The 55472-nt window shown below is 70.0% G+C and carries 60 protein-coding genes, 1 pseudogene and 2 riboswitches (1 of these 63 running past the window's edge); of the genes and pseudogenes, 36 read left to right on the plus strand and 25 right to left on the minus strand.

What is annotated here, in order from left to right:
* Window positions 1–248: pseudogene (locus RM1_RS20035) on the minus strand (TIGR03118 family protein); the annotation flags it as partial.
* A gap of 544 nt (window positions 249–792) precedes the next feature.
* On the opposite strand from RM1_RS20035, the gene RM1_RS20040 reads away from it, so the two are divergent.
* From RM1_RS20040 to RM1_RS20050, 3 genes are all read left to right on the plus strand, one after another.
* Window positions 793–1272: a MaoC family dehydratase gene (locus RM1_RS20040; protein ID WP_072753467.1), complete on the plus strand. Its 480-nt coding sequence runs from the start codon at window positions 793–795 to the stop codon at window positions 1270–1272.
* Entirely contained in the window at window positions 1265–2956 is a 1692-nt protein-coding gene (locus RM1_RS20045) for a PHA/PHB synthase family protein (protein ID WP_072753468.1), read from the plus strand. The genes RM1_RS20040 and RM1_RS20045 overlap by 8 nt, the downstream gene beginning before the upstream one ends.
* 96 nt (window positions 2957–3052) lie before the next feature.
* Entirely contained in the window at window positions 3053–3391 is a 339-nt protein-coding gene (locus tag RM1_RS20050) for a hypothetical protein (protein ID WP_072753469.1), read from the plus strand.
* A 112-nt stretch (window positions 3392–3503) separates the two neighbouring features.
* Here RM1_RS20050 and RM1_RS20055 read toward each other — a convergent pair whose 3' ends face one another.
* A complete protein-coding gene (locus RM1_RS20055; protein WP_072753470.1) occupies window positions 3504–3878 on the minus strand; it encodes a helix-turn-helix domain-containing protein in 375 nt (124 codons plus the stop codon).
* 177 nt (window positions 3879–4055) lie between these two features.
* On the opposite strand from RM1_RS20055, the gene RM1_RS20060 reads away from it, so the two are divergent.
* The gene (locus RM1_RS20060) at window positions 4056–5345 is read left to right on the plus strand and encodes an adenylosuccinate synthase (RefSeq protein ID WP_072753471.1); all 1290 of its coding nucleotides are present in this window, start codon (window positions 4056–4058) and stop codon (window positions 5343–5345) included.
* A 19-nt stretch (window positions 5346–5364) separates the two neighbouring features.
* Here the strand turns inward: RM1_RS20060 and RM1_RS20065 are convergent, their stop codons facing one another.
* The 3 genes from RM1_RS20065 to RM1_RS20075 form a co-directional block, all read right to left on the minus strand.
* Window positions 5365–7038: a tyrosinase family protein gene (locus RM1_RS20065; RefSeq protein WP_072753472.1), complete on the minus strand. Its 1674-nt coding sequence runs from the start codon at window positions 7036–7038 to the stop codon at window positions 5365–5367.
* 209 nt (window positions 7039–7247) lie between these two features.
* Entirely contained in the window at window positions 7248–7814 is a 567-nt protein-coding gene (locus RM1_RS20070; protein WP_072753473.1) for a methylated-DNA--[protein]-cysteine S-methyltransferase, read from the minus strand.
* Window positions 7815–7886: 72 nt separating this feature from the next.
* Window positions 7887–8120 (minus strand): hypothetical protein, encoded by a 234-nt coding sequence (locus tag RM1_RS20075; protein WP_072753474.1) that lies wholly within the window; start codon window positions 8118–8120, stop codon window positions 7887–7889.
* Window positions 8121–8219: 99 nt separating this feature from the next.
* Here RM1_RS20075 and yczR point away from each other — a divergent pair, with 99 nt between their 5' ends.
* Window positions 8220–9713 (plus strand): MocR-like transcription factor YczR, encoded by a 1494-nt coding sequence (yczR, locus tag RM1_RS20080; protein ID WP_072753475.1) that lies wholly within the window; start codon window positions 8220–8222, stop codon window positions 9711–9713.
* A 37-nt stretch (window positions 9714–9750) separates the two neighbouring features.
* Complete coding sequence (locus RM1_RS20085) at window positions 9751–10629, plus strand: alpha/beta hydrolase (protein WP_072753476.1); 879 nt, start codon at window positions 9751–9753, stop codon at window positions 10627–10629.
* A gap of 83 nt (window positions 10630–10712) precedes the next feature.
* Here RM1_RS20085 and RM1_RS20090 read toward each other — a convergent pair whose 3' ends face one another.
* Window positions 10713–11810: a CaiB/BaiF CoA transferase family protein gene (locus RM1_RS20090; protein ID WP_072753477.1), complete on the minus strand. Its 1098-nt coding sequence runs from the start codon at window positions 11808–11810 to the stop codon at window positions 10713–10715.
* 153 nt (window positions 11811–11963) lie between these two features.
* Between RM1_RS20090 and RM1_RS20095 the strand changes: the two genes are divergently transcribed.
* Window positions 11964–12344, plus strand: a complete 381-nt coding sequence (locus RM1_RS20095; protein WP_072753478.1) for a VOC family protein — start codon at window positions 11964–11966, stop codon at window positions 12342–12344.
* 3 nt (window positions 12345–12347) lie between these two features.
* On the opposite strand, the gene RM1_RS20100 is transcribed toward RM1_RS20095, so the two are convergent.
* Window positions 12348–12776 (minus strand): hypothetical protein, encoded by a 429-nt coding sequence (locus RM1_RS20100; RefSeq protein WP_072753479.1) that lies wholly within the window; start codon window positions 12774–12776, stop codon window positions 12348–12350.
* Window positions 12777–12835: 59 nt separating this feature from the next.
* On the opposite strand from RM1_RS20100, the gene RM1_RS20105 reads away from it, so the two are divergent.
* Window positions 12836–13318, plus strand: coding sequence for a DUF456 domain-containing protein (locus RM1_RS20105; protein WP_072753480.1), 483 nt, complete (start codon window positions 12836–12838; stop codon window positions 13316–13318).
* A gap of 18 nt (window positions 13319–13336) precedes the next feature.
* Here RM1_RS20105 and RM1_RS20110 read toward each other — a convergent pair whose 3' ends face one another.
* A complete protein-coding gene (locus tag RM1_RS20110) occupies window positions 13337–14074 on the minus strand; it encodes an amidohydrolase family protein (RefSeq protein ID WP_027502506.1) in 738 nt (245 codons plus the stop codon).
* 81 nt (window positions 14075–14155) lie between these two features.
* Window positions 14156–15520, minus strand: a complete 1365-nt coding sequence (locus RM1_RS20115) for an FAD-dependent oxidoreductase (protein ID WP_072753481.1) — start codon at window positions 15518–15520, stop codon at window positions 14156–14158.
* A gap of 392 nt (window positions 15521–15912) precedes the next feature.
* Between RM1_RS20115 and RM1_RS20120 the strand changes: the two genes are divergently transcribed.
* A complete protein-coding gene (locus RM1_RS20120; RefSeq protein WP_072753482.1) occupies window positions 15913–16323 on the plus strand; it encodes a rhodanese-like domain-containing protein in 411 nt (136 codons plus the stop codon).
* On the plus strand, window positions 16320–17543 hold the full coding sequence (locus tag RM1_RS20125; RefSeq protein ID WP_072753518.1) for an O-succinylhomoserine sulfhydrylase: 1224 nt from the start codon (window positions 16320–16322) through the stop codon (window positions 17541–17543). The genes RM1_RS20120 and RM1_RS20125 overlap by 4 nt, the downstream gene beginning before the upstream one ends.
* Before the next feature lie 68 nt (window positions 17544–17611).
* On the opposite strand, the gene RM1_RS20130 is transcribed toward RM1_RS20125, so the two are convergent.
* Both RM1_RS20130 and RM1_RS20135 read right to left on the minus strand, forming a co-directional pair.
* Window positions 17612–18373, minus strand: a complete 762-nt coding sequence (locus tag RM1_RS20130) for an HAD-IIA family hydrolase (protein ID WP_072753519.1) — start codon at window positions 18371–18373, stop codon at window positions 17612–17614.
* Between the two features lie 98 nt (window positions 18374–18471).
* Complete coding sequence (locus RM1_RS20135; RefSeq protein WP_072753520.1) at window positions 18472–18939, minus strand: C40 family peptidase; 468 nt, start codon at window positions 18937–18939, stop codon at window positions 18472–18474.
* Between the two features lie 238 nt (window positions 18940–19177).
* Here RM1_RS20135 and RM1_RS20140 point away from each other — a divergent pair, with 238 nt between their 5' ends.
* On the plus strand, window positions 19178–19519 hold the full coding sequence (locus RM1_RS20140; RefSeq protein ID WP_072753483.1) for a YidH family protein: 342 nt from the start codon (window positions 19178–19180) through the stop codon (window positions 19517–19519).
* A gap of 101 nt (window positions 19520–19620) precedes the next feature.
* Window positions 19621–20628, plus strand: a complete 1008-nt coding sequence (gene fgd / locus RM1_RS20145; protein ID WP_072753484.1) for a glucose-6-phosphate dehydrogenase (coenzyme-F420) — start codon at window positions 19621–19623, stop codon at window positions 20626–20628.
* 60 nt (window positions 20629–20688) lie between these two features.
* On the opposite strand, the gene RM1_RS20150 is transcribed toward fgd, so the two are convergent.
* Window positions 20689–21297, minus strand: a complete 609-nt coding sequence (locus RM1_RS20150; RefSeq protein WP_072753485.1) for a VOC family protein — start codon at window positions 21295–21297, stop codon at window positions 20689–20691.
* A 212-nt stretch (window positions 21298–21509) separates the two neighbouring features.
* Here RM1_RS20150 and RM1_RS20155 point away from each other — a divergent pair, with 212 nt between their 5' ends.
* Window positions 21510–22112 (plus strand): suppressor of fused domain protein, encoded by a 603-nt coding sequence (locus RM1_RS20155; RefSeq protein WP_072753486.1) that lies wholly within the window; start codon window positions 21510–21512, stop codon window positions 22110–22112.
* On the opposite strand, the gene RM1_RS20160 is transcribed toward RM1_RS20155, so the two are convergent.
* The gene (locus RM1_RS20160; protein WP_072753487.1) at window positions 22043–22996 is read right to left on the minus strand and encodes a LysR family transcriptional regulator; all 954 of its coding nucleotides are present in this window, start codon (window positions 22994–22996) and stop codon (window positions 22043–22045) included. The genes RM1_RS20155 and RM1_RS20160 overlap by 70 nt on opposite strands.
* Window positions 22997–23112: 116 nt before the next feature.
* Here RM1_RS20160 and RM1_RS20165 point away from each other — a divergent pair, with 116 nt between their 5' ends.
* Window positions 23113–23472 (plus strand): YybH family protein, encoded by a 360-nt coding sequence (locus RM1_RS20165; RefSeq protein ID WP_072753488.1) that lies wholly within the window; start codon window positions 23113–23115, stop codon window positions 23470–23472.
* Window positions 23473–23490: 18 nt separating this feature from the next.
* Here RM1_RS20165 and RM1_RS20170 read toward each other — a convergent pair whose 3' ends face one another.
* Window positions 23491–24096, minus strand: a complete 606-nt coding sequence (locus tag RM1_RS20170) for a hypothetical protein (RefSeq protein ID WP_143069497.1) — start codon at window positions 24094–24096, stop codon at window positions 23491–23493.
* Window positions 24083–24874, minus strand: coding sequence for a hypothetical protein (locus RM1_RS20175; RefSeq protein ID WP_143069496.1), 792 nt, complete (start codon window positions 24872–24874; stop codon window positions 24083–24085). The genes RM1_RS20170 and RM1_RS20175 overlap by 14 nt, the downstream gene beginning before the upstream one ends.
* A gap of 164 nt (window positions 24875–25038) precedes the next feature.
* Between RM1_RS20175 and pta the strand changes: the two genes are divergently transcribed.
* From pta to RM1_RS20190, 3 genes are all read left to right on the plus strand, one after another.
* The gene (gene pta / locus RM1_RS20180; protein WP_072753491.1) at window positions 25039–27135 is read left to right on the plus strand and encodes a phosphate acetyltransferase; all 2097 of its coding nucleotides are present in this window, start codon (window positions 25039–25041) and stop codon (window positions 27133–27135) included.
* Window positions 27132–28349: an acetate kinase gene (locus RM1_RS20185; protein ID WP_072753492.1), complete on the plus strand. Its 1218-nt coding sequence runs from the start codon at window positions 27132–27134 to the stop codon at window positions 28347–28349. Before pta ends, RM1_RS20185 begins: the two co-directional genes overlap by 4 nt.
* A gap of 74 nt (window positions 28350–28423) precedes the next feature.
* Window positions 28424–29020 carry a dihydrofolate reductase family protein gene (locus tag RM1_RS20190; protein WP_072753493.1) on the plus strand — a complete coding sequence of 199 codons (597 nt, stop codon included), beginning with the start codon at window positions 28424–28426 and terminating at the stop codon, window positions 29018–29020.
* Window positions 29021–29068: 48 nt separating this feature from the next.
* Here the strand turns inward: RM1_RS20190 and RM1_RS20195 are convergent, their stop codons facing one another.
* The 3 genes from RM1_RS20195 to RM1_RS20205 form a co-directional block, all read right to left on the minus strand.
* Window positions 29069–31441: a serine/threonine-protein kinase gene (locus RM1_RS20195; RefSeq protein WP_174562980.1), complete on the minus strand. Its 2373-nt coding sequence runs from the start codon at window positions 31439–31441 to the stop codon at window positions 29069–29071.
* Window positions 31442–31452: 11 nt separating this feature from the next.
* Window positions 31453–32406: a glutamate ABC transporter substrate-binding protein gene (locus RM1_RS20200; RefSeq protein WP_072753521.1), complete on the minus strand. Its 954-nt coding sequence runs from the start codon at window positions 32404–32406 to the stop codon at window positions 31453–31455.
* A gap of 68 nt (window positions 32407–32474) precedes the next feature.
* A complete protein-coding gene (locus tag RM1_RS20205; RefSeq protein WP_245816505.1) occupies window positions 32475–33830 on the minus strand; it encodes a GlnX family signal transduction membrane protein in 1356 nt (451 codons plus the stop codon).
* A 169-nt stretch (window positions 33831–33999) separates the two neighbouring features.
* On the opposite strand from RM1_RS20205, the gene RM1_RS20210 reads away from it, so the two are divergent.
* Window positions 34000–34899 carry an NUDIX hydrolase gene (locus RM1_RS20210; protein WP_072753495.1) on the plus strand — a complete coding sequence of 300 codons (900 nt, stop codon included), beginning with the start codon at window positions 34000–34002 and terminating at the stop codon, window positions 34897–34899.
* Between the two features lie 16 nt (window positions 34900–34915).
* On the opposite strand, the gene thiE is transcribed toward RM1_RS20210, so the two are convergent.
* On the minus strand, window positions 34916–35623 hold the full coding sequence (gene thiE, locus RM1_RS20215) for a thiamine phosphate synthase (RefSeq protein WP_072753496.1): 708 nt from the start codon (window positions 35621–35623) through the stop codon (window positions 34916–34918).
* Between the two features lie 26 nt (window positions 35624–35649).
* Window positions 35650–35760: riboswitch (TPP riboswitch) on the plus strand.
* Between thiE and thiO the strand changes: the two genes are divergently transcribed.
* The 9 genes from thiO (at window position 35757) to RM1_RS20260 (ending at window position 43121) form a co-directional block, all read left to right on the plus strand.
* Window positions 35757–36824 (plus strand): glycine oxidase ThiO, encoded by a 1068-nt coding sequence (thiO, locus tag RM1_RS20220; protein WP_072753497.1) that lies wholly within the window; start codon window positions 35757–35759, stop codon window positions 36822–36824. (Overlaps the previous riboswitch by 4 nt.)
* Window positions 36825–36831: 7 nt before the next feature.
* A complete protein-coding gene (thiS, locus tag RM1_RS20225; RefSeq protein ID WP_027501293.1) occupies window positions 36832–37050 on the plus strand; it encodes a sulfur carrier protein ThiS in 219 nt (72 codons plus the stop codon).
* Window positions 37043–37813, plus strand: a complete 771-nt coding sequence (locus tag RM1_RS20230; protein ID WP_072753498.1) for a thiazole synthase — start codon at window positions 37043–37045, stop codon at window positions 37811–37813. Before thiS ends, RM1_RS20230 begins: the two co-directional genes overlap by 8 nt.
* Before the next feature lie 12 nt (window positions 37814–37825).
* Complete coding sequence (locus RM1_RS20235; protein ID WP_143069495.1) at window positions 37826–38506, plus strand: hypothetical protein; 681 nt, start codon at window positions 37826–37828, stop codon at window positions 38504–38506.
* A 132-nt stretch (window positions 38507–38638) separates the two neighbouring features.
* A complete protein-coding gene (locus RM1_RS20240) occupies window positions 38639–39583 on the plus strand; it encodes an ABC transporter ATP-binding protein (RefSeq protein WP_072753500.1) in 945 nt (314 codons plus the stop codon).
* Window positions 39583–40377, plus strand: a complete 795-nt coding sequence (locus RM1_RS20245) for an ABC transporter permease (RefSeq protein ID WP_072753501.1) — start codon at window positions 39583–39585, stop codon at window positions 40375–40377. Before RM1_RS20240 ends, RM1_RS20245 begins: the two co-directional genes overlap by 1 nt.
* Window positions 40378–40482: 105 nt before the next feature.
* Complete coding sequence (locus tag RM1_RS20250) at window positions 40483–41964, plus strand: M28 family peptidase (RefSeq protein ID WP_072753502.1); 1482 nt, start codon at window positions 40483–40485, stop codon at window positions 41962–41964.
* Window positions 41965–42123: 159 nt separating this feature from the next.
* Window positions 42124–42894 carry an adenylate/guanylate cyclase domain-containing protein gene (locus RM1_RS20255; protein ID WP_072753523.1) on the plus strand — a complete coding sequence of 257 codons (771 nt, stop codon included), beginning with the start codon at window positions 42124–42126 and terminating at the stop codon, window positions 42892–42894.
* 47 nt (window positions 42895–42941) lie between these two features.
* On the plus strand, window positions 42942–43121 hold the full coding sequence (locus tag RM1_RS20260) for a hypothetical protein (protein WP_027501286.1): 180 nt from the start codon (window positions 42942–42944) through the stop codon (window positions 43119–43121).
* 54 nt (window positions 43122–43175) lie between these two features.
* On the opposite strand, the gene thiD is transcribed toward RM1_RS20260, so the two are convergent.
* Window positions 43176–44015 carry a bifunctional hydroxymethylpyrimidine kinase/phosphomethylpyrimidine kinase gene (gene thiD / locus RM1_RS20265; RefSeq protein ID WP_072753503.1) on the minus strand — a complete coding sequence of 280 codons (840 nt, stop codon included), beginning with the start codon at window positions 44013–44015 and terminating at the stop codon, window positions 43176–43178.
* Between the two features lie 10 nt (window positions 44016–44025).
* Window positions 44026–45717, minus strand: coding sequence for a phosphomethylpyrimidine synthase ThiC (gene thiC / locus RM1_RS20270; RefSeq protein WP_072753524.1), 1692 nt, complete (start codon window positions 45715–45717; stop codon window positions 44026–44028).
* A riboswitch (TPP riboswitch) is annotated at window positions 45708–45815 on the minus strand. It overlaps the preceding gene by 10 nt.
* 155 nt (window positions 45816–45970) lie before the next feature.
* Here thiC and RM1_RS20275 point away from each other — a divergent pair.
* The 3 genes from RM1_RS20275 to RM1_RS20285 all read left to right on the plus strand — a co-directional run bounded on the left by RM1_RS20275 (window position 45971) and on the right by RM1_RS20285 (window position 47655).
* A complete protein-coding gene (locus tag RM1_RS20275; RefSeq protein ID WP_027501283.1) occupies window positions 45971–46303 on the plus strand; it encodes a GNAT family N-acetyltransferase in 333 nt (110 codons plus the stop codon).
* A 151-nt stretch (window positions 46304–46454) separates the two neighbouring features.
* Window positions 46455–46799 carry a GNAT family N-acetyltransferase gene (locus tag RM1_RS20280; protein WP_072753504.1) on the plus strand — a complete coding sequence of 115 codons (345 nt, stop codon included), beginning with the start codon at window positions 46455–46457 and terminating at the stop codon, window positions 46797–46799.
* A gap of 196 nt (window positions 46800–46995) precedes the next feature.
* Complete coding sequence (locus RM1_RS20285; RefSeq protein WP_072753505.1) at window positions 46996–47655, plus strand: DUF8020 domain-containing protein; 660 nt, start codon at window positions 46996–46998, stop codon at window positions 47653–47655.
* Between the two features lie 19 nt (window positions 47656–47674).
* On the opposite strand, the gene RM1_RS20290 is transcribed toward RM1_RS20285, so the two are convergent.
* Window positions 47675–48844 carry a methyltransferase gene (locus RM1_RS20290; RefSeq protein WP_072753506.1) on the minus strand — a complete coding sequence of 390 codons (1170 nt, stop codon included), beginning with the start codon at window positions 48842–48844 and terminating at the stop codon, window positions 47675–47677.
* A 192-nt stretch (window positions 48845–49036) separates the two neighbouring features.
* On the opposite strand from RM1_RS20290, the gene RM1_RS20295 reads away from it, so the two are divergent.
* Window positions 49037–49711, plus strand: a complete 675-nt coding sequence (locus RM1_RS20295) for a hypothetical protein (protein WP_245816507.1) — start codon at window positions 49037–49039, stop codon at window positions 49709–49711.
* Here RM1_RS20295 and RM1_RS20300 read toward each other — a convergent pair.
* The 3 genes from RM1_RS20300 to RM1_RS20310 form a co-directional block, all read right to left on the minus strand.
* Window positions 49708–50523: an exodeoxyribonuclease III gene (locus RM1_RS20300; protein ID WP_072753508.1), complete on the minus strand. Its 816-nt coding sequence runs from the start codon at window positions 50521–50523 to the stop codon at window positions 49708–49710. The two genes, RM1_RS20295 and RM1_RS20300, sit on opposite strands and share 4 nt — an antisense overlap.
* A 78-nt stretch (window positions 50524–50601) precedes the next feature.
* Window positions 50602–51561 carry an N-acetylglutamate synthase, CG3035 family gene (locus tag RM1_RS20305; RefSeq protein ID WP_072753509.1) on the minus strand — a complete coding sequence of 320 codons (960 nt, stop codon included), beginning with the start codon at window positions 51559–51561 and terminating at the stop codon, window positions 50602–50604.
* A complete protein-coding gene (locus RM1_RS20310; RefSeq protein ID WP_072753510.1) occupies window positions 51554–52144 on the minus strand; it encodes a peptide deformylase in 591 nt (196 codons plus the stop codon). Before RM1_RS20310 ends, RM1_RS20305 begins: the two co-directional genes overlap by 8 nt.
* Window positions 52145–52359: 215 nt before the next feature.
* Between RM1_RS20310 and napA the strand changes: the two genes are divergently transcribed.
* From napA to RM1_RS20335, 5 genes are all read left to right on the plus strand, one after another.
* A complete protein-coding gene (napA, locus tag RM1_RS20315) occupies window positions 52360–52686 on the plus strand; it encodes a nucleoid-associated protein NapA (RefSeq protein WP_027501275.1) in 327 nt (108 codons plus the stop codon).
* 38 nt (window positions 52687–52724) lie between these two features.
* Window positions 52725–53312 (plus strand): LytR C-terminal domain-containing protein, encoded by a 588-nt coding sequence (locus tag RM1_RS20320; protein ID WP_072753511.1) that lies wholly within the window; start codon window positions 52725–52727, stop codon window positions 53310–53312.
* Window positions 53313–53392: 80 nt separating this feature from the next.
* Window positions 53393–54109, plus strand: a complete 717-nt coding sequence (gene sodC / locus RM1_RS20325; RefSeq protein WP_072753512.1) for a superoxide dismutase[Cu-Zn] — start codon at window positions 53393–53395, stop codon at window positions 54107–54109.
* A 110-nt stretch (window positions 54110–54219) separates the two neighbouring features.
* Entirely contained in the window at window positions 54220–55344 is a 1125-nt protein-coding gene (locus RM1_RS20330) for a glutamate--cysteine ligase (protein WP_072753513.1), read from the plus strand.
* A 92-nt stretch (window positions 55345–55436) separates the two neighbouring features.
* Window positions 55437–55472, plus strand: partial view of a phosphatase PAP2 family protein gene (locus RM1_RS20335; protein WP_072753525.1) — the 5' end (the start) only. It continues 1236 nt past the right edge of the window; only the first 36 of its 1272 coding nucleotides appear in the window; its start codon is at window positions 55437–55439; the stop codon falls past the right edge of the window.

Consider the following 55472-nt stretch of genomic DNA (forward strand, 5'->3'; position numbering starts at 1 on the left):
GCGCCCACCCAGAAGTGGCCGCCAGCGCCCTTGGGCCGGATGGCCACGCCCCACGCGTTGACCATCGACGAGATGGTGAAGGGCGCGGCGTACAGGTCGCCGGTCGCGGCCAGGTTCGACTGCGCATAGCGATTGCCCGGCAGCGCCTCGGGCGAGTCACCTGTCGTCGGCGAGGAACACGCGGAGGTGACCGCGAGCACCGTGCCGAGCGCCACCACCCAGGTCGATCCGGTCTGCTTTCCTCGCATCGCCATCACGCTGCCCTCTCGGATCGCCGGACGGCGGGGTGAAACCCGGCCGTGCCTCGGCACCGACAGGGCGATCCGTTTCGAGTCAGGGGCGGCGTCACGGGCGGGGGGAGCGGTAATGAGCCTTGCCTCACTTCGGGCCGGTGTCAATCGATGTCACGCTGCGCTCGCGAATTGGTCGAATGTCCAAAATAAGGGCATCGTCGATTTCGTCTCGATGTGGTCGCTTGTTCAATTATGGTTGGGCAGTTGTTCGCTTGGCTAATGTTATTTGGCGCATCCAGATTTCTCATTTAACTGTGACCTGAAGAATGCGGTACCGATCTTTACTGTTACCTCAAAAACCGGTATTCACCTGGTTGTATGTAATGCTCCCGCTCAGTGGAATGGGTTCCGGATCCTGGGTCGGGCGTCATTAATCTCGGCGGTGAGCACGCGCTGTTTCATTGGGGGCCGGTTAATAACGTGCTGTCGATGTACGGAATTATCGCGCGTGATTTCCTGCTTGCGATCGCGCATCATGAATTCATCTCCAGGAGGATCAATGGCGTCTGCCACCACCACCCGCACGGTCACGATGGGTGAGCTGCCCGGGCTGGCCGGCACCCGGCTCGGGTCGTCGGCCACCGTCGAGATCCCGCAGGATCGAATCGACAAGTTCGCCGAGGCGACGGGTGACAATCAGTGGATCCACATCGACCCCGAGCGGGCCAAGGACGGCCCCTTCGGGACGACGATCGCGCACGGGTACCTGACGTTGTCGCTGGCGGTCGAGCTGTTCTGGGGCATCCTCGAGGTCACCGATTGCGAGCAGGTCCTCAACTACGGACTCAACAAGGTCCGGTTCCCCGCGCCGGTGCCCGTCGGCTCGCGGATCGGCGCGACCGCCGAATTCCTGACCGTGGAGCCGTGTGACGGGGGCTACCAGCTCACGGTGCGACTGACGTTCGAGGCGGACGGGGTCCCGCGGCCGGTGTGCGTCGCCGAGATGCTGCTGCGGTACTACGGAGGCATCGATGCTTGAGCGACTTCCGAATTCCCTTGCGGCCAGGCTGGATCCGCTGGGCTGGTCGGGTGCGACGGCCGCAGTGGCCGGGCGTGCGGTGCGGAACCCGGCAGGCGTCGCCGCGGCCACCGGTCGGTGGGCGTCTCGGATGGCCCGGATCCCGGTGGCGTCGGCCCAGGTCATGGCGGAGCGCGAGGTGACCCCGCCGATGCCACTCGACCCGCGGGACAGGCGGTTCGACAGCGCCGCGTGGCACGACAACCCGGCCTTCTTCGCGCTGCGGCAGTCGTACCTCGCCACGTCGGCCTACCTCGACGATCTCGTCGACGCCGGGGCGGGTGACCCGCTCGAGGACGGCAAGGCGCGCAAGCTCGCCCATCTGCTCGTCGACCTCTGCGCACCCACGAACATCCCGGTCACCAACCCGGCCGTCCTCGTCCGGGCGTTCGAGACCGGGGGAGCGAGCGTGGTGCGCGGGTCCAGGCTCGCCGCCCAGGACCTGCTCCGCCGCGGCGGGCGTCCGTTGAAGGTGGACCGGGACGCGTTCGTGCTCGGAGCCGATCTCGCGGCGACGCCGGGCAAGGTGGTCTTCCGCAACGATCTGATCGAGCTCATCCAGTACGAGCCGCGCACCGCCGAGGTCCACGAAACGCCCGTCCTGATCAACCCCCCGTGGATCAACAAGTACTACGTCGCGGACCTCGCTCCCGGGCGCAGCTTCGTCGAATGGGCGCTGGGACAGGGACGATCGGTGTTCGCGATCTCGTACCGCAACCCGGACGAGTCGATGCGCGACGCGACGTTCGAGGACTATCTGCAGTGCGGCCCTCGGGCGGCCGTCGACGCCGTCGCCGAGATCTGCGGGTCCGACCGCGTCGACCTGGTCGCGATCTGCGCGGGTGGGGCGCTCGCCACGATGCTGGCGGCCTATCTCGCGGCGGGTGGGGAGGGCCGAATCGGCACGCTCACGCTGATCAACACCCTGCTCGACTACAGCGAACCGGGCGAGATGGGGTTCATGACCGATCCGGAGACGCTGGAGCGGGTCGAGATCCGCACAGGCGCGACCGGGTTCCTGGCCGGCCAGGACCTGGGCGACACCTTCGACCTCCTTCGGGCCAACGACCTGATCTTCAACTACTGGGTCAGCCGGTGGATGCAGGGTGAGCGACCTGATGCCTTCGACATCCTGGCGTGGAACGAGGACTCCATTCGGATCCCGGGTGCCATGCACTGTGACTACCTGCGGACGCTGTACCGCGACAACCAGCTGGCCAAGGGGGAGCTCGAGATGGGCGGCCGCACCCTTTCCCTGGGCGCCGTTGGCTGCGACACGTATGTGGTGGGCGCGATCAACGACCACATCGTGCCGTGGGAATCGTCCTACGCGACAGTCGGGTTGATGGGTGGCGAGGTGCGCTTCGCGCTGTCGAACGGTGGGCACATCGCGGGCATCGTGAACCCGCCGGGCGACCGCAGCTGGCACGAGGTGGTCGGCGGGCCCGGAGCCGACGAGCATCCGGTGCTGCCGGCCGACGCCGCCGCGTGGCGGGATGCGGCCGAGCGTCATCGAGGTTCCTGGTGGGAGGACTGGGCCTCGTGGTCCTCCGTCCGGGCCGGCGCCATGCGGAAGCCGCCGCGGATGGGGAGCGAACATCATCCTGTCCTCGGTGAGGCGCCGGGCACCTACGTCCGCGAATGAGGGTCCGGTGCCCCGAGACAGCACCCGGCCCACGATTGTTAGCAGTCATTCTGCTAATCTGCTAACAATCCACCGATTCGACACCAGGAGACGAAAATGACCGCCCAGAAGACCACGCCGAACACCGAGGCCACCGCCGCTGCCACTGCCACGGCCGCCGCGGCCGACGGCGTCGCCGCTTTCGCCAAGATCGCAGGAGGGAATGCCGACCGGATCGTCGCTCTCAACGAGGCGGTCGTCGAGGCGGCGAAGCGGACCGGCACGATCACGCTCGACGCCTACGAGTCCGGCCTCGCGGACCTGCTCGCCATCGAGGAGAGGATCGGCGCCGCCACCCGGCTGGACTGGGTGGGCACCCTGACCAAGGCCCACACGTCCTACGTCAAGGATTTCAGTTCGGCGGCAACCGCGCTCGCGCGCGAAGCCATGAAGTGATCCACGCGCAGATGTGAAGCCCGGCCCGAGCGCCCGGTACGGTCATCCGACTGTGCCGGGCGTTCTCTCTTCGCGGGGCGTTCGCGGGGCGTTCGCGGCAGAACGCGCCGCGTCATTCGGTGCGCGTCCCTCGCCGCCGCTTGGCCCTGGTGACGTCGCGGAACGTCTCGTACATCTCCTCGAGGGCCAGGCGCTGTGCCTTCGTCAGATCCGGATCTCGGCGGATGTGGCGCACCATCTCCGGCAGGTCCTCGGGCTCATCGCGACGCGCCTCCGCCGTCAGGACATCCGCGGACAGGTGGAGCTGCTCCGCGATCGCCTCGAGCACGCGGTCGCTCGGTTCGCGGAGATTGCGTTCGATCTGCGACAGGTACGGGTTCGAGATCCCCACCAGCGCGGCCAGTTGGCGCATCGGGAGCTCCGCCATTTCCCGCTGTCGCCTGATGATCTCGCCCAGGGTGAGGCGACGTGCTTCATCGCTGGTCATGGGGCAAGAGTAGTGGGTTGGGTCGGCGTCATCCGACCCGTCTCGGGGCGGTCCGGTGATGCGCGGCCGGTTCGGGTCCGAGGCTGGACTAAACTGTCCTTTCGGCCACTGTCCGCGGACGGCTGGCCTCTGCGCTGCGACATGCACAGATGCCCGTCAACCGTAGGAGTCAACGTCATGCCGGCAATCGTCTTGATCGGAGCCCAGTGGGGCGACGAGGGCAAGGGCAAAGCGACCGATCTACTGGGCGGACGCCTGCAGTGGGTGGTGCGCTACCAGGGCGGTAACAACGCGGGTCACACCGTGGTCCTGCCGAACGGCGACAAGTTCGCGCTGCACCTGATCCCGTCGGGCATCCTGACCCCCGGCGTGACCAACGTGATCGGCAACGGCGTCGTGGTCGACCCGGGCGTGCTGCTGACCGAGCTCGCGGGCCTCGAAGAGCGCAACGTCGACACCAGTCGACTGCTGCTCAGCGCCGATGCGCACCTGATCATGCCGTACCACGTGGCCATCGACAAGGTGACCGAACGCTTCCTGGGCGCCAAGAAGATCGGCACCACCGGGCGCGGAATCGGGCCCTGCTACCAGGACAAGATCGCCCGCGTCGGCGTGCGTGTCGCGGACGTCCTCGACGAGAAGATCCTCACCCAGAAGGTCGAGGCGGCCCTGGAGTACAAGAACCAGGTCCTGGTCAAGATCTACAACCGCAAGGCGCTCGACGCCCAGCAGGTCGTCGAGGAGGTGCTCGGCCAGGCGGAGGGCTTCAAGCACCGGATCGCCGACACCCGGCTGCAGCTGAACCAGGCGCTCGAGGCGGGAGAGACCGTGCTGCTCGAGGGGTCGCAGGGCACGCTGCTCGACGTCGACCACGGCACCTACCCGTACGTGACCTCGTCCAACCCCACTTCCGGTGGTGCGGCGGTCGGTTCGGGCATCGGGCCGACCAAGATCACCACGGTCCTCGGCATCCTCAAGGCGTACACCACCCGCGTCGGCTCGGGCCCGTTCCCGACCGAGCTGTTCGACAACCACGGCGAGTACCTGGCCAAGCAGGGCGGCGAGGTCGGCGTCACGACCGGTCGCGCGCGGCGCACCGGCTGGTTCGACGCCGTGATCGCCCGCTACGCCACGCGCGTCAACGGCATCACCGACTACTTCCTGACCAAGCTGGACGTGCTCAGCAGCCTGGATACCGTGCCGATCTGTGTCGCCTACGAGATCGACGGCGTGCGGTACGAGGAAATGCCGATGTCGCAGACCGAGGTTCACCACGCCAAGCCGATCTACGAGGAGATGCCGGGCTGGTGGGAGGACATCTCGCAGGCCCGCACCTTCGAGGAGCTGCCGGTGAACGCGCAGAACTACGTGCTGCGGCTCGAGGAGCTCTCGGGCGCCTACATCTCCTGCATCGGTGTCGGCCCCGGCCGGGACGAGACCATCGTCCGCCGCGACGTCCTGAGGTAGGACCCGCGGCCCGGGCGCATCAGCCGACGAAGAGGCCGATGCGCCCGATCCGTAGCGGCAGAGTGGTTTTCGTGGGGAGGCCGGACTCCACGGCGCCGGCGTGCGCCCTCGTGGTGGGGTGCACCGGCTGAACCGTCACCGTCAACGCCGCCGGATCCCATCGGTAGGCGGACGCGAGCGCCTGCACCAGGGCGGTGATGTCGAAGGTGAAGCCGAGCCGCCCGTCGGCGTCAACGCCGAACAGCGAGAAGGTCCCGGCGAGGTGATGCTCGGGCTTGCCGTCGACCTCGGCGTCGGGCAGGTTCATGTACACGTGGTAGACGCACCCCGGGTTCCGCTGTGCCGCAAGGCCGTCGACCGTCAGCAGCACCGCACCGAAGCCGGCAGCGGCCGCGGTGTCCGGGGCGTGCTCGACGACAGGGCGGCAGCTCGGCGAGACCTCGAGCCCGACTGTGGTCCGTCCGGTCAGCTCGGTGGGTCCAGGAGACGACGCGACCAGCGTGGGATTCGGCGCGACCGGGACCACCCGCTGCGGCCGGACGGGGAGCTGGGCCTGGTCGTCGTAGCGGTATCCGAGGCGATCGACGTGATCGAGCACGTCGCGGACCGGGCAGTTCACGGGTCGGCCCTCGGCGTCGTAGAACCGGAACTCGGCGTCGAGCCAATCCCCATCGGTCGGGTTCGCGTGACGCTCGAGCCACTGCACCCACAGCCGGTCGAGATTCGCGTGGTGCAGCCAGAAGATCGGGTCGCGCGCGGCGGAGTGGGCATTGCTCATCAGCGCGCCGAGTTCGTCGCCCGGATCACCGCCGATGGCCGCGTGCACCGCGCCGTGCGGGATGTTCTCCAGCTGCCCGGAGAACCCGGTGCGCATGGCGCCGGAGAACGACGGCTGCCACATGGCGGTGAACGAGGACGTGATGGTGGGGCTCAACGGATCCCCCGCCATGAGGGCGGCATTGCGCAGCGGGGCGGAGAGCGCCAGTGGATTGGGTGAGCCGTCCGGGAGGTCGAGCCCGGTGTCGCGGAACGGGTAGGGGAGCGTGCTCTGTGGCTCCGGGTTGCCGTAGTTCCAGTAGGGCAGCGCGAAATCGGCGGGCCCGCCGTTGTCGATGACGGTCGCACGCAGGATCTGCTCGAAGAAGTACAGGTACATCCGGTGCCACGGGAGGAAGAACCGGTTGCCGTCGTGGCTGTGGTCGGCATCGGCGAAGGTGGCGCGGTAGGCGCCGTACAGGTTCGCCTGGAAGTCCCAGCTGGTCGGGTCGTCGGCCGGGCGTGCCTGCATGGTGCGAACGGCCTGGGCGTAGGCGAGCAGGGTGTGGTCCCAGCCGCGGCCGGTGCTCAGCCGCCACACGTTGCGCCTGACCCGTTCCGCCGACCGGGCAGGCGGGTTCTCGGCGATGGCCTGCACCTGGTCGAGCCCGAGCACCGTCCGCGATCCGAGCTCGCCGGTCGCCGCTGCGGTCCCCAGCTCGCTGAGCTGGAACCGGCGCACCGCCGCCGCGGTCTCGCTGCCGTAGGTCTTGTCGATGCCGTGTACGGGCAGGCTGGTCGGGTCCCATGAGAGCAGGGCTGTCTGGACCTTTCCCACCGCATCGCCTGCGTCGTTCCTGGTCCGCGACATGGTGTCGAGGCCCGCGGCGATGGCGGCGAGCACGCCATCCCCCTGGAACAGTGCGGAAACGATCATTGAGCGGGCCCCCCGGGACGTTCGGACATCGAAACTGACTCGATCCTGATTCTTCGACGGATCGTCCCCGTAGTCGCGGGTAGTGCACTACCTGTTCCGCGCGATCCTGCGCGAGTACCCGCCCGGTGTCGATCAGGGTCGCCGCATGAATCGAAGTGGCTGGGTGGGTGCCCGGCCTGATGGTGTTCGGCGCCCCGTAGTGGCCCAGTTCAGAACAGTGTCGGCTCGTCGAAGCCGGGAGCGCGCTCGATCGTCAGCAGCGCGCGCTTGGTGACCGCGCCCCCGTGTGCGGAGAAGCCGCCGGTCTTCCCGCCCGCGGCCAGCACCCGGTGGCAGGGGACCAGGATCGGAATCGGGTTGCGCCCCAATGCCTGACCGACGGCCTGGGCGGCGTCGGGGCTGCCGATCCTGGCGGCGACCTCACCGTAGGTGAGCGTCGCGCCCGGCTCGATCGCCCGGGTCACCGCGTAGACCCTGCGGTCGAAGTCCGGGATCGCGCGCAGGTCGAGCTGCACGTCGGTGAGGGGATCGGGTACACCCGCCAGCAGGGAGAGGGCCCCGTCGATCGCGCGTCGGGCCGCCGGGCTCGAGTCCGGATCCCCCTCGGTGGCATCGGGGAAGAGCTGCGCGTTCCGTTCGCGGGTCAGTTCGTCCGAGCCCTCGGGTAGCTGGAAGCCCACGATCCCCTGCTCGCCCCACACCACCGCGCACCGGCCGACCGGGGTGTCGAAGAGGGCGAATTCGAGTGAGCGCACGGGTCCAGTATGCGTCAGCATTGCCCGTGTTCGACGGGTTCCACCGGGGCAACCAGTCCAGTTGGGGGCAACTGGACTGGTTGCCGTGGGCGGTCAGTGGTGCGGCGCGCCCTTGCCCGTCAGGACGGCCTCGTGCCGCGACTGCACGGCCTGCAGGTCGCGGTGGGCGCGCGCCGCGTCGCGCTCCTCCGGCAGGAGTCCGGCCAGCGGTGCGGCGGGGCGGAACTGGTCGAGGTGGAAGATTCGGTTGCCGTTCGACCGACGCGCCGCGACGAACAGGCCCGCGGAGCCGAGGGCCAGGACGGTGAGGATCAGTGCTGCGAACATGTCCCCATCGTGCGCCCAACTGGTATTGCAATAAACATCCACTTTGCGAATACTGGACCGCATGACTGTGAAAGAGTCGAGTCCGCGGGGCCTGGCCCGATGAGGGTGATCGGCGCGACCACGCTGGCGCGCGACCTCGGGCAGTGGGACCCCAAGAAGGCGCACGACGATGACCGGGACGGCAGGCGGCGGATCGCCAGGCCGGCCTACCGGGCGCTCGCGGACAGCGTGCGACTGCTGGTGGCGGACGGGCGGATCCCACTCGGGGTGGCGCTGCCGAGCGAACGAGACCTGGCCGCCGTCCTCGAGCTGAGTCGGACGACCATCACCTCCGCGTACGCGGTGCTGCGCGACGAGGGGTATCTGGTCAGCAGGCAGGGCTCGCGGAGCACGGTTGCGCTGCCCGAACTCGGCTCCTCGGGTGCGGCGTTGCGCGACAAGGGGTTCGGCAGCGGGCACGGCGGACCCGTCGTCGATCTCACCTGCGCCGCGATGTCGGCGCCGTCGGAGCCGGTGCAACGGGCGTTCGAGGAGGGGCTCGAGGCGTTGCCCGGATACCTCGGCGGGCACGGTCTGGAACCGGTCGGGGTGCCGGTGCTGCGGGAGGCGATCGCCGAGCGATACCGCGCGCGGGGGCTGCCGACATCGCCGGACCAGATCATGGTCACCTCGGGAGCGCAGCACGCGCTGGTCCTGCTGCTCGGCCTGCTGACCGCGCCGGGGGAACGCGTCCTCATCGATCACCCGACCTATACCAATGCCATCGAGGCGATCAAGCGGACCGGTGCGCGCCCGGTGCCGGTCGCGGTCCGGCAGGAGACCAGGGGCTGGGACCTCGACGGCATCCGCAGTACCGCCAGGCAGACCGCGGCCAAGCTGGCGTACCTGATCCCGGACTTCCACAACCCGACCGGCTTCTGCCTCGACGACGAGGGTCGCGCCGAGCTGGTGGCCATCGCGCGGGACACCCGGATGACGCTCATCATCGACGAGACGATGGCCGACCTCGGGCTCGACGCCCCGACCCCGACCCCGGTCGCGGCCTTCGCGCGCGGCGCGGGACGGGCGGACGTCGTCACCATCGGCTCGACCTCCAAGGCCTTCTGGTCCGGGTTGCGGATCGGCTGGATCCGGGCGGAGCCGTCCCTGATCAGCGCGCTGGTGGCGGCCAGGTCCGCGCTCGACCTGGGTACCGCGGTGCTCGAACAGCTGGCTGCCGTGTCGATGTTCGAGGCCGCGGATCACGTGCTGCCGGAACGGCGCGAGCAGCTCCGCAGGCAGCGCGCCGCGTTGCTGGACGCGGTCGCGACCGATCTGCCCGACTGGCGGTGCACGCCGGGCGACGGCGGCATGGCGCTGTGGATGCAGCTGCCAGGCCCGATGTCGACCGCGCTCGCCGCCACCTCGCCCTATCACGGCGTGCTGCTCGCGGCCGGTCCGCGTTTCGGCATCGAGGGGGCGTTCGAGCGGTACCTCCGACTGCCCTATGCCCGCAGCGAGGACGATCTCCGGACCGCCGTCAGGGGCATCGCCGCCGCGTACCGCGCGCTCGCAGGCGGCACCGAGGTGGACCGTCCGGCCCTGGTGATCTGAGGTCGACGGATCTAGCGTTGAGCCAACGGAGGTTCCGGTGCGCCGAGATCACGTTGGACCACTCGATTGCGTCATCCGCCTGCGCGACGGCCGTCGGTTGGGTTTCGCGGACTACGGTGACCCGGCCGGATTCGTCGTCGTGAACGCTCACGGCGGGCTGGCGGGACGGCTCGACGTGTCGGCCGCGTCGGCCGTCGCCCGCGACGCGGGGATCCGGTTGATCTCGCCCGACCGTCCCGGCATCGGTCTCTCCGATCAGGTGCCGGGCCGGACGCCGCTGGACTGGGCGCGCGACGTGGGGGAGCTGGCCGATCGCCTCGAGGTCGACCGGATGTCGGCGATGGGGTGGTCGATGGGCGGGCAGTACGCCGCGGCCCTCGGATTCGCGCTGGCGCAGCGGCTGAACCGGGTGGCCATCATCGCGGGGGCGTTGCCACTGACCGAGGACGGCGTGTTCGACCGGTTACCAGCGATGGATCGCGTGTTCACCCGGCTGTCCCAGCGCGCCGCGCCGGTCGCGCGGGTGGTGTTCCAGGCGATGGGAGTGACGGCAAGGACTGCGCCGAGGCTGTTCACCCGGGTCTCGGCGAGGGGCCTCGGCCGAGCGGACGCCGAGGTGATCCTCGGCGAGCCCGTGGCGAACTTCGCCGCCATGACCGGGGAGGCGTTGCGCGGCGGCAGGGGGATGGTGGAGGACTACCGCGCCTGGGCGCGGCCATGGGGATTCGGCCCAGAGGACCTCACCGTGCCCGTCGACGTCTGGTACGGCGACGACGACGAACTGGTCCCGAGCGCGTGGCCGAGGGAGCTGGCCAGGCGGATACCCGGCGCGCGGCTGCACACGCGTCCTGGCGGCCACTTCATGGCGCATCTGTACTACCGGGAGATCCTCGAATCGCTCACGGCGCCCGCGTGATCCGGCTTCGATGAAGGAAAAGGGCGGGCGGGTCACCCGAAATGGGAACCCGCCCGCCCTCGTGCGTGCGAAATCGCGACCCGCTACTTCCAGACGTCGTCCGCGTCGACGGCCGCGCGCGGCGGCGGAGTCGGCAGGCCCGTCTCCGTCCGCGAGAACCGCGGCGCCGGACGGTGCTGGGTGACCTTGTCGAGCTCGACGAGCGAACCGCGGGCCGCGATGTGCGCGTTGTCGGGCGCCTCGGCGAAGGTCAGAACCGGGGTGGTGCAGGCGTCGGTGCCGTCGAAGATCGCGGTCCACTCGTCGCGGGTCTTGGACAGGAACGTCTCGGTGAAGACCTTCCGCAGCTCGGGCCAGCCGGTGAAGTCGTTCTGGCCGGGCAGCGCCGCCGGGTCCAGCTCGAGCAGCTTCAGCAGTTCGGCGTAGAACTGCGGCTCGATCGCGCCGACGGCCATGTACTTGCCGTCCGACGTCTCGTAGGTGTCGTAGTAGGGGGCGCCGGTGTCGAGCATGTTCACGCCGCGCTCGTCCGACCACACGCCCTGTCCGCGGAAGCTCCAGATCATGTGCGAGAGGGCAAGCGTGCCGTCGACCATCGCCGCGTCGACGACCTGGCCCTTACCGGAGTTCTGCCGCTCGACGAGGGCGGCGAGGATGCCGAACACCAGGAACATCGAGCCGCCGCCGAAGTCGCCGACCATGTTCAGGGGCGGCACCGGGCGCTCGCCCTCGCGGCCGATGGCGTGCAGCACGCCGGTCAGGGAGATGTAGTTGATGTCGTGACCCGCGGACTGCGCGAGCGGACCCTCCTGGCCCCACCCGGTCATCCGGCCGTAGACCAGGCGCGGGTTGCGCTCCAGCGCAACGTCGGGGCCGAGCCCCATCCGCTCGGTGACGCCGGGCCGGAAGCCCTCGATCAGCACATCGGCGCGCTCGAGCAGGCCGAGGACCTTCTCGATGTCGGCCGGGTCCTTGAGGTTGGCCTCGACGATCCGGCGGCCGCGCTGGGTCTGGTCGTGACGCTTTTCGGGGCCGGGGATCATCCCGGCGCGCTGCACCCGGATGACATCGGCGCCGAGGTCGGCGAGCAGCAACGCGGCGTGCGGTCCCGGCCCGATGCCTGCCAGTTCGACCACGCGGACGCCCGCGAGCGGGCCTTTCCTTACGTCTTCTGCGGACACGGATTCTCCTCGTTCTGGGCACGGTATGGCGTGAATTAACAGACGTTAACCCGTGGCCGCGGGGGTGTGTGCCGCGGGTCACGGATCGCCGCGAGGGGGACCGGCAGGAGCGGGGGTCTTGCCTGTTCGCGACCGGCCGAGCAGAGTGAGTCCATGGCCTTCCCCGGTCGACTCGTGGCGTTCGCGCCCAGCACGGACCTCGACGTCTCGGCGATGTTCTACGTGGACACGCTGGGGCTCACCCTCACCGAACGGACCCCGTTTGCTCTGGTGGTCGACGGTGGGAACGGGGTCGAACTCCGGATCACCCTGGTCCAGTCGAAGGCGGACACCGGGTACACGGTGCTCGGCTGGCAGATGGACGACCTGGACGCGGCGGTCGAGGAATTGCGGTCCAAGGGCGTGGAGTTCAGCCAATACCCGGGCCTGGACCAGGACGAGCACGACGCCTGGACGGGTCCCGACGGCACCCGGATCGCGTGGTTCCGGGACCCGCACGCGAATGTGCTGTCGCTGCACCAGGTCCCGGCGTAGCGGTCAGCCGAGCAGCTGTCCGCGGACGAACCCGGCCAGCAGCACCGCGAAACCGCCCATCTCGCCGACGATCAGCGCGATCATTGCCAGGCGCAGCCCCAGATCCGGGTGCTCGAACTGGTTGGTGGTGTCACGCTTGGCGCCGTGCACGATGTAGCTCGCGATCGCGGCGACGAAGAAGAACACCGTCACCGCCGCTGCCGTCAGGTTCACCCACGTCGGCCAGGCGCTGAGCTCGACGAACACCGCGATGAGCAGGGTGGCGAAGGAGTACAGCAGCGCCGCCCGGTGCGCGATGTCGACGTAAGGGTGCGCGAGGTGTTTGTCCGACAGGGCCATCTGCCGGTACTTCCACACGCCGAGGCCGAGCGCGAGCAGGAAGATCAGCCCGGCGGCGAGCAGGGTCAGCGTGGTGTCGATCCCCAGATCCATCCGGCCATTGTGGCGTGCGAGGAGGCGGTACCGGGCAGCGGTCTGGCACAGTATCGCCGGTGAGCGTCGGTGTCGAGGTCCTGATCGGGTTGGCGATCGTGGTGGGACTGGTCGGGGTCGTGTTGCCGATCCTGCCCGGTGCGCTGCTGATCCTGGGGGCCATCGCGGTCTGGGCGATTCTCGAGGGCACCGGGACCGGGTGGGCGGTGTTCGCCGCGGCGGCCTTGCTGCTGATCGTGTCGGGCGTGGTCAAGTACACCTGGCCGGGCCGCCGGATGCGCGACGCGGGCGTACCCAAGCGTTCGCTGGTCGCCGGCGCGCTGCTGGGCATCGTCGGGTTCTTCGTGATCCCGGTCGTCGGCCTGCTGATCGGATTCCTGCTCGGCACCTACCTGGCGGAGGTGCACCGCCACCGCACGCACTCGGATGCCTGGAGATCCACCGTGCACGCGACCAAGGCGGTCGGGCTGTCGATCCTGGTTGAGCTGCTCGGCGCGCTCCTGGCGGCCGGGATCTGGCTGGCCGCGGCGATCTTCGTGTAGCGAGAACCTCTCGCCCGGTCAGGTGAGGCGGTACCAGGCACGGGCGTTGCCGCCGAGGACCGCCTCGAGGTCGTCGCCCACCGCGGCCGCGACGATGTCGAGATCCGCGGCCTCGAAGGCCCGTCTTGCCCTGGTCCCGGGCAGGTCGGTGCCGAACATCAACGACTCCGGGTTCACGGCGTGGATGCGCCGCAACGCGTCGCCGACGTCGTCGATGGTGGCCCGGCCGAAGCCGGTCGCCTTCACCTTGACGCCGCGGTCGACCAGGTTCAGCAGGTAGGGCAGGCCCCTCGTGGACATCCCGAGGTGGTCGATGCTCACCGCGGGCAGCTTCTTGAACACCGGCTCCAGGGACAGCAGCAGCGCCGCGTCCACGTAGAACTCCGCGTGCCAGCCCACCAGGTCCCAGGCCCGCTGCGCCTGCGTGGCCAGCAGTTTCAGGTCGGTGGCGCTGCGGCGCAGATTGAAGCGCAGTGCCCGGACGCCCGCCTTGTCCAGCTCGAGGATGTCGTCGTCGGTGGCGTCCTCGGCGAGCTGGGTCACGCCGACCCAGCCGGGGCCGAGCTCCTGCAGCGCGGCGACCAGATAGGCCTGGTCGGTGCCCTGATACGACGCGGTCACCACCGCGCCGCCGTCCACGCCGAATCCGTCGACCCGCTTGCGATAGTCAGCGATGGTGAACGGTTCCGGCAGGTAGCCGTCGTTCTCCACCAGTGGGAACCGGGGATCGATGATGTGTACGTGGGCGTCAAACACGGTAAGAGCATGCCTTGTCGGTGAAAAAAGTGTGGCGTCCGGCCCGCTCAGCGGGCCGAACGCCACCTCTGTGTGAAGAAACTACTGCTGCGAGGCGCGCAGCATGTCCTCGCGTTCGACGACCTTGATGCGCTCGCGGCCCTCGGGCTCGCCGAGTGAACGCTCGTGGGCATCGAGGCGGTACCAGCCGTCCCAGGTGGTGAACGGGACCTGCTTGCCCTCGAGGAACGCCACGACCGCGTCCTCCTCGGGCTGCTGTGCGCCCTCGAAGTCGGGGGCGTCCTCGAGCAGGCAGGCGATGGTCTCGTTGGCGTCGCCCTTGGTGTGGCCGATCAGGCCGACCGGGCCGCGCTTGATCCAGCCGGTGACGTAGGTGCCCGCGATGTGGTTGCCGTCCTCGCCGATGACCCGGCCTGCCTCGTTGGGCACGGTCCCGGCCTGGTCGTCGAACGGCAGCTTCGCGATGTTCTGCGACAGGTAGCCGACGGCGCGGTAGACGGCCTGGACGTCCCAGTCGTTGAACTTGCCGGTGCCGCGGACGTTGCCGGTGCCGTCCAGCTCGGTGCGCTCGGTGCGCAGGCCGACGACCTTGCCGTCCTCGCCGAGCACCTCGGTCGGCGACTCGAAGAAGTGCAGGAACAGCTTGTGCGGGCGGTCGCCCTGGTCGCGGATGGCCCAGTCCTGCAGGGTGTTGGCGACCATGTCGACCTGCTTCGAGCCGCGGCGCGCGGCCTCGGAGCCCTCGTCGTAGTCGATGTCCTCGGGGTCGACGATGACCTCGATGGTGGGCGAGTGGTCGAGCTCGCGCAGCTCCAGCGGCGTGAACTTGGCCTGCGCAGGGCCGCGGCGGCCGAAGACGTGGACCTCGACGGCCTTGTTGTTCTTCAGGCCCTCGTAGACGTTCGCGGGGATCTCGGTCGGCAGCAGCTCGTCGCCGGTCTTGGCGAGCACGCGCGCGATGTCGAGGGCGACGTTGCCGACGCCGAGCACGGCGACCTTCTCGGCCTCCAGCGGCCAGGCGCGCGGGACATCGGGGTGGCCGTCGTACCAGGAGACGAAGTCGGCGGCGCCGTAGCTGCCGTCGAGGTCGATGCCAGGGATGTTCAGGGCGCGGTCGGCGTTGGCGCCGGTGGAGAAGATGACCGCGTCGTAGAAGGTGCGCAGGTCGTCGAGGGTGATGTCGGTGCCGTAGTCGATGTTGCCGAGCAGACGGACCTGCGGCTTGTCGAGCACCTTGTGCAGGGCGGTGATGATGCCCTTGATGCGGGGGTGGTCGGGGGCGACGCCGTAGCGGATCAGGCCGAACGGGGCGGGCATCCGCTCGAACAGGTCGATCGACACGCCGCGTCCGGAGGCAGTATCGGACTTCATGAGGGCGTCGGCGGCGTAGATACCGGCAGGGCCGGCACCAACGATGGCCACGCGCAAAGGACGGGTCTGAGTCATCGGGAGCGAACTACCTTTTCGATGTGCGGACAGTCGGTCATTTTCGAGCGACCTGCAAGCAGTCGCTAGCGGTTTCGAGCAGTGGTCAGGCCGTTCTCGGGCCCACCGGTCGGCTTCCAGCTTAGGCTAAGCACACTCCGACCGGTCGTCCGAGGCAAGAGCCCCGAACCGCAACTGTCAATCCTGCGCCCTCCGGCGCCCCGCCGCTAGGCAGCCCCCGGTTGGGGGGTCACAACTGTTGCTTGTGTCCCTCACTACGGGAGCGGCAGGCGTGTGCGCAACCCTCCCGATCAGGCTGAGCGGAATCCTTGTCAGAACCCGGTTGGCTGGTGCGCGCGGGCAAGGTGCCGCCGCAGCGTGAACGGATTCGCGGGCTGTGAAAAACTGATGCCATGAGCTACGCAGGCGACATCACCCCGCAGCAGGCATGGGACCTGCTGCGCGAGCATCCGGAGGCGGTCCTCGTGGATGTCCGCACCGACGCCGAGTGGAAGTTCGTTGGTGTTCCCGACACCTCTGAGCTCGGCAAACATCCGGTGTTCATCGAGTGGGTGAGCGTGCGAGGGGCCAGGAACGACAACTTCGTCGACCATCTCAAGGAGGCCGGTATCACCGGCGAGCGTCCCGTGGTGTTCCTGTGCCGGTCCGGTCAGCGCTCCATCGGCGCTGCCGAGGCCGCGACCGCGGCCGGGATCGCGCCGTCGTACAACGTCCTCGACGGCTTCGAGGGCGGCCTTGACGCCGACGGCCACCGCGGTGCGGCCGGCTGGCGCGCGCTCGGACTCCCGTGGCGGCAGTCGTGAGTGGCATCCCGCAGGGCGGGGCCTTCCAGCGCGAGCTCCCACCGGACGTCGGTCTCGGCACGCTCGGCGTGCGCGGCGGGGTCATGCGCACCGGGTTCGAGGAGACCTCCGAGGCGTTGTTCCTCAACTCCGGCTTCGTCTACGAGTCCGCCGGCGCGGCCGAGCAGGCGTTCACCGGCGAGGTCGACCACTTCGTCTACTCCCGCTACGGCAACCCGACCGTGAAGATGTTCGAGGAGCGGCTGCGGTTGATCGAGGGCGCCGAGGCCTGCTTCGGGACCTCCAGCGGCATGTCGGCTGTGTTCACCGCGCTCGGTGCGCTGCTGAAGGCGGGGGACCGACTGGTCGCGGCGCGCAGCCTCTTCGGTTCCTGCTTCGTGGTGTGCAACGAGATCCTGCCGCGCTGGGGCGTGGAGACCGTCTTCGTCGACGGCGAGGACCTCGAGCAGTGGGAGCAGGCGCTGTCGGTGCCGACCACCGCGGTGTTCTTCGAGACCCCGTCGAACCCGATGCAGTCGCTGGTGGACGTCCCCCGGGTCTCCGAGCTGGCGCACGCGGCGGGAGCAAAGGTGGTGCTGGACAACGTCTTCGCCACCCCGCTGTTGCAGCGCAGCCTCGACCTGGGTGCGGACATCGTGGTGTATTCCGGCACCAAGCACATCGACGGCCAGGGCCGGGTGCTCGGCGGCGCGATCCTCGGGCCCAAGGACTACATCGAGGGTCCGGTGCAGAACCTGATGCGGCACACCGGTCCCGCGCTGAGCCCGTTCAACGCCTGGACGCTGCTCAAGGGACTCGAGACCATGCCGGTACGGGTGCGGCACTCGGTCGACTCGGCGCTCCAGATCGCCCGGTTCCTCGAGGGGCACAAGTCGGTGCGCTGGGTGAAGTACCCGTACCTCGAATCGCATCCGCAGCACGATCTGGCCAAGCGGCAGATGAGCGGCGGCGGCACCGTCGTCACCTTCGAGCTCGACGCGCCGGACTCCGAGGCCAAGAAGCGGGCCTTCGAGGTGCTCGACGCGCTGCGGGTGATCGACATCTCGAACAACCTCGGTGACGCCAAGTCGCTGATCACCCACCCGGCCACCACCACGCATCGCGCGATGGGCCCGGAAGGCCGTGCGGCCGTTGGGCTCACCGACGGCGTGGTCCGGCTGTCCGTCGGGCTCGAGGACACGGCCGACCTCTTGTCGGACCTGGACAACGCGCTGCGCTAGGCGGCTCCGCCGCCCGTGCGTGGTTGACGAGTCCCTGGACTCGTCAACCACGCACGGGCGCGCAGCGCCTATTCGAACGGGTTCGCGGTGCGGCCGACCAGGTCGGCCACCGACTCGATGACGCGCGTCGGCCGGTACGGGAACATCTCGACCGACTCGCGGGTGGAGATGCCGGTGAGCACGAGGATGGTCTGCAGCCCGGCCTCGAGGCCGGAGACGACGTCGGTGTCCATCCGGTCGCCGATCATCAGGGTGTGTTCGGAGTGCGCGCCGATTGCCCGCAGCGCCGAACGCATCATCAACGGGTTCGGCTTGCCGACGTAGTACGGCTCGCGCCCGGTGGCCCTGGTGATCAGCGCCGCCACCGACCCCGTCGCGGGCAGCGAGCCCTCGCGCGAGGGCCCTGTCGCGTCCGGGTTGGTGGCGAGGAACCGGGCGCCGCGTTCGATCAACCGGATCGCGGTGGTGATCGCCTCGAACGAGTAGGTCCGGGTCTCGCCCAGCACCACGTAGTCCGGATCGCGATCGGTGAGCACGTACCCGATGTCATGCAGGGCGGTCGTGAGCCCGGACTCGCCGACGACATAGGCACTGCCGTTCGGGCGCTGGGTGCGCAGGAAGGTGGCGGTCGCCAGCGCCGAGGTCCAGATCGCCTCCTCCGGGATGTCGAGGCCGGTCTGCGCGAGGCGGGCGCGGAGGTCGCGGGGAGTGCGGATCGAGTTGTTGGTCAGCACGACGAACGGGGTGCCCGCCGCCTGCAGTTCGGTCAGGAACTCGTCGGCCCCCGGGATCAGGTGGTCCTCGTGGACGAGGACCCCGTCCATGTCCATGAGGTAGGTCCAGCCGGTGTTCCGCTCGTCGGTGGTCACGGGTCAATTGTGACCCGTGACCACCCCTTGCTCGCCGGTGCCCTCGTCTCGGAGGGTCGTCAGAATCGGCGGACCTGGTTGATCGGGGGCAGTTCGGACAACGGGGTGAGCCCGATCGGCACGCCTGCCCCGTAGGCGTTGAAGACCTGCCCGAAGCCCGCGTAGATGCCGACGTGGTCGTTCGCGGCGCGGAAGGTGATGATGTCGCCGGGGGCCATCGCCCATGCGGGGACGGGGTTGCCTGCCCACGCCTGCTGCTGGCTGACCCGTGGCAGCTGCACCCCGGCCTGCCGGAACGCCCACTGGGTCAGGCCCGAGCAGTCCCAGGCGTTGGGGCCGGTGCCGCCCCAGAGGTAGGGCTTGCCGGTTTGGGTGGTGGCCGCGGCCAGTGCGATGAGGCCGGCGGGGCTCGAGATGGGCAGGGCGAACTCGGAGCTGCCCGCGCTCCCCGAGCTGCCTGCACTCCCCGAGCTGCCCGGCTGGGCAAGGGCAGGGGCGACGGGCAAGGTCGCGAGGCAGGCCGCCAGCGCGGTGCCGGCGAGTGCGCGGCGTAGGTATTTCCCGGATCTGCCGTTCGTTGTCGTTCGGGTCACGGAAATGTCCTCCTCGGTGGTGCACCTGGGAATGGATCTCTGAAACCTTGGATCACAGAACAGTCGCGGTGTGTTACAGATCACTGCTCATTGTGGCCCACAACGCGACAGGGTGGGGCGCGAACCGGCGCGGATTCGCCGCCGGTGCCTCGGCCGATGCGAAGATCACCCCGTGGCGGAAATCGAGCGGCCCGACGAGCGGTTCACCCTGGCGAGCGAACGGACCTTCCTGGCGTGGATGCGGACCTCGCTCGGGTTCCTGGCCGGTGGCATCGCGATGGTCCACCTGGTGCCCGACTTCAGCACCGGGTGGGTGCGGACCCTGCTCGGGCTCATCCTGATCCTGCTGGCGGTGGCCGCCTCGCTGGTCGGGATGCGGCGCTGGCTGCAGGTCCGGCACGCGCTCGAGCGCGGTGCGCCGATGCCCGAGGCCAGGGAGCTGTGGCTGTTCGCGGTCGCGGTGTCGCTGGTTGCGGGGTTCACCGCGGTGGTGACGGTGATCGGGGCGCTCTGAGCGGGCAACGCCGAGGCGAACCCGACCCCCCGTGGCGGGCCGAGAATGTCCCGTGCATAGTGAGTCTCGGTTGTGACGGGTAGCACTCGCTAGGAGGAACGGTGGCTCTCAAGCTCGGGTACAAGGCTTCTGCGGAGCAGTTCGGGCCGCGCGAGTTGGTGGAACTCGCCGTGCTTGCCGAGGCGCACGGCCTCGACAGCGCGACGGTGAGCGATCACTTCCAGCCGTGGCGGCACAACGGCGGACACGCGCCGTTCTCGCTCGCATGGATGACCGCCGTCGGCGAGCGCACCACCACCCTGCAGTTGGGCACCTCGGTGATGACCCCGACCTTCCGCTACAACCCGGCCGTCGTGGCGCAGGCATTCGCGACGATGGGCTGCCTGTACCCGGGACGCATCATGCTCGGCGTCGGCACCGGTGAGGCCCTCAACGAGATCGCCACCGGCTACCAGGGCGAGTGGCCGGAGTTCAAGGAGCGGTTCGCGCGGCTGCGCGAGTCGGTGCAGTTGATGCGTCAGCTGTGGACCGGCGAGCGGGTCGACTTCGAGGGCGAGTACTACCGCACCGCGGGCGCCTCGATCTACGACGTCCCCGAGGGTGGCATCCCCGTCTACATCGCGGCAGGCGGTCCGGTGGTCGCCCGGTACGCGGGCCGTGCTGGTGACGGCTTCATCTGCACCTCGGGCAAGGGCATGGACCTCTACACCGAGAAGCTGATGCCCGCCGTCGCCGAGGGTGCGGAGAAGGTCGGCCGCACGACCGCGGACATCGACCGGATGATCGAGATCAAGATCTCCTACGACACGGATCCGGAGCTGGCACTGGAGAACACCCGGTTCTGGGCGCCGCTGTCGTTGACCGCCGAGCAGAAGCACTCCATCGAGGACCCGATCGAGATGGAGGCGGCCGCGGACGCGCTGCCGATCGAGCAGGTCGCCAAGCGGTGGATCGTCGCCTCCGATCCGGACGAGGCGGTCGAGCAGGTCAAGCAGTACGTGGACGCAGGCCTGAACCACCTGGTCTTCCACGCCCCCGGCCACGACCAGCGCCGCTTCCTCGAGCTGTTCGAGCGCGACCTGGCGCCGCGGCTGCGTGCGCTCGGCTGAGTCGGTCTGACGCCTTGCCGCCTGCCACTGGATGCAGTGGCAGGCGGCCTGCGTTTGTGGTCAGGCCCGTTCCCAGGCGAAGCCGTCGGGGTCGGTGAAGGTTCCGGCGTCACTGCCGATGGCGATTCGGTGCGATCCGGTGCCATCCGGGGAGACGCCTGCATCCTTGGCCGCGGCACGGCGTCCGTAGAGCGCCAGTCGGACGGGCGATCCGGGGGTGGCGAACTCGACGTACTTGCTGCCGAAGCTCTTCGCCACGGACAGCCCGCGGTCGACGTAGGCCTGCTTGCTCGCCTTGACATTCTCGACGCCCAGCAACAGCACGACGTCGTCGACCTCACGGGTGACAGGGCCGGTGTCCTTTTTCTGCGACGTCGCGATCTTCCAGATCGCGCCGTCGGGGGCCTGGACCACGCCGCCGTACCCCCAGAAGCTCTTCTTCGCCGGCTTCAGCTCCGTGAAGCCGGCGTCGAGTGCGGTGCCGACGAGGCTGTCGACGGTGCTCGGCTGGCCCACCACGAGTGACATGACGAATCCGCGAAAGCCGGTGGTCGGTGCTTCGGAGGCGCGGACCCGCACCCTGTCGCCCAAGCCGAAGGCGGCGGTGTAGGAGGCCTCGGCGGCAGTGGGGTCGGAGACTTCGAGGGTGATGAGGTCGATGGAGGTCATGGCTGTTCCTTCGGTGAGATGGTCGGCGGTCGGAGCCGATGCGGATGTCGTGGGGGTGAATCGGACGTGCCATCACCATCTCCCGCGGCGGGTGCCGTGCACATCCGTGGCGACCACGGAACCGTCCACTGATCGGGGCACGGATCGGCTTGCGCTCGTCCGGTAGCGTCCGGGCCGACCGGCCTCCGGGCGGCGCACTAGGCTTGCCCGTCATGGATGCCAGCGACGAGGTCATGGAAGCCGCACGCCGGATCGGGGCGGTGTTCGGCGGGCTGCCGCAGGTGCTGCGATTCCGGGCCGCGGTCGACGCGGACGCCGACGGCGAGACCCCGGACGAGGTGTCGATCGCCGTCGGGGACGGTTGCCCCGGGCCCGGTTACGCCTCGTACGCGACGCTGGACATGTCCCGTTTCCCGACGAATGTCACCACCGACGACGGCAGGCCGATCCGCACCGAACTGGTCACGGTCGGTCGCGCCGACTACCGGGCGCTGGCCGACGTGCTCGCGCAGTGTGCCTTCGCGGTGGCGTCCGGGTCGTTCCACCTGACGCCGAACTGCATCATCCCGAATGCGATCCGCGAGGTGGACCCGGAGCGGACCATGAAGCACCTGCTCTTGGTCGTGCCGTTCATCTGGCCGGACCTGGAGATCCTGGTCGACACCGAGGAGAGCGTCGACACCTGGCTGCAGGCGGTGCCGATCAGCGACAGTGAGCTCGAGTTCTCGTCCGCCAACGGGACCGATCAGCTGTTCCGGCGGCTCGAGGCGGCAGGCGCGGACGTGTCGGACATCGATCGCGCGTCGGTGCTCTGACGTGTAGGCAGGGTCAGCCGGGCGTGCCCGATCAGCGCAGCCGCCGCCGAACTGGCCGGGCCGTCCGAGCGCCAGGCGAGCGCGATGCGGCCGTGCAGCCCCGGCCGGGTGATGGTGACGGCCCGCAGTGCGCTCGCGTGCGCGGCCGCGACCGTCGTCGGCAGGACGGCCACCCCGAGCCCGCGCGCCGCCAGCCGTGCCAGGACGTTCGGGTCGCTCGCCTCGAACGCGACGCGGGGCGTGAATCCCGCTCGGGCGCAGGCGGTGTCGAGGGCAGTGCGGAGGCCGGTGCCGCGGGGCAGGGCGATCAGTTCGCGGTCGCACAGCGCCTCGAGGGTGATGGTGTCGCGGGCGGCCAACGGGTCGTCCGGCGGTGCCGCGGCGACGAACGGCTCGTCCACGAGGACGTGAACGGACACCCCCGGTGGCGGCGGTCCGGCCAGCCCGACGAGCGCGACGTCGAGCCGTCCCTCGCGCAGCGCGCCGAGTAGCCGCTCGGAGGTGTCCTCCGAGAGGGAGATGCCGACGCCGGGATGCTCGGCGTGGAAGCCGGCCAGCATGTCCGCGACGGTGACCGTCGGGCCCGCGGTGACCATCCCGACAGAAACGTGCCCGCGAATCAGTCCGGCCAGCTCGTCGACGGCGGCGCGCGCCCCCGCCACGGCGGCAAGGGCCGCCCTGGCGTACGGGAGCACCGCCTCGCCCGCGGGGGTCGGCCGGACGGTGCGGCCCGAGCGGTCAAGCAATTCCTGTCCCAGTTCGCGTTCGAGCCGGCGGATCTGCGCGCTGACGCCCGGCTGGGCGACGTGCACCCGCTCCGCCGCCCGGGTGAAATTTGCCTCCTCGACCACCGCGACGAAGTACTCCAGTTGGCGAAGTTCCATAACCAAAGATTCTAGCTACGAGACAAACCAGTTCTTGGACTTATTGCCGTGGTCCTCGCAGGATGGAGTGGTCAGGCACACCAGCTCCGTGCGGAGCGAGCAAGAGGGAGAACGCGATGACCGCAGTACGCGAAAAGGCAACCACTCCAGAGGATCTGGCCCGGATGTTTGTCGAACGAGCCAACTTGGGTGACGCGGCCGGGGTTGCCGAGCTGTACGAGCCCGACGCCGTGCTGGCCTTCCCGCCCGGTAGTGAGACCGTGGGCCGGGACGCGATCCGCACCGTCATCGAGCAGCTCCTGGCGAACCGGCCGCACTTCGAGGTCGAGGAGCCGATGCCGACGGTGCGCAGTGGTGACCTGGCGATGACCTCCACGCGGCCCGCGGACGACACCGGCGGTCGGGTGCAGGTGGTCCGGCGGCAGCCGGACGGGAGCTGGTTGCGGGTCCTGGACCGACCGGAGTCCCGCGGCTGAGTCGCTCACCGGCGACGGTCAGGCGCGTGGATCGACCGGAATCACGACCGGTGGCCGCAGCTCGCGCCGCACCGAGTACTCGGCCTCCCCGTGCAGCAGCTTCTCGCCGCCGGGGACGGACAGATCCACGGACACCGCTCCGGCCTCACAGTCGACGGAATCGATCGCCCCGAGCCGCACCGCGACCGCCGTCTCGCACATGCCGAACGCGATCCGCAGGTCGAATCCGACCCTGGCGACCTCGGTGCCGTCGATGAGCAGCGCCACCTCCGGCCGGTGCTCGGAGATGACGCGGTAGGGATCGACCAGCATCACCACCTCCTCGCGACCGGGCGCGGCAGCGGTGACGCGCGCGGCCTCGGCGAGGGCCCGGTACTTCTTCAGGCCGGCCAACAGCAGGGGGCAGGGGTCCTGATCGAGAAATCGCAACGCGGTGCTCAGGATGCGGCTGTCGATCAGCCGCAGCGCCGAGCGAGGCACCGCGCGCGTGGTGGTCACCCGGACCGGGGTCATCCCGGTCGGCGGCAGGTGTGGCTTCATGCGCGAGGTCAGGGCGACGTCGGACTGCTGCCCGAACACCGTGGCGCGCAGGGTCGATCTGGTCACGATCTCAGTTCTGGTCACGGTCCTTCTCCTCGATGAACTGGTGGCCGGCGTCTTCCCTTGGCTCGAGGCGCACGGAATGACCGTGCATCTGGCCCGGCGGCGGTTCGACCGCGACGACGGGAGGCGCCGGCCTCGGCTGGGTGTGCACGTGCTCGGTCGGCCACCGCCTTGCCCGTCGGGCCCGCACCGTTGCCCCTGCGCCCGCGGCCGCGGCGACGGAGGTCAGCCCCGCCAGGGCGATCAGGGCGACCGGTGGGGAGCCAGCGGGGCCGGGTGTGCCGCCCTCGTCGGTGGTCGGGATCGGCCGACCGACGGAGCTCGACGGACCCGGATCGGGTGTGTGCGTCGGGCGTGGATCCGGTTGCTTCGCGGTCGCGGTTGCTCCGGCCGACGCACCGGTCGGGCCCGGTGGGAGCGTTGACGCACCGTGCTGCGAGCCGGACTCGTCGGTGTCGTCGGTGCGCGGCGAGGTCTCCGTGGCGCCAGGCGGGTCCGTCGTCTCGGTGTCCGTCCACGGGGGCGGGGTCGGGATCGTCGCAACAGGGGGCGTCCACGTGGGAATGGTGGGGTTCGGTGCAGTGGGCAACTGGGGAATGGTCGGGATCGGCGGCAGAGAGGGGAGCTTGAAGTCGCCTTGCCCGGGCAGGTCGGGGTCCGGCAATTCGGGGACGGCTCGCACGAGCGGCGCCGCCGACTGCTGTGGCGCCGCTTCGGCACCCGGTGCGGACAGGCCCAGCGCCAGCGTGACGACCACGCCGGCGAGCACGGACACCATCGACCGGGATGTAGTTCGCATCGACACTCATCCCCTGCGGCCAGATCACACGATCCGGCCTGAGAACGACATTGCCACCGTGCGCACGGCCGGGCACGAGTAGCCGACTACCCGAATCCGGCGCGCCCGATGCGAGTGGCTGTGGCCGTCGGCGGACGGCGATCCGCACCACTAGGGTGGACGCCATGGCATCCGCGGAGTCGGCAGTCTCGAGCATCTACATCGCCTCCCCAGAGGGCGACACCGGGAAATCGACCATCGCGCTCGGCGTGCTGCAGATGCTCAGCGGCTCGGCTGCTCGGGTGGGGGTGTTCCGGCCGATCGCGCGCTCCACCGACGAGCCGGACTACATCCTGGAGCTGCTGCTCGACCACACGTCCGCGGATCTCGGCTATGAGCAGTGCCTCGGTGTCACCTACGAGCAGGTACACGCCGACCCGGAGCTGGCGCTCAGCGAGATCGTCTCGCGCTACCACGATGTCGCGGAACAGTGCGACGCCGTGGTGATCATCGGCAGCGATTACACGGACGTCGCCAGCCCGAGCGAGCTGAGCTACAACGCCCGGATCGCGGTGAACCTGGATGCGCCGGTGCTGCTCGCACTGCGCGGGTCGGGCCGGACCCCCGACGAGGTGTTGCAGCTGGCCCAGATCTGCGCGGCCGAGCTGCGCGCCCAGCACGCGCACCTGGTCGGCATCGTCGCGAACCGCTGCGACCCCGCCCGGCTCGCCGAGGTGACCACGGCGCTGGAGCCGATGGCGGTGCCCGCCTGGAGCCTGCCCGAGATCCCGTTGCTGGTCGCGCCGACCATGGGTGAGCTGCTGACGGCGGTCGACGGCGAGCTGTACAGCGGGGATCCCGAGCTGCTGCAGCGGGAGGCGCTGCGCGTGATGGTCGGCGGGATGACCGCCGAGCACATCCTCGAGCGGCTCTCGGAGGGCGTGGTGGTGATTGCCCCGGGCGATCGATCCGACGTGCTGCTCGCGATGGTCAATGCCCATGAGGCGGAAGGTTTTCCGTCGCTCGCCGGGATCATCATGAACGGCGGCATCGCCCCGCACCCCGCCATCGCGAAGCTCGTCGCGGGCCTCAAGCCGCGGTTGCCGATCCTCACCACCGACCTCGGGACATTCGACACCGCCAGCGCCGCCGCGCAGGCAAGGGGACGTGTCGGGGTCGGCTCGCAGCGCAAGGTGGACACCGCGCTGAGCCTGATGGAGCAGCGCGTGAACGCGGCCGACCTGCTGGCCCGCCTGGAGGTCGCCAGGCCAGAGGTGGTGACCCCGCAGATGTTCGAGTACCAGTTGATCGAGCGGGCCAGGGCGGATCGCAAGCACATCGTGCTGCCGGAGGGGGACGACGACCGGATCCTGCGGGCCGCCGGACGGTTGTTGCAGCGCAAAGTCGCCGACCTGACCATCCTGGGCGAGGAGGGCCCGGTGCGCAGGCGCGCCGCGGAACTCGGCGTCGACCTGAGCGCGGCCACCGTGCTCGACCCGACGAACTGCGAGTACACCGACGAGTTCGCGCAGGAATACGCGCGACTGCGGGCGCACAAGGGGATGACCCTCGAACGTGCCCGCGAGGTGATGGCCGACATCTCCTATTTCGGAACGATGATGGTGCAGTTGGGGATCGCGGACGGCATGGTCTCCGGTGCCGCGCACACCACCGCCCACACGATCCGGCCGTCGTTCGAGATCATCAAGACCGCGCCTGGCGTCTCGACCGTCTCGAGCATCTTCCTGATGTGCCTGGCCGATCGGGTGCTGGCCTACGGGGACTGCGCGGTCGTGCCGGACCCGACCTCGGAGCAGTTGGCGGACATCGCGATCTCCTCCTCCCAGACCGCAGCCCAGTTCGGCATCGATCCGCTGATCGCGATGCTGTCGTACTCGACCGGCGACTCGGGCTCCGGCGCTGAGGTGGACAAGGTCCGCGAGGCGACCGTCCTGGTCCGCGAACGGCGCCCGGACCTGTTGGTGGAGGGGCCGATCCAGTACGACGCGGCGATCGAGCCGACGGTGGCGAGCACGAAGCTGCCCGACTCGAAAGTGGCGGGCAGGGCGACGGTGTTCGTGTTCCCCGACCTGAACACCGGGAACAACACGTACAAGGCGGTGCAGCGCAGCGCGGGGGCCGTCGCGGTCGGCCCGGTCCTGCAGGGCCTGAGGAAACCGGTCAATGACCTGTCCCGCGGTGCGCTGGTCCAGGACATCGTCAACACGGTCGCCATCACGGCGATCCAGGCGCAGGGCGTCGCCGAAGGGAGCCGGCAGTGAACGGTCCGGTGCTGGTCATCAATTCGGGTTCGTCCTCGATCAAGTACCAGCTGATCGACGCGGACGGCGGCGAGGCCATCGCCTCGGGGCTCGTCGAGCGGATCGGTGAGCCGGACGGCGTCATCGGGCACCGGTATCGCGGCGCCGACAGCGAGCATCGTGGTCCGATCGCCGACCATGCCGAGGGCCTGCGGCTGGCCTTCGCGATGTTCGCGGAGGCGGGCATGGACCTGGCGTCGGCCGGCATCGCCGCGGTCGGTCACCGCGTGGTGCACGGCGGCGAGGTGTTCTACCGGCCGACGCGTATCACCGCCGACGTCGTTGCCGAGATCTCGCGGTTGTCCGCCCTTGCCCCGCTGCACAATCCGGCGAACGTGGTGGGCATCGAGAGTGCGATGCGGGTATTCCCCGACGTCCCGCACGTCGCGGTCTTCGACACCGCTTTCTTCCACACGCTGCCGGCGGAGGCCAGGACCTACGCCATCGACGCAGCGGTCGCGGCGGCACACGGGGTGCGCCGCTACGGATTCCACGGCACCTCGCACGAGTACGTCTCCGGCCGGGTGGCCGAGGTGCTCGGCAGGGACAACGCCGAGCTCAACCAGATCGTGCTGCACCTGGGCAACGGGGCCTCGGCCTCGGCGATCGCAGGCGGTAGGGCGATGGACACCTCGATGGGTCTGACCCCGCTCGAGGGTCTGGTGATGGGCACCCGCAGCGGCGACATCGACCCGGGGATCGTGATGCACCTGCGGCGCAGCGCGGACCTGGACGTCGACGCCATCGACGACCTGCTCAACCGCGGGTCCGGGCTCAAGGGCCTGTGCGGGGTCAACGACTTCCGCGAGCTGCGCCGTCTCATCGATGGCGGGGACGGGGCGGCCCGGCTCGCCTACGACGTCTACATCCACCGGCTGCGCAAGTACATCGGGGCGTACCTGGTGACGCTGGGCAGGGTCGACACCATCGCCTTCACGGCCGGGGTGGGGGAGAACGCGGTCGAGGTGCGTGCCGACGCACTCGCCGGTCTGGAGGCGCTCGGAATCGAGATCGATCTCGACCGCAATGCGGCGAAAGACCGTGCCGCCCGGGTGATCTCGACGGACTCTTCGCGGGTCACCGTGCTCGTGGTGCCGACCAACGAGGAGTTGGCCATCGCGAGGGCCGCGCGCCGGTTCGCCCCGGATGGCGAGGGCGACGGGCCGCAGCGATGATTTTCGGGCGGCTCTAGGGTCTACATTCCCGAAGCCCGTCAGACACGGAGAACAACGGAAGAGGAGCGAGTCCCATGCGCATCGTTATCAGCGAGTTCATCAGCTTGGACGGCGTCGTGCAGGCACCGGGTGGACCCGAGGAGGACACCGACGGCGGTTTCGCCCACGGCGGCTGGACCCACCCGTTCTTCGACCCGGAGGTGGTGGGCGGTGCGTTCGATGATGCGCTGAGCAAGGCCGAGGCCCTGCTGTTCGGGCGCCGCACGTGGCAGACGATGGCGGGGGCGTGGCCCGAGCGAGCCGGTGACCCGTTCGCCGACAAGATGAACGCCATCGCGAAGTACGTCGTGTCCGACACGCTGGGCGATGACGAGCTGACGTGGGAGAACACCACGCGGATCTCCGGCGACGAGGCCGTTGCCCGCATCCGGGAGCTGCGCGAGACCGAGGGCGGCGACCTGGTGGTCATGGGCAGCCCCACCCTGGTGCGGACCCTTCTGCAGGAGGGCCTGGTCGACGAGCTCCGGCTCATGGTCATGCCGGTGCTCCTCGGCGGCGGGAAGACGATCTTCCCCGACGGCGGCAAGCTGAACACCCTCGAGCTGGTCTCCACCGTCATCAGCAGTGCGGGTGTGCACGTCTGCACCTACCGGCCGGTCACCGAGGCCTAGATCCGCGGCGGTCCCCGTCCGACCGGGCGGGGACCGTGCGCTGCCGGCTCAGACCAGGCTCTTGGGCCGGATCGAATTGGCCAGGTCCACGAGTGCGTATCGGTGCCTGCGGTCCTCGGCGTTGCGCGCGAGGGCCCGCAGCCCGGCCTCGGTGCCTGCGCGCAGTCCCCGCTCGGTGAAGGCCACCCCGAGGATCGGTTCCTGTTCGGATTTCGCGACGTGGCCGAGCAGCACCCAGTCCAGCGCGGTGCCGAGCACAAGCGTGCGCATCTGCAGCGCCCGACCCTCGTTGGGCGGCAACGCGTTCACCCGGCGCGCTGCCTCCCGGATCGCGGTCTCGCCGATCTCCTCGATGGGCGCGCCCGAGAGCAGCGTGAGCACCGAGGTCATCCGGGCGACGCTGAAGTGTCGCGAGCTCGGCGGCACCTGATCGAGGGCCGCGATCGCACCGCTGGTGTCACCCCGGTCGGCCAGCTGCCTGGCGAGCCCGAAGGCGGCGCTGACCATGCTGCGGTCCGTGCGCCACACCGTTCGGTAGTACTTCTCGGCGAACCCGCGCCACTGTTCGGGCTGGTCGGTGTCCCAGTGCTGGAGAATGAGTTCCGCGGTGGCGGCCAACGCCAGCTTCGGGGCCATCTCGCCGGGCAGCGCCTCGAGGACGGACTCGAACTGGCTCATCGCCTGCTCGTACTCCGCGCCGAGCAGGGAGGCCATCCCGCTGTACCAGTCGACCCTCCAGTTCGATCCCTTTGCCGCATTGAGAGAACCGAGCACCCGTGACGCCTCGGTCGCATCGCCGAGGTCGAGATGGGCCTTCGCCTCCGCCAGTGCGATCTCGGCGGTGAACCCCGGGCGGCCGTCCACCGTTCGCTCGAGCCCGTTCGCCCTGGCGTGACGGATGGCGTCCAGGGTCTGATCCGGTTCCGCGTGCACGGCGGCGGCCAGCAGGGCGGCGCTCGGGTCGGACGGGTTGATCAGCGGAACGGCGAGCGCGGCCGTGATGTCGCGCCCCGACATGGTCGGCTCGTGCCTGCGGCCGTCGACATAGACATCGGTCTGCCGCACCGCCTCGTCGGTACCGAAGGTGGTGCGCTGCGGGCTGAACAGTTCGGAGAGCCCGGGCCGCTCCTCGTCGGTCTGCTGCGCCAGGATCTCGCGGAGCACCCCGGTGAGCTGGCTGGCCATCTCCTCGGCGGAGCGGAACCGTTGGTCGGGATCGGCCGCGGTCGCCCTCAGCAGCAACCGACGGAAGGACTCGTACTCCCCGAGCAGCGGTGCCTGCTCGGGGCCGGGCACTCCGTCGAGGTATTTGCCTTTGGCGGAGGGCATCTGGAGGCAGAGCACGGCGAGGGTCCGGCCGACCGTGTAGATGTCGGAGGCGACTGTCGGACCGGTCCTGAGAATCTCCGGCGCCTGGTAGCCGGGAGTGCCGTAGAGGTAGCCGTAGTCCTCGATGCCCGCGACGGCACCGAGGTCGATCAGCTTGAGCTGATCGTCGGTGATCATGATGTTCTCCGGCTTGAGGTCGTTGTAGACCAGACCAACCGAATGCAGGTACTCGAGCGCGGGCAGGATCTCGAGCACGTACGCGATGGCCTGTTCGACCGGAATCCGTTCCGGCCGTTTGTGAGTGCTGAGTACGTCGCGGAGCGAATGCCCGGCGACGTACTCCATGACGATGTACCCCATCGGGCTGCCGTCGGGCCGCGGATGCTCGACGAAGTTGTAGATCTTCACGATGCTCGGGTGCGCCACCTCTGCGAGGAACTGCCGCTCGGCGAGCGCGACGGCCTGCGCCTCGGCGTCCCCGAAATGCAGCAGGCCCTTGAGTACCACCCAGCGGTCGCTGACATTGCGGTCGATCGCGAGGTAGATCCAGCCGAGACCGCCGTGCGCGATGCACCCCTGCACCTCGTACTGGCCGCCGACCAGATCGCCGGGACCGAGCAGCGGAGTGAAGTCGAAGATGGTGCCGCAGGAGGGACAGGTGCCCGCGGACGCCGCTGCGTCGGAGGGACCCTTGCGGCCGACAGGCTTCCCACATTTCCAGCAGAACCGTTTCTTCTCCGGCACGACGGGGTCGACCATCATCGCGTTGGTGGGCTCGACGGCGGTGACCGGCGGGACCTCGACCAGGCCGCCGCCGAGGCGGCGGCGCACGCTGGTCCGCGACCGTTGCGAGCGACTCCCGCGCCCGGTGGTGCGGGCGGGAGCTGACGATTCCGGGGCCGTCGCCTGGGTGCGGCCGGTGGCTTCCGGTGCGGAGGCCTGGGTGCGGTCGGAGATTTCCGGTGCGGAGGCCTGGGTGCGGCCGGACGGTTCCGGCATCGAGGCCTGGGTCCGTTCGGACCGCTCGGTCGATGCGGACGGCGGCTCCGGGACCGACGGCTCCGGACCCGGATCTCCTTGCGTTCCAGCCATTGTCTCCGCTTTCAGTCCAGGTAGTGCGGGACCGGTGGGCCCGGCGACGGCCCGAGTACTCTCAGCCACCGATCGTAGATCCGATTCCAGGTGCCGTCCCGTCGCATCCGCTCCAGGCTGCCGTTGACCATCCGCACCAGGTCGTCGTCCGACTTGTTGATCCCGATCCCGTACGGCTCCGAGCTCAGGCTCTCGCCCACGATCTCCAGGTACGGGTCCTGGGCCGCGAGGCCGGCCAGGATCGAGTCGTCGGTGCTCACCGCGTCGACCTGGCGCTGCTGCAACACCACCAGGCAGTCGCCCCAGTTCGGGACCGTGACGACCGTCGCCTCGGGCTGCACCTGCTGGATCCGATCGACGGAGGTGGTGCCCTCGGCCGCACAGACGCGCCTGCCCGCCAGGTCGGCTGCGCCGCCGATGCCGGACCCCTTGACCGCCAGCACCCGCTGCTGGGCCTGGAAGTACACCGTGGAGAAGTCCACCTTCTCGCGGCGTTCGCAGGTGATCGTCATCGTCTTGACCACCGCGTCGACCGTGCTGTTCATCAGCGCCGGGATGCGGCCCGCGGAGGGCAGGATCCGGAACTCCACCCGGTTCGGGTCGCCGAGCAGGTCGCGTGCCAGTTCGCGCGCGATGTCCGCGTCGAAGCCCTCGATGGCGCCCGTCGCCGGATCGCGGAAGCTGAACAGATTGCTGCCGGTGTCGAGCCCGACGATGAGCCTGCCCCTGGCACGGATCTCGGCGAGGGAGGCGGTCGGCGGGGGCTCGGGCGAAACGTCGGGGAAGGGACGCAGGCTCGCGGTGGGGTCCCCGCAGCTCGCCTCGTTCGTCGGAGGTCCCGTCGGCGGCGGCGCGATCGTTGCTCCCTCGGGGAGGGGAGGTTCGGTGTAGCCGCCCGTGTTCGCGACGATGCCCGGCTCGGCCTGCGTGCAGCCGGCCGTGATCAGCGACGCGGCCACGAGCAGGGCGGCCCCGGTGGTCCGCCACCTCGGTCCCGTCGGGCGCCGCTCGGCCGACGCGGATGCGGGTCTCGTCACTGGTACTCCCGAAGCCGTGGCCACAGGCCGACCCCGACGCCTGCCGCCGCAACGGCGGAGAGCACGAGCGCCCCGGAGCCGAGGCCGCGCAGGGTCGAGTGGGCGCGGTTGACATCGGCGCGCAGCTCGCCGCGGGTCGCGATGATGGCGTCGTCGAGCGCGGCGTCGGCCCGGGCGAAGTGTGCCGTCGAGTCCTCCGCGCCGGGGCCGGTGACCACGGCCGCGGCCGAACCCCAGTCGCCGTTGTCGAGCAGGTTCTGCACCCGCTGGTGCGCGACGGACCAGTTCTTCCCGGCCTCGGCGGCCTCGTCGACCAGATCGGTGGCCACCTTCACGCGGCCGTCGTTCGGATAGCCGGCCAGGATCTCCTCGAGGCGCGTCAGGTGCGTGCCGAACGCCGCCGCATAGCCGCCCTTCACGTCGCGGCGCACCAGGCCGAGGGTCTCGTCGGCCCGTGCCTGCTGCGCGAGGATGCGCCCGGTGGTCAGCTGCATCAGCGGGCGGGCGCCCTGCTCGAGGGCCCTGCCGGTCGACGTCGAGGAGATCAGCCCGGCGATCAGCAGCCACCCAAGCAGCGCCGCCATCGCGGCGGCGGACAGGATCAGACCCGGGTTCAGCAGCCGCCTGGTCCATCCGGCGAGCAGGACCAGGCCGACCACGAGGGCGATCAGCGACAGCAGGAGCAGGCCGATCGCCAGCCAGGGCGGGGTGGCGAACTCGTCCTGGTTCTGCACAACGGCCTCCGCCTGCTGGCCGTGCAACTCCTCGGCGATCGGGAGCAGGGTCGTCTGCATCATGGACGAGGCCTCGCGCAGGTACGCGGTGCCGACGGGGTAGCCGCTGCGGTTGTAGGAACGGGCCGTCTCGATCAGGCCCGTGTAGACCGGCAGCCCGGTGGACAGCTCGGTGAGCAGCCGCTGACCTTCGGCGTTCGTCTCGATGATGCCGCTTGCCGCACCGATCAGGTCGGCGGCCGCCTCGCCGATCGACTGGGTGTACCGGTCGCGCACCGCGACCGGTTCGATGCCACCGAAGATGAACGCGGTGGTGGCGGCGGCGTCCGCGATCGAGAGCGAGCTGTAGAGGTTCTGGGTGGCGTTCGCCTGGGGCTCGACCTGGTTGAGCAGCGTGTCGAGGGTGCGCTGCCGGTCCGCTACCTGGATCGCGGCGACGGTGCCCGCGACCAGCGCCAGCACGATCAGCGCGGTCCCGAGCGCGAGCAGCCTGGCGGGAGTCGTCCTGAGGAACTCGGACAGACGGCTGTATCGGCCCTGGGTATCGGAGGGCCCGCCGGCCCGCGGCGCGAGATCATCGCCGAGCGGTTCCGTCGACGGTGCTTCCCGAACGGCCACCACGCACCCTTCCCAGCTGGCCCGGATGCCAGTCAAGGGGGAGCATATAAGCAGTAACTGAGCTTTGTTGTGCGTGACTGGCCTAAGTTCGGTCGAGAACGAGTTGACGAGGCGCGAGGGACCGCGTGGGGTGCGACGTGGCCGGATGTGGGGCAGGTGAACGAAGTCGATGCGCGGTGACGGGGACGGCTGGGCCAAGAGCGAAGACGGAATTCGGCATTGGGGCAAGTTCGGCGCGGCGGGGCTGCTGCTGCGCGCGCCCGCGGCCGACGGAACCCCGACCGTGCTCCTGCAGCACCGCGCCCAGTGGAGTCATCAGGGCGGCACCTGGGCGCTGCCCGGCGGGGCCCGCGACAGCCACGAGTCGACGGTGCACGCGGCCGTCCGCGAGGCGGAGGAGGAGGCCGGTATCCCCGGCGGCGAACTGCGGGTCCGTGCCGAGCGGGTGACCGCGCGCGCCAGCAGCGGCTGGAGCTACACCACGGTGATCGCCGACGCGGCCGGACCGCTCACGACGGTGCCGAACGGTGAGAGCACGGAACTGCGCTGGGTGCCCGAGGACCAGGTGTCGGGATTGCTGCTGCACCCGGGTTTCGCGGCGAGCTGGCCGCAGTTGCGGAGCACGCCGGTCCGGCTGCTGCTGGACACCGCGAACGTGCTGGGATCGAGGCCGAACGGCTGGTGGCGGGATCGGGCGGGGGCGACGGGGGAGCTGCTCGCCGCGCTGGCCGCGACCCTGCCCCGCACCATCGAGCTGCCGGACGGCGGATTCGGCTGGCTGCCGCGGATCGAGGCGGTCCTCGAGGGTCAGGCGCGCACCGTCGGCGCGGTGGACGCCCGGGTTCCCGTGCACGTCGCCGCGGGCAGCGGGGACGACGAGCTGGCCTTGTTGGCCGGTGCGGGCACGGAGCTGGCGATGGCCGCGGGCGGCGGCGTCGGGCACCCGGCCTTCGGGGGCGTCGACGAACACCTGACCGCCGTGGTCACCGCGGACCGTGGGCTGCGCGAGCGCCTGCCGGAGACGGTCGTGCAGCTGTCGCCCTCGAGCGTGCTGGGGTGGCTGGACTGAATCCCCGCCGCGCCGGCTAGCGGCGGGCGGCGTTGCGGGCCAGGGTGTCGGCCAGCGAACGGGCCGCCGCCTGCGGGTCGCGCGCCTCGGTGATCGCACGCACCACCACGATGCGCTCGGCCCCGGCGTCGAGGATCTCGGGCAGCCGCTCCTCGTCGATGCCGCCGATCGCGAACCACGGGCGGGTCGGGTGCGAGTCGGCGGTCGAGCGGACCAGGTCGATGCCCGAGGCGGTCCGGCCCGGCTTGGTCGGGGTGGCCCACACCGGCCCGGTGCAGAAGTAGTCGACGTCGTCCTCGATGGAGGCGAGCTGTGCCTGCGCGCGGCTGTGCGTCGAGCGGCCGATCACCACGTTGGGCCCGAGGATCCGGCGGGCGTAGTGCACCGGCAGGTCGCCCTGGCCCAGGTGCAGGACGTCGGCGCCCGCGGCCAGCGCCAGGTCGGCGCGGTCGTTCACGGCGAGCAGCGCGCCGTGCCTGCGGGCGGCCGCGCCGAGCTCGGCCAGCGCGCCCAGCTCCTCCTGGGTCTCCATCGGGCCGAGCTTCTGCTCGCCCGCCGACCCCTTGTCGCGAAGCTGGATGATGTCGACGCCGCCGGACAGCGCGGCCTCGGCGAACTTCGCGAGGTCGCCCTTGTCGCGTCGGGCATCGGTACAGAGATACAGACGGGCGGTGGCGAGGCGTTCTCGAGGGGTGAGGTGCCTGCCGGAATGCGAGGGGTGCACGCTCTCAACGGTAGTCTCTACGCAGAGAGAAGTGACACGGGAGTCCCGGCGAGCGCGGGGCTGAGAGGGGGCCGCGAGCCCCGACCGTCATACCTGACCCGGATCATGCCGGCGCAGGGAGTGAGGTGGAGTTGTGAGCAGATCTGTCGCGGTGATCGGCGGCGGCGCGATCGGTCTGTCGATCGCGTGGCGTGCCGCCCAGGCCGGTTGGAGCGTCACCGTCCACGATCCGGCACCCGCATCGGGGGCGTCGTGGGTCGCGGGCGGGATGCTGGCACCGCTGTCGGAGGGCTGGCCGGGCGAGGACGCGGTCCTGCAGGTCGGGGCCGCGTCGCTGGCCCGCTGGCCCGACTTCGGCGCCGAGCTCGAGACGCTCTCCGGCGAGACGCTGTTCACCTCCCATGGCTCGCTCACCGTCGCGCTCGACGCGGCCGACGCCGCGGACCTGCGGACCGTGGCCGAGTGGATCGCAGGCCAGGGCTACGAGCTGGAACTGCTCTCGCGCGCGCAGATCCGGGCCGCCCAGCCGTCGCTGGCCCCGAACATCCGGCTGGCCCTGCTCGCGGCCACCGAGTCCGCCGTCGACAACCGCGCGCTGATCGCGGCGCTGCGGTCGGCCTGCACCCGGTCGGGGGTCGAGTTCGTCGCCGAGGCGGTCACCGACCCCGCCGCGGTCGCCGCCGACCAGGTGGTGGTGTCCGCCGGTACCGCGTCCGCGCGATTGTGGCCAGGGCTGCCGGTCCGGCCGGTCAAGGGCGAGATCTTGCGGCTGCACCGCAGGCCGGGGGTGGCGCCCGCCCCGACGATGACCATCCGCGGCAGCGTGCACGGGCGGCCGGTGTACCTGGTGCCGCGCGGCGACGGCCTGGTGGTCGGCGCGACCCAGCACGAGTCGGGGGAGGACACCCAGGTCACCGTCGCCGGGGTCCGCGACCTGATCGCCGATGCGCAGACGCTGATGCCGAGCATCGGGGAGTACGAGCTGCACGAGTGCGCCGCCGGACTGCGCCCGATGAGCCCCGACAACCTGCCGATCATCGGCCGGGTCTCGGACCGGGTGGTGCTGGCCACCGGGCACGGACGCAACGGCGTGCTGCTGACCCCGCTGACCGCGGACGCGGTGGTCGCCGAGCTCGACGGCGCACCCTTGGCGGAGGCGAAGAGCGCCTCCCCGGAACGATTCACCTTCAACGATGAGTGAGGATTCGATGACGAACACACCGGTGAACATCGGGATCACCGTCAACGGCGAGGACCATCAGCTGTCCGAGCCGCTGACCGTGGCCCAGCTGCTGGAGCACCTCGGCCTGCCCAGCAAGGGCATCGCGGTCGCGGTGGACGGCGCGGTGTTCCCGCGGGCGTCCTGGGACACCCCGGTCGGCAAGGGCTGGGAGATCGAGATCCTGACGGCGGTGCAGGGTGGCTGACCCGCTCACCGCCGACCGTCTGACCATCGCCGGTCGCAGCTTCGGCTCCCGGCTGATCATGGGGACCGGCGGCGCGGCGAACCTCGCGGTGCTGGAGGAGGCGCTCGTCGCGTCCGGCACCGAGCTGACCACCGTGGCGATGCGGCGCGTCGACGCGGCGGGCGGCACCGGGGTGCTCGACCTGCTGCGCAAGCTGGACATCGCCCCGCTGCCAAACACCGCCGGCTGCCGCGGCGCCGCCGAGGCGGTGCTCACCGCGCAGCTCGGCCGGGAGGCGCTGGAGACCGACTGGGTGAAGCTGGAGGTCATCGCCGACGAGCGCACCCTTCTGCCCGATGCCATCGAATTGGTTTCCGCAGCGGAACAACTCGTCGACGACGGCTTCACCGTGCTGCCGTACACCACCGACGACCCGGTGCTGGCCCGGCGGCTCGAGGACGCCGGGTGCGCGGCGGTGATGCCGCTCGGCGCGCCGATCGGTACCGGCCTCGGCATCTCGAACCCGCACAACATCGAGATGATCGTGGCGGCCGCAGGGGTCCCGGTGATCCTCGACGCGGGCATCGGCACCGCGAGCGACGCCGCACTGGCCATGGAGCTCGGCTGCGACGCGGTTCTCCTCGCGACCGCGGTGACCAGGGCCAAGGTGCCGGCACTGATGGCGTCGGCGATGGCGTCCGCGGTGACCGCCGGGTACCTGGCCCGCCGCGCCGGACGGATCCCGAAGCGGTTCTGGGCACAGGCGTCGTCGCCCGACCTCTAGGAGGCGATCACAGTGTCGACTGCGGCCGGTGAATTGACGCGCCGGCTGTGCCGCATCGAGACCGCGCCCGGCTCGGACGCCGAGGTCGCGGACCGGATGCTGCGTCCGTCGGGCCTCTCGCTCCACAGCACCGTCGTCCAGCTCATCTGCAGCGCTCTCGACCATCTGGACCTGGCAGGCCGGGGCACCGACCCGCACGAGTTCGCACACCCGACCCTGATCCGCTCAGCCGTCACGACCGCGGCGACCGCGCTGTGGCTCATGGCCGGCCCGATCGACGAACAGTGCTATCGCACATTGCAGTTCGGCTACCGTGACCAGGTATACCGCCGCCAGTACCTGGTGACGAGCCGGGCCGGATTGCGGGAGTGCGCCGCCGCCGACGCGCGAGGTGCGGAGCTGTTGGCCGCCGCCAGGACTGTGCGGCCCGGCCTGAGCGAGCGCAGCTTCCGAACCATCGACTCGGACAGCTTCATCGTCGCCCAGGCGGGCCTGCTCATGCGGCCGGATGCGCTCGGCGGCCCCGACCCGGCGACGGAGGTGCCCACCCAGTGGAACCTTCTCAGCGCCTATGCGCACGGCCGGAACTGGTCGACCGTCGAGAAGGGCGACCAGATGGACAGCGCCGAGGTCGCACTGGCGGTGGCGGAGGCTGCGGTGGCCCGGCTCGAACAGCTCAACGTCGCGCGCTGACGCGTGGCGGGACCGGATCTCTGACCCCGACGACCGCCACGCCCTCTCAGGGTCGGGGTCATCCCTAGGTATGACAGGGGACGCGACCTGCGGGCGATGTGCGCGGGCCCGGACTGAGGAATCCTTCACGTCATGATTGAAGTGAGGGGTTTGACGAAAGAGTTCGGGCCCACGAAGGCGGTCGAAGACCTGACCTTCACGGTTCAGCCCGGCATGGTGACCGGATTCCTTGGACCGAACGGTGCAGGCAAGTCCACGACGATGCGGATGATCCTCGGCCTGGACAAGCCGACCGCGGGAACCGCGTTGATCGACGGCAAGCCGTACCACGACCTGAAGCAGCCACTCCGGACCGTCGGTGCGCTGCTGGACGCGAAGTGGGTGCACCCCAACAGGTCCGCGAAGGCCCACCTGCAGTGGATGGCGGCGTCCAACGGGATCCCGATGTCCCGCGTCGACGAGGTGCTGCGGCTGGTCGGCCTGACCGAGGTCGCGGGCAAGAAGGCCGGCGGGTTCTCGCTCGGCATGTCGCAGCGGCTCGGACTGGCGGCCACCCTGCTCGGTGACCCGAAGGTCCTGCTGTTCGACGAGCCGGTCAACGGGCTCGACCCCGAGGGCATCGTCTGGATCCGAAAGTTCATGCAGCGCTTGGCTGCTGAGGGGCGCACGGTGCTGGTGTCCAGCCACCTGCTCTCCGAGATGGCGCTGACCGCCGAGCACCTCGTGGTGATCGGCCGGGGACGGTTGATCGCCGACACCACCGTCAAGCAGTTCGTCGACCGCTCGTCTGAATCGACCGTACGGGTGCGCAGCCCCCAGCTGGACGCGCTGCGCAGCGCGCTGACCTCGCATGGGCTCACGGTCCGCGAGGACGGCACCTCCGAGCTCGGCGGCGCGCTCATCGTGCTCGAGGCGACCACCGACGTCGTCGGCCAGATCGCAGGCGGCCAGGGCATCGTCTTGCACGAGTTGGCCGCCCAGCAGGGGTCCCTGGAGGACGCCTTCATGAAACTGACGGGGGACGATGTGCAGTACCACGCTGCAGGCGTCGACGACGTGATGGGAGGGGCGCTCTGATGGGTGTCGTGAACGCAGAACGGATCAAGCTCACCTCGACCCGGTCGCCGTGGTGGTGCACCGTCGCGATCATCGCGCTCGGCCTCGGCCTGGCCGCGGTGATCGGGCTGAGCGCCAAGGCCAGCTACAACGCCTTCCTGGACGACGTCGCGAAGGGCGAGAAGCCCGACTTCGAACCCTTCCTGCCCACGCTCGCGGACGCGGTCGGCGGGGTCTCCGGGTTCGGTGTGCTGATCCTGATGATCCTGGCGGCACTCGCGGTGACCAGCGAGTACCGGTTCGGCATCATCCGCACCACCTTCCAGGCCGTGCCCAAGCGTGACTCGGTGCTGATCACGAAGGCCGGGCTGATCGGCGGCTTCGGCGCTTTGCTCACCTTCGTGCTCACCTTCGGTGCGTACGCGATCGCCAAGGCGACGGCGGGATCCGATGCGGGTGCGGCGCTGAAACTGTCCGGCGGCGACGCCTGGCGGGCGATCTACGGCGTGCCGATCTACGCCTTCCTGTGCGTGGTGCTCGCCGTCGCGGTCGGCACCCTGCTCCGGCAGTCGGCGGGTGCGATCGCGCTGCTGCTGCTCTGGCCGCTGCTGATCGAGAACCTGTTCGGCCTGTTCGGGCGGTTCGGCGAGAACATCAAGCCGTTCCTCCCCTTCATGAACGCGAACAATTTCCTCGGCGCGCCGCAGGGCGTCGATTTCCACTGGGGGCCGTGGGGCAGCCTGGTGTACTTCGCGGCCTTCGTCGCGGTGATCTTCGGACTCGCCCTGTTCACCGTGAACCGCCGCGACGCCTAGATCCCGAGCAGACGACCGTGCGCGTCCGGCACCCCACCTCGGGTACCGGGCGCGCACGGTTTCTTTTTGCGCCGTTCCGGCGCCCGTGCGCAGTACGCTCGGCAAATGCGACAGTCCATTCGGGCACGGGTCGGAGCGTCGGCGGCGGTCGTACTGGCCGGGATCGCGGTGGTGTCCGGGTGCGGCAGGGACGAACAGGAGTCGCCGCCAGCACCGCCGGTCGACGGCCAGTCGCTGGCGGCGGCCGTCGGGGGCGACGCGGTCGCCGCGCACATGGAGGCGCTCGAGCGGATCGCGACGGACAACGGGGGCAACCGGGCCGCGGGGACCGCGGGCTACGACGCCAGCGTCGACTACGTCGTGGACCGACTCCAGGAGGCGGGCTTCGAGGTGTCCACCCCCGAGTTCGACGTCGACCGCTTCATCGCCGGGCCGGTGGAACTGCGGGCGGGTGACCGTCAGTTCACCGTCAGCACCCTGGAGTACTCGCCCGCGACGCCGCCGGAGGGGATCACGGCGCGGACCCTCGCGCTGCCGGACGACGGCAGCCCCGGCTGCGAGGCGACCGACTACGACGGGCTCGATGCAGGGGGCGCGATCGTGGTGGTCCGACGCGGGGTCTGTCCCTTCTCGGAGAAGGAGCGGGTGGCCGCCGATCGCGGCGCCGTCGCCCTCGTCGTGTTCAACAACGAGGAGGGCGCGCTGGCGGGCGGCACGTTGGGGGAGGACTCGGACCCGCGGATCCCCGCCGTGAGCGTGCCGGGCTCCGAGGGGCCCGCGGCCGCGGCCGCACCGGAGTTGTCGCTGAAGCTGGAGGCGGTCACCGAGGCAACCACGAGCCGAAACGTGATCGCGCAGACCACAACCGGGTCGACGGAGAACGTGGTGTTGGTCGGCGCGCACCTGGACAGCGTCGAGAAGGGCCCGGGGATCAACGACAACGGATCCGGCTCGGCCGCGGTGCTCGAGACCGCGCTGCGGCTGGGCAGCGCCCCGAACGTGACCAATGCCGTGCGCTTCGCCTGGTGGGGCGCGGAGGAACTGGGCCTGGTCGGATCGGAGCGGTACGCCGAGGGGCTCGACGGGGGTGAACGCGAGGACATCGCGCTGTACCTGAACTTCGACATGCTCGGCTCGCGGAACGCGGGGTACTTCACCCTCGACGGCGACGATTCCGACCACGAGGGCGCCGGGCCGGGGCCGCAGGGCTCCGACGCGATCGAGCGAACCCTGGGCGGATTCCTCGCCTGGCGCGGGATCGTCGCGGACGGAACAGATTTCGACGGCCGATCCGACTACGGCCCGTTCATCGAGATGGGGATACCGTCCGGTGGGGTCGACAGCGGGGCGGACGATCGCAAGTCGGACGAGCAGGCACTGAAGTGGGGTGGCACCGCCGGCGAGACCTTCGATCCCGGCTACCACTCGCCGGAGGACACCCTGGCCAACGTCGACCGGGCGGCGCTGGCGCAGAACGCGGCGGCGGTGGCGTTCGGCGTCGGCACGTACGCGAACTCCATCGAGGGCCCGGACGGGGTTCCCGCCAGGGCGGACCGCGCGCAGGCTCGGGAGGGCGCAGGACAATGACCCGGATAGTATCTGTGACTCTGAGTTACACTTCGGCCTGTGACTGAGGACCACTCGACCTCGGGCGTCGACCCAGCCGGCGCGAGCGACCGCGACCGCGCGTCTGGGCGCTCCGCGGGCTCCGCGCCTGTGCACCGCAGCAGGCCCGAGGCCGCGGCCCTGTGGATCCGCGGGGTCAACACCCGACCCCAGGTGGTCGACGCGTTCCGCAGGATCCGCAGGGTGCTGCCGGGCGACCCGTCCTTCGGTGATCCGCTGTCCACGGCGGGGCCCGGCGGCGTACGGGCGATGGCCAGGGCGGCGGACCGGTTCCTCGACGACGGCCCCGGCGCCTCACGTGAGGTGAGCCTCGGCGCGCTCCAGGTCTGGCAGGCGCTGCTCGAGCGGACCGGCCGCGGTCGCGGCCCGCGCGAGGTGACCATCGTCTTCACCGATCTGATCGGATTCTCGAGTTGGTCGCTCGGCGCCGGGGACGAGGTGACCCTCGAGCTGCTGCGGGAGGTCGCGAAGGCGGTCGAGGCGCCGATCGTCGACCGCGGCGGCCAGGTGGTCAAGCGGATGGGCGACGGGTTGATGGCGGTCTTCGCCCGGCCGGACCGTGCCGTCGAGGCGATGTTCGCCGCCCGTGCCCAGCTCGCGGAGGTGGAGGTCGAGGGCCACCGGCCGAGGATGCGGATCGGCGTGCACACCGGGTCGCCCAGGCAGGTGGCATCGGACTGGCTTGGGGTGGACGTGAACGTGGCCGCCCGCATGATGGAGCTCGGCGGGGACGCCAATGTCATCGTCTCCGAGGCCACGCTTGCGGCACTCGAACCGGGGTTCCTCGAGGACCTCGGCGCCACGAGCAAGCCCTACCGGCGGGGGCTGTTCGCAGCCCCGATGCGCGGGGTCCCGGACGGCCTGCGCATCTTCACCCTCCAGACGCGATGAGGTCGGGGGCATTGCCACCCGTGGCGCCGTCGGCGGACACTGGATTGATGGTGGACAGGGAGCAACGCACACCCTTCTACGGGGTGGTGATGATTCTCGCGGCGCTCGGTGCGTCGATGGTGGTCAGCTATTACGGGCCGGCTTGGTTCCGCGTCACGGTCTACATCCTCGCGGTGTTGGTGGTCCTGGTCGGTGGCGTCATGACCTTCCGGGACTACTCGCGCTGACGTTGCGCTGTGCGCGTCGCCCCCGACTCGGCAGGGGCGACGCGCACAGACATGTCAGTGCAGGCGCCAGAGCGGGGAGACCGGACCGTGGCCCGCGCCCAGGTCGTACGACGCGGCCAGGCAGCGCGTCACCCAGTCCTTGCCGAACGCGACGGCCTCGGGCATCGGGTACCCGTTCGCCAGCGCGCACGCGATCGCCGCGGCCAGGGTGTCCCCGCCGCCGTGATCGTTCCCGGTGTCGATCCGCGGGCTGGTGAACTCGTGGAAGTCCTGGCCGTCGAAGAGCAGGTCGGTGGAGGCCGTCGAGGTGCGCAGGTGTCCGCCCTTGACCAGCGACCACTGCGCCCCTAGCCCGTGCAGCGCCTCGGCGGCCCTGCGGGCGGAGGCGTCGTCCACCACGTCGATCCCGGTGATGAGCCGGACCTCGTCGAGGTTCGGCGTCACCAGCGAGGCGATCGGGATCAGGGTGTGCCGGACCGCGTCGAGCGCCTCGGCGTGCAGCAGGGGGTCGCCGTGCATGGAGGCGCACACCGGGTCGACGACCAGCGGCACCGCGTGCCCACGCCCGATATCCACCTCACCGCAGACCTCCGCGACGGCCTCGATGATCGCGGTCGACGCGAGCATCCCGGTCTTGGCCGCCCCGACCCCGATGTCGCCGACCACCGACCGCACCTGGTCGGCGACGATCTGCGGCGGGATCTCGTGGAAGCCGCTGACCCCGACCGAGTTCTGCACCGTCACGGCGGCGACGGCGACACAGGCGTGCACGCCCAACATGGCCATCGTGCGGGAATCGGCCTGGATGCCCGCACCGCCACCGGAGTCGGTTCCGGCGATGGTGAGGACGCGGATCGGGGTCTGTCCGTCCGGGGTCAGCGGCAGCAACTTCACGCGTGAGAGCCTATCGACCGGCCGGAACGACGGGCAGGTAGACCTGGCTGCCCCTGTCGGTGAACTCGGCGGATTTCTCGGCCATGCCCGCCTCGATCATCCGGTCGACATCCTCCTGCGTCTGCAGCCCATTGCGCTCGGCGAACTCGCGCACGTCCGCGGAGATCCGCATGGAGCAGAACTTCGGCCCGCACATCGAGCAGAAGTGCGCGGTCTTCGCCGGCTCCGCGGGCAGGGTCTCGTCGTGGTACTCGCGGGCGGTGTCCGGGTCGAGCGAGAGCGCGAACTGGTCGCGCCAGCGGAACTCGAAGCGCGCCCTCGACAGCGCATCGTCGCGCTCCTGCGCCCGCGGGTGCTGCTTGGCGAGATCGGCGGCGTGCGCGGCGATCTTGTAGGTGATGACGCCGACCTTCACGTCGTCCCGGTTGGGGAGGCCCAGGTGTTCCTTCGGTGTCACGTAGCAGAGCATCGCGGTACCCGCCTGCGCGATCATGGCCGCACCGATCGCCGAGGTGATGTGGTCGTAGGCGGGCGCGATGTCGGTGGCGAGCGGTCCGAGGGTGTAGAACGGTGCCTCCTCGCACAGTTCCTCCTCGAGCCGGACGTTCTCCACGATCTTGTGCATCGGAACGTGGCCGGGTCCCTCGATCATCACCTGCACGCCATGGGATTTCGCGATCTTGGTCAGTTCGCCGAGGGTACGCAGCTCGGCGAACTGGGCCTCGTCGTTGGCGTCCGCGATGGACCCGGGCCGCAGCCCGTCGCCGAGTGAGAACGTCACGTCGTACTCACGCAGGATCTCGCAGAGTTCCTCGAAGTGTGTGTACAGGAACGACTCTCGGTGGTGGGCGAGGCACCAGGCCGCCATGATCGAGCCGCCGCGGGAGACGATCCCGGTGACCCTCTTGGCGGTCAGCGGCACGTACCGCAGCAGCACCCCGGCGTGCACGGTCATGTAGTCGACGCCCTGCTCGCACTGCTCGATCACGGTGTCGCGGTATATCTCCCACGTCAGCGCGGTCGGGTCGCCGCCCACCTTCTCCAGTGCCTGGTAGATCGGCACGGTGCCCACCGGCACCGGCGAGTTGCGCAGGATCCACTCGCGGGTCTGGTGGATGTCCTTGCCGGTGGACAGGTCCATGATGTTGTCCGCGCCCCACCTCGTGGCCCAGACCATCTTCTCGACCTCCTCGGCGATGGAGGAGGTGACCGCGGAGTTCCCGATGTTCGCGTTGATCTTCACCAGGAACCGCTTGCCGATGATCATCGGCTCGGACTCGGGATGCTTGTGGTTCGCGGGGATCACGGCCCGCCCGGCGGCCACCTCCTCGCGCACGATCTCGGCTGAAACACCCTCGCGGGCAGCGCAATAACGCATCTCCGCGGTGATGATCCCGGCCCGCGCCCAGGCCAGCTGGGTGCGCGCGAGGTTGGGCCCGCCGCTGCGGCTGGTGCCGCCGAGATCGACGGGATCGGGCTTGACCCAGGCGTCGCGGGTCTTCGCGAGGCCGGCCTCGAGGTCGATGGTCGCCTGCGTGTCGGTGTACGGGCCGGAGGTGTCGTACAGGTCGAGATGTTCGCCGTTGGTCAGGTGGACCCGGCGGACCGGGACGGACAGGCCGTCGACGGTCAGGTACTGCTTGGTGCTGCCCTCGATGGGGCCGGTGGTGACGGTGGTTCCGGAAACAGAGGTGTCCCTCATGGTGCTCTCCCTACGCCGGCATTACCCGGTCAGGTTCAACGGTCGACGGCCCTAGCCGTCCTCTCAGCCCGCTGGTGCGAGCCCCCGTGGGTTGTGTAGTTGTCGGGCACGACCATAGGGCACTTCTCGCGGGCGGGCGAGCGCGGCCGGGTGCGTGGAGATTTCTTGGCACAAATCGGGACGCCGGGGCAACCCCCTGCCTATAGTGGCGGAAATCACATTGTGATTACGGATCGGGCAAGGAGATGGGCACATGATCACGGAATCGCCGACGGCAGAGGTGACGAACAACGCAGGTCAGAACCGGTTCGAGCTGAGGCTCAACGGGGACCTCGTCGGCATTCTCGGTTATTACGACTTGGACACGCGGAGCGCGAGGAGGTCCTCGGCCGCGACCCCGGTCGTCTCGTTCATGCACACCGTGATCGTCGAGGACTTCGGTCACCGGGGGCTCGCCGCGGTGATGGTGCGCCGGGCTCTCGACGCGGCGCGCGGCTACGGCTGGAAGGTCCGGCCGGTCTGCACGTATCTGCAGCGATTCGTCGCCGACAACCCCGAGTACCGGGACCTGATGGTCTCCGTGTGAGAACTTCGGGTGCCGATTCGGCCACGATTAGATGGTGACTGGGCAACAAATCGCACCATCGGCCCCAAATCGGGCGACCGCGCCGGGGCGGGACTGCTTCCATGGTGAGGTGTCTCACATTTTCAAGCGACCTCCCGTCCCGGCAGCGGTAGTGACTGCGCCCGCCCCTGTCTTCGCGAACCCGGCGCTGGCGCGCGTCGTGGACAACCCCTCGCATGCCCGCTTCGACCTCTGGGTCGGCGACGAGCTGATCGGCATCCTCGGCTATCGCGGCGAGGGGGAGTCGACCGAGTTCACGGGTGGCCGCGGGGAGGTGGTCGCGCTCATGCACACGGTCGTCAAGGAGGAGTACGGCGGTCGCGGCTGGGCCGCGGTACTGGTCGGTGACGTGCTGGCGCTGTCGAGGGAACGCGGCTGGCGGCTGCGGCCGGTCTGCACGTATGTGCAGCGCTACCTGGGCACTCATCCCGAGGAACTGGACCTGATCGCCGACTGAAACTCCGGTCCCTTCGCCGAATTCGTCGAGTCCGACACGGAGTGCGGCAACTGCCCCTATGCTTCCCCTGACCCGTCGCGGTCGGGGCTGGAATATAGGGATCCGAAACAGGTTTCGGCTTCCCCGGTCCCGGGCGGTGGCGGGCGTCATGTCATCGCTTCGCGTATCGACGCGCCGTGTAGCTGGGGGAAGAAGAATGACGATCGTTGCTGCCGCGCGCGAGGGCGCCCAGGGCGGGTCCGCTCGGGTGGCCGGGATCTCGGCGGATGTCAGGGCGGGGACGGCCTCGCTGGCCGTCGCCCTCGGCGTCGCGGGATTCGCGCTCGCCTCGGTTGCCGTCGCGCCGCCCGCGCAGGCGGGCCCGATCCGGGAGTTCGCGAAGTTCATCGCCACCCAGGTCGAGGCGAGCACCGCGCAGATCAAGCTCGACTCCGGTCGCTTCGTCCGGGACGCCCAGACGAACGCCATCGCCGCGGTCAACGAGGCGGGCCGCGTCCTGGAGAACCTCCCGCTGCGCCTCGAGGTCAACGGCGCGGTCCAGGGCATCACCTACTCGATCTCCGAGAGCGGCAAGGTCGTGTCGGCGGTCGTCGACACCGCCATCGACGCCGGGGGCGTGGTGGCCGCGGAGGTCGTCAACCAGGCCGGTGCCCTCGCGGAGGAGTGCGTGAAGTCCGGGGTGAAGCCAGCCATCGCGGGTGCGCTGTCCGGCGCCGTGACCGCGGCGTCCGCCGCGGGCGTGGCCGCGGGCCCGGCCGGGCTGGTCGGCGGGGTGGCCGCGGGAGCCGCCTCGGGCGCGGTGACCGGATTCGCGGGTGGCTGCGCGGACGGCCTGGTCAGGCAGCTGGTCCGCTAGGTGTTCGCCGGTCCGCGCGTCAGTGCGCGCGGACCGCGAGTCGCCAGAGCGAGACGACCTCCGCCGCGCGGACCGCGGCCAGTGGGTCGTGTCCGCGCGCGCCGCGCCGTTCGGGGCCCGCGCCGCTCGCGCGCGGGTGCCTCGGCCGGGTGTCGGTGCGGCCGAGCACGGTCAGGCCCGCCCGCTCGAACTGGTCCGTCAGCTGAGCTCTCGTGCGCAGGCCGAGGCGCTCGGCCAGGTCGGAGAGCACCAGCCAGCCCTCGCCGCCGGGGTTGAGATGATCCGGCAGGCCCCGGACGAACTCGGTGAGCATGTGCCCCTTGCGGTCGAAGACACCCAGCTCGATCGATGACGTCGGGGCGGCGGGCACCCACGGCGGGTTGCACACCACCAGGTCGGCCGTGCCTGCCGGGTACACGTCGGTGCGGACCACCTCGACCCGGTCGGCGACCCCGAGTCGCCGCAGGTTGTCGGTCGCGCACGCCACCGCGCGCGGTTCGATGTCCGTGGCCACCACCCGTCCGACGCCCCGCCGTGCCAACACGGCGGCGAGCACGCCGGTCCCGGTGCCGAGATCGAATGCCGTTCCGGCGGTGGGTAACTGCGCCTCCGCAACCAGGTCGACGTACTCGTTCCTGGTGGGGGCGAACACGCCGTAGTGCGGGTGGATCCGCGCGCCGAGGGAGGGGACCATCACGCCGCGCCGCCGCCACTCGTGCGCGCCGACCGCGCCGAGCAGTTCCTGCAGGGAGGTCACGCTCGGCTCGGTTGCCTCGCCGTACGCCTCCCGGCACGCGTCCCTGATGTCGGGTGCGCGTCGGAGGTCGATGCCGAAGTCCGGGCCGAGCTCGATCAGGACCATGCTCAGGATGCGGGTGCGGTGTGCCCTTGCCTGCCGATGCCGGTGGAAGGTGACGGCGAGGTCCGGATCGGGCTTGACCAGCTGCCGGTCGAGCCGACGCTTGAGCGCGTCGAGCAGTTGCCTGGCACCGAGGAAGTCGCCGCGCCAGAGCATCGCGGTGCCCTCGGAGGCGAGCCGCATCGCGTCGTCGGCGCGGAGTTCGTCGCCGAAGGTCTCGACCCTCTTCGGCGGCTTGACGCTGCTGTTGGTCCGCCACGGCGCCGTGTGGCGTTCGCCGGCCTCGATCCATTCGACCTCGGTGGCGGGCCGATCGCGCGGGGTCTCCACGGGCGGACTCCTAGCGATGGGGGCGGCGCGACGCCTGCGAAGCACGCCCGGACCGGGCGGACACGGTGGATGAATCGTAGACCGGGCGGACGAGCGCCCCGAAATTGGAGAGCACTGCTCTTGTTTTCTCGGCCACGATGGTGAACACTGCTCGTAAGAGAGAGCGCTGCTCTCGTTCCGGAGGAGGTAAACATGGTCGACACAGCACAGCGGGTGGGCACCGACCGCGCACGGGCCGCGGCCGCGGCGTCGTTCGGGGCGGCAGGGGTGCTGTTCCTGCTCTACCCTGCGGTCCGGCCCTACTCGGACTACCTGAACCAGGCCACCATGGAGGGCGCCCGGGCCTATGCGTCCGGCGCGTGGGTCGCGGCGCACTTCTTCGGGATGATCGGGTTCCTGCTGCTCGGCCTCGCCGTGCAGGCACTACGGGAGATCCTCCGCGGCACCGACGGGAATCGCGCAGGCATCGCCGCGACGGTATTGACCTGGGTCGGGGTCGGCCTGACCCTGCCCTACTACGGCGCCGAGGACTTCGGGTTGCACGCGATCGGCGGACGCGCGGTCGCGGAGGGGACGCCGGAGCTGCTGGACCTGGTCGACGGCGTGCGCGGCGGGGGCACCCAGATGACCATGTTCGCGACGGGGCTGCTGCTGGTCGCCGCGGGCACGGTCGCCGCAGCGGTGGGGATCTGGCGGTCCGGAGTGCTGGCCCGATGGAGCGGGGTCCCGCTCGCGGTTGGGTTCGCCCTGTTCATCCCGCAGTTCTTCGGCAGCCCGTGGATGCGGGTCGCGCACGGGTTGCTCGTCGCGGCGGGCGCGCTGTGGCTGGCCGCCGAACTGCTGCGCGCTCGCCGCGTCTCCGGCTAGTCCAGCTCGACCACGACCGGGGCGTGGTCGCTGGCGCCCTTGCCCTTGCGCTCCTCGCGGTCGATGGACGCGCCGGAGACCCGGGCGGCCAGGGCGGGGGAGCCGAGGGCGAAATCGATCCGCATGCCCTGGCGCTTCGGGAACCGGAGCTGCGTGTAGTCCCAGTACGTGTAGACGCCGGGGCCGGGGGTGAACGGGCGGGCGACGTCGACGAAGCCGGCGTCCTGGAAGGCATTGAAGGCGTCGCGTTCCGGCTGCGACGTGTGCGTCTTGCCCTCGAAAAGTGCAGGGTCCCAGACGTCCTCGTCGGTCGGCGCGACGTTCCAGTCGCCGACCAGCGCGATCTGGGCGCCCGGATCCTGGGCCAACCACTTGGCGGCGTCGTCGCGCAGGGTGGCCAGCCAGTCCAGCTTGTACTCGTAGTGCGGGTCGCTGAGCTCGCGCCCGTTCGGGACGTACAGGCTCCATACCCGGACCCCGCCGCAGGTGGCGCCGATGGCCCTGGCCTCGACGACCGGGGTCGCGATGTCCAGGCTGTCCGCCGCGGGCTTGGCGAAGCCCGGCTGTCCCTCGAAACCGACCTGCACGTCCTCGAGCCCGACGCGGGAGACGATCGCGACGCCGTTCCACTGGCTCAGGCCGATGTGGGCCACCTCGTAGCCGAGCTCGGTGAACCGTTCCGTCGGGAACTGGTCGTCACGGCACTTGGTCTCCTGGATCGCCAGCACGTCGGTGTCGGTCCGCACCAGCCAGTCCACGACCCGATCGGTGCGGGCCCGGACCGAGTTCACATTCCACGTCGCCAATCGCATTCGAGGCAGCCTAGTGCGACCACGACGGCGACCCCCGGTCGGTCCGGAGGGCGCCGTCGTCGGTGGACACTCGTGCGGCTACCAGGCGGTGCCGGGCGCCGCCGCGTAGCGGTACCGGTGGTGGTCGAGCATCCCCATCGTGCGGTACAGGGCGATTGCCGCCTCGTTGTCGGCCACCACCTGGATGTACGCGTGCGTCGCGCCCCGGTCCCGGCCCCAGCGGATCATCTCCGCGCAGATCAGCATCCCGAGCCCGCGCCTGCGGTGGGCCGGCGCCACCTCAACCGCGCTCAGGCCGGCCCAGCGTCGCCCGTCGGGTGCCTCCGTCACGGCCGCGCGCGCGATGGCGAGCAGTTCGGTGCTCGGGCTGCCGAGCCTGCCGAAGCCGAGCTCGCCGTCGCGGACGGCGCCGAGCACGTCGGGCGCGCAGTCCGGTAGCCGTTTCCCGTTGTTGTCGTACAGCGGCAGCCACTGATCGTCGGGTTCGCCGGACACGGTGACGAGCGAATCACCTTCGGGCAGGGTGAGGTTCGCGATCTCGGCGGCCATCACCAGCACCTCGTCCGAGGTCTCCCAGTCGGTGGGGGCGTTGCCGAGGCCATCCGGCAGAAGCAGTCGCAGCGGCTGATCGCGGTCGGCGTACCACTTCTGCAGGCGCTCGAGGGTGTCGCCGCTGTAGAGGTCACCGATCCGGTCGGCCTTGCCGAGGGGAGTGGCGGAGTTGGCGCGGCCGGTGAAGCCGCCGCCGGAGCGGGCCAGCCAGCCGTTGATCCAGCTCTGCTCGAGGCCGGGCCAGCCGTCGGCGGCCGCCAGCTCGAGCGCGCGGATCTCCCGGCTCAGGATCGGCCGGGCCCCGATCGACTTGAGTGCGACGACCTTGTCGGGGACGACCTGGACCACTCGTCCGTCCGGGGCGCGGACCACGACGGCGGGTGTGAGCGACACCAACTCCCCGATGATGTCGGTCAGGGGCTGTGGGTAGCCGGGCGGCAATTTGTATCGAAGCACCACCCGGCTACCGAGCACGATGTCAGTCATCGTGGCCGAACGGATCCTCGACCGTGCCGGGAACCCAACTCTTGCCCGGGACGCCCCAACCGGCGCGCTTGATGGTCTTCTTCGCGGCCCTGGCGTTGCGGCCGATCAGCACGTCGACGTAGAGGAACCCGTCGAGGTGGCCGACCTCGTGCTGGAGCATCCGGGCGAAGAATCCGGTGCCCTCGATCTCCACAGGCGAACCGTCGGCCTCGGTGCCGGTCACCTTCGCCCAGTCGGCGCGCCCGGTCGGGAACTGCTCGCCGGGAACGGAGAGGCAGCCCTCCTCGTCGTCGTCGGGGTCCGGCATCGTCTCCGGGATCTCCGAGGTCTCGAGCACCGGGTTGACCACGGCGCCGCGACGACGGATCGAGTTCCCGTCGCCGTCGACGTCGGGGCAGTCGTAGACGAACAGGCGCAGCGGGACACCGACCTGATTCGCCGCCAGACCGACGCCGTTCGCGACGTCCATCGTCTCGTACATGTCAGCGATCAGCTCGGCGATTTCCGCCGGCGATTCGGTGACGGGCCGCGTGGGCTCGTGGAGCACCGGATCGCCCACGATCCGGATCGGAAGTATTGCCATTCGAGCAAGGATAGTGGGGCGCCCCTGCGCGACGCGCCAGCACCGCAACCAGGCCGCGCCCGTGCGGATCATGGTTGAATAATCCTCGGGAAGAACAGATATGTAATTCGTTGCCCGGTAATCGTGAAGCCAGCCGGGTCGTCGGGGAACTTTGGTTTCGATGCATCACGCGAGAGCAGTGGCGTTGGGCGAGAGCTCGAAGTTGAGGGAGTGAGATGGACGGGGCAGCGGCGCGTAACCGGAATTCCGAGCAGACCGACCCGCAAGACGCGAATGCGATCGGCGAGGACGGACTGACCCGCCGCGACCACGACATCCTGTCCTTCGAGCGCCAGTGGTGGAAGTACGCGGGCGCCAAGGAAGAGGCCATCAAGGAACTCTTCGACATGTCCGCCACCCGCTATTACCAGGTGCTGAACGCGCTGGTCGACCGCCCAGAGGCCCTCGCAGCCGACCCGATGTTGGTCAAGCGGCTGCGCCGGTTGCGGGCGAGTAGACAGAAGGCACGCGCCGCACGTCGCCTCGGATTCGACATCACCTAGGTGTCGGCGGACGTGGCGCGGGCTCTAAGGTCATTCGAGTGAGCACTCCTGAGCAGCCACCGAGCGGACCGCCGCTGCGTGCGTTCGCGATGGTCCTGATTGCGCTCGCGATCGCCTTCGCAGGCATCGGCGCCATGGCGCTCTCCGGGAACGATTCCGAGTCCGAGCAGCAGCCCGAGACCACCTCGAGCGTGGCGCGGATAGCCGGGGGCACAGGGGCCGCCTCGGTCACCTCCGCCCGGCCGCCTGCCGCGGCCACCTCGGCCCGGCCGTCCGCCGCGATCACCCCGACCACCACCACCACCGCCGCCGCCGCCGCCACGACGACCGCGCCGGTCCTGGACAAGTCCGCGGTGTCGGTCCGGGTGCTCAACAACAGCACGGTCAGCGGCCTGGCCGCGCAGACGGCCAAGACCATCGAGTCGGACGGCTGGACGGTCGGCGAGACCGGCAACTACGCCGACGGTTCCGTCAGCTCGACCACCGTGTACTACTCGGCCTCGTCGCCTGCGGAGAAGGCGGCCGCGACGGAGATCGCCGCGACGCTCGGAGTGTCCGCCGAGCCCCGTTTCCCGGGCATCGTGAGCGCGTCGCCCGGCGTCATCGTGATCGTCACCGCGCCCTAGGTGCGCGCACCTGCGAACGACCGATCCGCGCGCCTGTCTATGATCAGTTCACTTCCAGCCCATCTAGAAGGAGCGGTTTGATGGCCCTGCTTACCCGACGCGACTCGCACACTCCAGTACGCGTGTCCTGGCGCGTCGTCGCCCCGATGGTCGCGATCGCGGCCGTTGGCCTCACCGCGTGCTCCAACGGCCAGGAGCCGAGCGACGTCCCCGGCACCACCCCTCCGGTGTGGACGGGAGCGTCCGCGCCGGGCCACGGCTCGGCGGAGGGCGGCCACGGATCGGCGGCCGAGGAAGGTGCGATCGACGTCGAGCTCAAGGACGCGAAGGGCGCCGAGGTCGGCACCGTTCGGTTCACCGAGGGTGACGGCTTCGTCCAGGTCTCGGTCGAGGCCGAGCACCTCACTCCCGGCTTCCACGGCCTGCACATCCACGAGGTCGCCAAGTGTGAGGCGAACTCGGTGGCGCCGTCCGGCGGTGCGCCCGGCGACTTCCTTTCCGCCGGTGGGCATTTCCAGGCGGAGGGTCACACCGGACATCCCGCGAGCGGCGACCTGACCTCGCTGCAGGTGCGCGAGGACGGCACCGCGGAGTTGGTCACCACCACCGACTCCGTCACCCTCGAGGACCTGCGCAACCACGGCAAGGGCACCGCGATCGTCGTGCATGCGAACGCGGACAACTTCGCCAACATCCCGAACCGGTACACCCTCCCGGAGAACGCTCCGGTGCCGGACCAGACCACGCTGGCCACCGGTGACGCGGGCGGCCGCGTCGCCTGTGCCGTCATCGAGTAGGCACCGAACGCCTCGACGACCCCTCACCGCAACGGTGGGGGGTCGTTGTGCTGTGCCGGGGCCGGTCCCGGTGCGGGCGGTGGTCCGATCGCTGTGGTTGGATTCGCAGTGTGGGAGTCCACTTCGCCGGTTCGCCCCGGCCGACAATCGGCGTCGAGTGGGAGATCGCCCTGGTCGACAAGGCCACCCGCGATCTCTCGAACACCGCGGGACTGATCTTCGACGCGGCGCACTCCCTCGCGGGCGGTGAGTCGCCCCGCCTGCACAAGGAATTGCTCCGCAACACCGTCGAACTGGTCACCGGGATCTGCGACACCGTCGGCGAGGCGATCGACGACCTGAGCGAGACCCTGCACCTGGTGCGCCGGGTCGCCGACCCGATCGGCGTCGACCTGTTCTGCGCGGGCACCCATCCGTTCGCCGAGTGGTCCACCCAGCAGCTGACCCGCAGCCCGCACTACGACGAGATGATCGAGCGCACCCAGTGGTGGGGACGCCAGATGCTGATCTGGGGCGTGCACGTGCACGTCGGGATCTCCTCGGCCGATCGGGTCTTCCCGATCCTCAACGCGCTGCTCGTGAAGTACCCTCACCTGCTTGCGCTTTCGGCCTCGTCGCCGATGTGGACAGGCGTGGACACCGGATACGCCAGCAACCGGGCGCTGATGTTTCAGCAACTGCCGACGGCCGGCCTGCCGTTCCAGTTCGAAACCTGGTCGCAGTTCGAGGGATTCGCCCACGACCAGCTCAAGACCGGCGTCATCGACAAGCTCGGTGGGCTGCACTGGGACATCCGGCCCGCACCGCAGTGGGGGACGATCGAGGTGCGCGTCTGCGACGGCATCTCCACCAGGACCGAGCTGGGCGCGATCGTCGCCCTCATCCACTGCCTGGTGGTGTACTTCGACCGCAGGCTCGATGCGGGCGAGGAGCTGCCGGGCATGCCCCCGTGGCACGTGCAGGAGAACAAGTGGCGGGCCGCGCGGTACGGGCTCGACGCGGAGATCATCCTCGACGCCGACAGCAACGAGCGGCTCGTCACCGACGACCTCGACGATCTGCTGGAACAGCTGATGCCGGTGGCGAGATCGCTCGGCTGCGCCGACGAACTGGCGCGGGTGGCCGACATCCCGCGGCGCGGCGCGTCCTACCTCCGTCAGCGTCAGGTGGCCGCGACCTCCGGTGGTGACCTGACGCTCGTCGTCGATTCCCTGGTGAACGAGCTCGACACGTAAGGCCGCGTTCACGGTCCGTTTACTATGGACCGGTGCTGATCAACGACTCGCCGGTCTCCGGGACCGGTCGCCTCTCGTTGCGGTCGCACCCCATCCTCATCTCGGCCGGCATCGTCCTGGTCGCGGGC

It is taken from the genome of Rhodococcus maanshanensis NBRC 100610 (assembly GCF_001894865.1).
GTDB lineage: Bacteria > Actinomycetota > Actinomycetes > Mycobacteriales > Mycobacteriaceae > Rhodococcus_G > Rhodococcus_G maanshanensis.

Coding starts and splice junctions, on each gene's coding strand:
- RM1_RS20305 (WP_072753509.1), bottom strand. CDS start 51,561: ATGACTGACATCGTGCTCGGTAGCCGGGTGGTGCTTCGATACAAATTG.
- sodC (WP_072753512.1), top strand. CDS start 53,393: ATGGCCCTGCTTACCCGACGCGACTCGCACACTCCAGTACGCGTGTCC.
- thiC (WP_072753524.1), bottom strand. CDS start 45,717: ATGAGGGACACCTCTGTTTCCGGAACCACCGTCACCACCGGCCCCATC.
- yczR (WP_072753475.1), top strand. CDS start 8,220: ATGAGGGTGATCGGCGCGACCACGCTGGCGCGCGACCTCGGGCAGTGG.
- RM1_RS20075 (WP_072753474.1), bottom strand. CDS start 8,120: ATGTTCGCAGCACTGATCCTCACCGTCCTGGCCCTCGGCTCCGCGGGC.
- RM1_RS20250 (WP_072753502.1), top strand. CDS start 40,483: ATGCGACAGTCCATTCGGGCACGGGTCGGAGCGTCGGCGGCGGTCGTA.
- RM1_RS20120 (WP_072753482.1), top strand. CDS start 15,913: ATGAGCTACGCAGGCGACATCACCCCGCAGCAGGCATGGGACCTGCTG.
- pta (WP_072753491.1), top strand. CDS start 25,039: ATGGCATCCGCGGAGTCGGCAGTCTCGAGCATCTACATCGCCTCCCCA.
- RM1_RS20095 (WP_072753478.1), top strand. CDS start 11,964: ATGGCCTTCCCCGGTCGACTCGTGGCGTTCGCGCCCAGCACGGACCTC.
- RM1_RS20055 (WP_072753470.1), bottom strand. CDS start 3,878: ATGACCAGCGATGAAGCACGTCGCCTCACCCTGGGCGAGATCATCAGG.
- RM1_RS20245 (WP_072753501.1), top strand. CDS start 39,583: ATGGGTGTCGTGAACGCAGAACGGATCAAGCTCACCTCGACCCGGTCG.
- RM1_RS20210 (WP_072753495.1), top strand. CDS start 34,000: ATGCGCGGTGACGGGGACGGCTGGGCCAAGAGCGAAGACGGAATTCGG.
- thiS (WP_027501293.1), top strand. CDS start 36,832: ATGACGAACACACCGGTGAACATCGGGATCACCGTCAACGGCGAGGAC.
- RM1_RS20285 (WP_072753505.1), top strand. CDS start 46,996: ATGACGATCGTTGCTGCCGCGCGCGAGGGCGCCCAGGGCGGGTCCGCT.
- RM1_RS20100 (WP_072753479.1), bottom strand. CDS start 12,776: ATGGATCTGGGGATCGACACCACGCTGACCCTGCTCGCCGCCGGGCTG.
- RM1_RS20070 (WP_072753473.1), bottom strand. CDS start 7,814: ATGCTGACGCATACTGGACCCGTGCGCTCACTCGAATTCGCCCTCTTC.
- napA (WP_027501275.1), top strand. CDS start 52,360: ATGGACGGGGCAGCGGCGCGTAACCGGAATTCCGAGCAGACCGACCCG.
- RM1_RS20115 (WP_072753481.1), bottom strand. CDS start 15,520: ATGACTCAGACCCGTCCTTTGCGCGTGGCCATCGTTGGTGCCGGCCCT.
- RM1_RS20195 (WP_174562980.1), bottom strand. CDS start 31,441: ATGGCTGGAACGCAAGGAGATCCGGGTCCGGAGCCGTCGGTCCCGGAG.
- RM1_RS20160 (WP_072753487.1), bottom strand. CDS start 22,996: ATGGAACTTCGCCAACTGGAGTACTTCGTCGCGGTGGTCGAGGAGGCA.
- RM1_RS20130 (WP_072753519.1), bottom strand. CDS start 18,373: ATGGACATGGACGGGGTCCTCGTCCACGAGGACCACCTGATCCCGGGG.
- RM1_RS20060 (WP_072753471.1), top strand. CDS start 4,056: ATGCCGGCAATCGTCTTGATCGGAGCCCAGTGGGGCGACGAGGGCAAG.
- RM1_RS20155 (WP_072753486.1), top strand. CDS start 21,510: ATGGATGCCAGCGACGAGGTCATGGAAGCCGCACGCCGGATCGGGGCG.
- RM1_RS20300 (WP_072753508.1), bottom strand. CDS start 50,523: ATGCGATTGGCGACGTGGAATGTGAACTCGGTCCGGGCCCGCACCGAT.
- RM1_RS20065 (WP_072753472.1), bottom strand. CDS start 7,038: ATGATCGTTTCCGCACTGTTCCAGGGGGATGGCGTGCTCGCCGCCATC.
- RM1_RS20040 (WP_072753467.1), top strand. CDS start 793: ATGGCGTCTGCCACCACCACCCGCACGGTCACGATGGGTGAGCTGCCC.
- RM1_RS20240 (WP_072753500.1), top strand. CDS start 38,639: ATGATTGAAGTGAGGGGTTTGACGAAAGAGTTCGGGCCCACGAAGGCG.
- RM1_RS20260 (WP_027501286.1), top strand. CDS start 42,942: ATGGTGGACAGGGAGCAACGCACACCCTTCTACGGGGTGGTGATGATT.
- RM1_RS20050 (WP_072753469.1), top strand. CDS start 3,053: ATGACCGCCCAGAAGACCACGCCGAACACCGAGGCCACCGCCGCTGCC.
- RM1_RS20045 (WP_072753468.1), top strand. CDS start 1,265: ATGCTTGAGCGACTTCCGAATTCCCTTGCGGCCAGGCTGGATCCGCTG.
- RM1_RS20295 (WP_245816507.1), top strand. CDS start 49,037: ATGGTCGACACAGCACAGCGGGTGGGCACCGACCGCGCACGGGCCGCG.
- RM1_RS20150 (WP_072753485.1), bottom strand. CDS start 21,297: ATGACCTCCATCGACCTCATCACCCTCGAAGTCTCCGACCCCACTGCC.
- RM1_RS20175 (WP_143069496.1), bottom strand. CDS start 24,874: ATGCGAACTACATCCCGGTCGATGGTGTCCGTGCTCGCCGGCGTGGTC.
- RM1_RS20165 (WP_072753488.1), top strand. CDS start 23,113: ATGACCGCAGTACGCGAAAAGGCAACCACTCCAGAGGATCTGGCCCGG.
- RM1_RS20310 (WP_072753510.1), bottom strand. CDS start 52,144: ATGGCAATACTTCCGATCCGGATCGTGGGCGATCCGGTGCTCCACGAG.
- RM1_RS20190 (WP_072753493.1), top strand. CDS start 28,424: ATGCGCATCGTTATCAGCGAGTTCATCAGCTTGGACGGCGTCGTGCAG.
- RM1_RS20275 (WP_027501283.1), top strand. CDS start 45,971: ATGATCACGGAATCGCCGACGGCAGAGGTGACGAACAACGCAGGTCAG.